The organism is Pseudomonas sp. FG43 (genome assembly GCF_057809175.1).
On sequence record NZ_JBMDJL010000022.1, the window covers coordinates 56,921 to 111,203 of the forward strand.

General features: G+C 57.7%; 61 protein-coding genes (1 of these 61 only partly in view). 39 read left to right on the forward strand and 22 right to left on the reverse strand.

Translation table 11 applies throughout. The features are described 5' to 3' along the window. Positions 1-1,168 carry the 3' portion of a contractile injection system protein, VgrG/Pvc8 family gene (locus tag ACODS3_RS22100; protein WP_201020355.1) on the forward strand. 233 nt of this gene lie to the left of the window's left edge, so the window shows 1,168 of its 1,401 coding nt (coding positions 234-1,401); the start codon falls outside the window, past its left edge; the stop codon is at positions 1,166-1,168. Here ACODS3_RS22100 and ACODS3_RS22105 read toward each other — a convergent pair. The 4 genes from ACODS3_RS22105 to ACODS3_RS22120 form a co-directional block, all read right to left on the reverse strand. Beyond that, positions 1,162-2,502: an MATE family efflux transporter gene (locus ACODS3_RS22105; RefSeq protein WP_201020356.1), complete on the reverse strand. Its 1,341-nt coding sequence runs from the start codon at positions 2,500-2,502 to the stop codon at positions 1,162-1,164. The two genes, ACODS3_RS22100 and ACODS3_RS22105, sit on opposite strands and share 7 nt — an antisense overlap. Positions 2,503-2,573: 71 nt before the next feature. Then, positions 2,574-2,867 carry a hypothetical protein gene (locus ACODS3_RS22110; protein WP_201004996.1) on the reverse strand — a complete coding sequence of 98 codons (294 nt, stop codon included), beginning with the start codon at positions 2,865-2,867 and terminating at the stop codon, positions 2,574-2,576. A gap of 83 nt (positions 2,868-2,950) precedes the next feature. Then, positions 2,951-3,358, reverse strand: a complete 408-nt coding sequence (locus tag ACODS3_RS22115) for a response regulator (protein ID WP_201004994.1) — start codon at positions 3,356-3,358, stop codon at positions 2,951-2,953. Between the two features lie 71 nt (positions 3,359-3,429). Beyond that, positions 3,430-3,633, reverse strand: a complete 204-nt coding sequence (locus tag ACODS3_RS22120) for a Flp family type IVb pilin (RefSeq protein ID WP_201004992.1) — start codon at positions 3,631-3,633, stop codon at positions 3,430-3,432. Between the two features lie 304 nt (positions 3,634-3,937). Between ACODS3_RS22120 and cpaB the strand changes: the two genes are divergently transcribed. Genes cpaB through ACODS3_RS22160 form a run of 8 tightly spaced genes read left to right on the forward strand, consistent with a single transcriptional unit; the run spans position 3,938 to position 11,422 of the window. Then, entirely contained in the window at positions 3,938-4,888 is a 951-nt protein-coding gene (cpaB, locus tag ACODS3_RS22125; RefSeq protein WP_304575975.1) for a Flp pilus assembly protein CpaB, read from the forward strand. A 19-nt stretch (positions 4,889-4,907) separates the two neighbouring features. Further along, positions 4,908-6,161: a type II and III secretion system protein family protein gene (locus ACODS3_RS22130; protein WP_201004988.1), complete on the forward strand. Its 1,254-nt coding sequence runs from the start codon at positions 4,908-4,910 to the stop codon at positions 6,159-6,161. Further along, the gene (locus ACODS3_RS22135) at positions 6,158-7,348 is read left to right on the forward strand and encodes a CpaE/TadZ family protein (protein WP_201004986.1); all 1,191 of its coding nucleotides are present in this window, start codon (positions 6,158-6,160) and stop codon (positions 7,346-7,348) included. Before ACODS3_RS22130 ends, ACODS3_RS22135 begins: the two co-directional genes overlap by 4 nt. Next, on the forward strand, positions 7,348-8,604 hold the full coding sequence (locus ACODS3_RS22140) for a TadA family conjugal transfer-associated ATPase (protein WP_201004984.1): 1,257 nt from the start codon (positions 7,348-7,350) through the stop codon (positions 8,602-8,604). Before ACODS3_RS22135 ends, ACODS3_RS22140 begins: the two co-directional genes overlap by 1 nt. Positions 8,605-8,625: 21 nt before the next feature. Next, positions 8,626-9,510 carry a type II secretion system F family protein gene (locus tag ACODS3_RS22145; protein ID WP_201020360.1) on the forward strand — a complete coding sequence of 295 codons (885 nt, stop codon included), beginning with the start codon at positions 8,626-8,628 and terminating at the stop codon, positions 9,508-9,510. 1 nt (position 9,511) lies between these two features. Beyond that, entirely contained in the window at positions 9,512-10,399 is an 888-nt protein-coding gene (locus ACODS3_RS22150; protein ID WP_489036283.1) for a type II secretion system F family protein, read from the forward strand. 28 nt (positions 10,400-10,427) lie between these two features. Further along, complete coding sequence (locus ACODS3_RS22155; RefSeq protein ID WP_304575973.1) at positions 10,428-11,153, forward strand: tetratricopeptide repeat protein; 726 nt, start codon at positions 10,428-10,430, stop codon at positions 11,151-11,153. Further along, positions 11,150-11,422 (forward strand): DUF3613 domain-containing protein, encoded by a 273-nt coding sequence (locus ACODS3_RS22160; RefSeq protein WP_304575972.1) that lies wholly within the window; start codon positions 11,150-11,152, stop codon positions 11,420-11,422. The genes ACODS3_RS22155 and ACODS3_RS22160 overlap by 4 nt, the downstream gene beginning before the upstream one ends. A gap of 49 nt (positions 11,423-11,471) precedes the next feature. On the opposite strand, the gene ACODS3_RS22165 is transcribed toward ACODS3_RS22160, so the two are convergent. Both ACODS3_RS22165 and ACODS3_RS22170 read right to left on the reverse strand, forming a co-directional pair. Continuing rightward, positions 11,472-12,212 carry a response regulator transcription factor gene (locus ACODS3_RS22165; protein ID WP_304575971.1) on the reverse strand — a complete coding sequence of 247 codons (741 nt, stop codon included), beginning with the start codon at positions 12,210-12,212 and terminating at the stop codon, positions 11,472-11,474. 125 nt (positions 12,213-12,337) lie between these two features. Beyond that, positions 12,338-12,808 (reverse strand): prepilin peptidase, encoded by a 471-nt coding sequence (locus ACODS3_RS22170; RefSeq protein ID WP_201020365.1) that lies wholly within the window; start codon positions 12,806-12,808, stop codon positions 12,338-12,340. 76 nt (positions 12,809-12,884) lie between these two features. On the opposite strand from ACODS3_RS22170, the gene ACODS3_RS22175 reads away from it, so the two are divergent. Further along, a complete protein-coding gene (locus ACODS3_RS22175) occupies positions 12,885-13,340 on the forward strand; it encodes a TadE/TadG family type IV pilus assembly protein (RefSeq protein WP_201020366.1) in 456 nt (151 codons plus the stop codon). Further along, the gene (locus ACODS3_RS22180) at positions 13,330-16,098 is read left to right on the forward strand and encodes a PAS domain-containing sensor histidine kinase (protein ID WP_201020367.1); all 2,769 of its coding nucleotides are present in this window, start codon (positions 13,330-13,332) and stop codon (positions 16,096-16,098) included. Before ACODS3_RS22175 ends, ACODS3_RS22180 begins: the two co-directional genes overlap by 11 nt. Here the strand turns inward: ACODS3_RS22180 and ACODS3_RS22185 are convergent. The 7 genes from ACODS3_RS22185 to ACODS3_RS22215 all read right to left on the reverse strand — a co-directional run bounded on the left by ACODS3_RS22185 (position 16,095) and on the right by ACODS3_RS22215 (position 22,841). Beyond that, on the reverse strand, positions 16,095-18,140 hold the full coding sequence (locus ACODS3_RS22185; RefSeq protein ID WP_489036287.1) for a pilus assembly protein TadG-related protein: 2,046 nt from the start codon (positions 18,138-18,140) through the stop codon (positions 16,095-16,097). The genes ACODS3_RS22180 and ACODS3_RS22185 overlap by 4 nt on opposite strands. Positions 18,141-18,256: 116 nt before the next feature. Further along, complete coding sequence (locus ACODS3_RS22190) at positions 18,257-18,820, reverse strand: DUF4136 domain-containing protein (RefSeq protein ID WP_489036289.1); 564 nt, start codon at positions 18,818-18,820, stop codon at positions 18,257-18,259. Positions 18,821-18,838: 18 nt separating this feature from the next. Further along, positions 18,839-19,465 carry a DUF4136 domain-containing protein gene (locus tag ACODS3_RS22195; protein WP_201020370.1) on the reverse strand — a complete coding sequence of 209 codons (627 nt, stop codon included), beginning with the start codon at positions 19,463-19,465 and terminating at the stop codon, positions 18,839-18,841. A gap of 18 nt (positions 19,466-19,483) precedes the next feature. Next, a complete protein-coding gene (locus ACODS3_RS22200; protein WP_122320500.1) occupies positions 19,484-20,233 on the reverse strand; it encodes a methyltransferase in 750 nt (249 codons plus the stop codon). Continuing rightward, positions 20,230-20,535: a MazG-like family protein gene (locus tag ACODS3_RS22205; RefSeq protein WP_201004898.1), complete on the reverse strand. Its 306-nt coding sequence runs from the start codon at positions 20,533-20,535 to the stop codon at positions 20,230-20,232. The genes ACODS3_RS22200 and ACODS3_RS22205 overlap by 4 nt, the downstream gene beginning before the upstream one ends. A 71-nt stretch (positions 20,536-20,606) precedes the next feature. Then, entirely contained in the window at positions 20,607-21,458 is an 852-nt protein-coding gene (locus tag ACODS3_RS22210) for a MaoC family dehydratase (protein ID WP_183143742.1), read from the reverse strand. Positions 21,459-21,485: 27 nt separating this feature from the next. Next, the gene (locus ACODS3_RS22215; RefSeq protein WP_122320503.1) at positions 21,486-22,841 is read right to left on the reverse strand and encodes a 3-oxoacyl-ACP reductase; all 1,356 of its coding nucleotides are present in this window, start codon (positions 22,839-22,841) and stop codon (positions 21,486-21,488) included. A 120-nt stretch (positions 22,842-22,961) separates the two neighbouring features. Between ACODS3_RS22215 and ACODS3_RS22220 the strand changes: the two genes are divergently transcribed. Continuing rightward, entirely contained in the window at positions 22,962-24,239 is a 1,278-nt protein-coding gene (locus ACODS3_RS22220) for an acetyl-CoA C-acetyltransferase (protein WP_122320504.1), read from the forward strand. Positions 24,240-24,366: 127 nt separating this feature from the next. On the opposite strand, the gene estP is transcribed toward ACODS3_RS22220, so the two are convergent. Beyond that, a complete protein-coding gene (gene estP, locus ACODS3_RS22225) occupies positions 24,367-26,295 on the reverse strand; it encodes an esterase EstP (protein ID WP_489036293.1) in 1,929 nt (642 codons plus the stop codon). Positions 26,296-26,631: 336 nt separating this feature from the next. On the opposite strand from estP, the gene ACODS3_RS22230 reads away from it, so the two are divergent. Further along, positions 26,632-27,450, forward strand: a complete 819-nt coding sequence (locus ACODS3_RS22230) for a lipid II-degrading bacteriocin (protein WP_122320506.1) — start codon at positions 26,632-26,634, stop codon at positions 27,448-27,450. A 128-nt stretch (positions 27,451-27,578) separates the two neighbouring features. Beyond that, positions 27,579-27,989 carry a hypothetical protein gene (locus ACODS3_RS22235; RefSeq protein WP_489036295.1) on the forward strand — a complete coding sequence of 137 codons (411 nt, stop codon included), beginning with the start codon at positions 27,579-27,581 and terminating at the stop codon, positions 27,987-27,989. A 106-nt stretch (positions 27,990-28,095) separates the two neighbouring features. On the opposite strand, the gene ACODS3_RS22240 is transcribed toward ACODS3_RS22235, so the two are convergent. The 3 genes from ACODS3_RS22240 to ACODS3_RS22250 all read right to left on the reverse strand — a co-directional run bounded on the left by ACODS3_RS22240 (position 28,096) and on the right by ACODS3_RS22250 (position 29,541). After that, positions 28,096-28,338: a pyocin activator PrtN family protein gene (locus ACODS3_RS22240; protein WP_122320508.1), complete on the reverse strand. Its 243-nt coding sequence runs from the start codon at positions 28,336-28,338 to the stop codon at positions 28,096-28,098. A 163-nt stretch (positions 28,339-28,501) separates the two neighbouring features. Further along, positions 28,502-28,774 carry a DUF1654 domain-containing protein gene (locus ACODS3_RS22245; protein WP_201020377.1) on the reverse strand — a complete coding sequence of 91 codons (273 nt, stop codon included), beginning with the start codon at positions 28,772-28,774 and terminating at the stop codon, positions 28,502-28,504. Between the two features lie 155 nt (positions 28,775-28,929). After that, a complete protein-coding gene (locus tag ACODS3_RS22250) occupies positions 28,930-29,541 on the reverse strand; it encodes a LexA family protein (protein WP_183143743.1) in 612 nt (203 codons plus the stop codon). A 169-nt stretch (positions 29,542-29,710) separates the two neighbouring features. Between ACODS3_RS22250 and ACODS3_RS22255 the strand changes: the two genes are divergently transcribed. The 23 genes from ACODS3_RS22255 to ACODS3_RS22365 all read left to right on the forward strand — a co-directional run bounded on the left by ACODS3_RS22255 (position 29,711) and on the right by ACODS3_RS22365 (position 48,915). Beyond that, positions 29,711-30,169, forward strand: a complete 459-nt coding sequence (locus ACODS3_RS22255; protein ID WP_201020378.1) for a hypothetical protein — start codon at positions 29,711-29,713, stop codon at positions 30,167-30,169. Positions 30,170-30,661: 492 nt separating this feature from the next. Then, complete coding sequence (locus tag ACODS3_RS22260; RefSeq protein WP_201004889.1) at positions 30,662-31,051, forward strand: DUF3450 domain-containing protein; 390 nt, start codon at positions 30,662-30,664, stop codon at positions 31,049-31,051. Further along, positions 31,032-31,370, forward strand: coding sequence for a hypothetical protein (locus ACODS3_RS22265; RefSeq protein WP_025262100.1), 339 nt, complete (start codon positions 31,032-31,034; stop codon positions 31,368-31,370). Before ACODS3_RS22260 ends, ACODS3_RS22265 begins: the two co-directional genes overlap by 20 nt. Before the next feature lie 34 nt (positions 31,371-31,404). Continuing rightward, the gene (locus ACODS3_RS22270; protein ID WP_304575963.1) at positions 31,405-31,995 is read left to right on the forward strand and encodes a phage tail terminator protein; all 591 of its coding nucleotides are present in this window, start codon (positions 31,405-31,407) and stop codon (positions 31,993-31,995) included. Beyond that, complete coding sequence (locus ACODS3_RS22275) at positions 31,992-32,177, forward strand: DUF2635 domain-containing protein (protein WP_095068307.1); 186 nt, start codon at positions 31,992-31,994, stop codon at positions 32,175-32,177. The genes ACODS3_RS22270 and ACODS3_RS22275 overlap by 4 nt, the downstream gene beginning before the upstream one ends. A gap of 18 nt (positions 32,178-32,195) precedes the next feature. Next, a complete protein-coding gene (locus ACODS3_RS22280) occupies positions 32,196-33,692 on the forward strand; it encodes a phage tail sheath subtilisin-like domain-containing protein (protein WP_489036299.1) in 1,497 nt (498 codons plus the stop codon). 60 nt (positions 33,693-33,752) lie between these two features. Next, positions 33,753-34,100, forward strand: a complete 348-nt coding sequence (locus ACODS3_RS22285) for a phage tail tube protein (RefSeq protein WP_201020381.1) — start codon at positions 33,753-33,755, stop codon at positions 34,098-34,100. Continuing rightward, entirely contained in the window at positions 34,097-34,393 is a 297-nt protein-coding gene (locus ACODS3_RS22290) for a phage tail assembly protein (RefSeq protein WP_201020382.1), read from the forward strand. Before ACODS3_RS22285 ends, ACODS3_RS22290 begins: the two co-directional genes overlap by 4 nt. A gap of 130 nt (positions 34,394-34,523) precedes the next feature. Beyond that, positions 34,524-36,689: a phage tail tape measure protein gene (locus tag ACODS3_RS22295; protein WP_201020383.1), complete on the forward strand. Its 2,166-nt coding sequence runs from the start codon at positions 34,524-34,526 to the stop codon at positions 36,687-36,689. Further along, positions 36,673-38,070, forward strand: coding sequence for a DNA circularization protein (locus ACODS3_RS22300; RefSeq protein ID WP_201020384.1), 1,398 nt, complete (start codon positions 36,673-36,675; stop codon positions 38,068-38,070). Before ACODS3_RS22295 ends, ACODS3_RS22300 begins: the two co-directional genes overlap by 17 nt. A 4-nt stretch (positions 38,071-38,074) precedes the next feature. Beyond that, the gene (locus ACODS3_RS22305; RefSeq protein ID WP_201020385.1) at positions 38,075-39,124 is read left to right on the forward strand and encodes a phage baseplate assembly protein; all 1,050 of its coding nucleotides are present in this window, start codon (positions 38,075-38,077) and stop codon (positions 39,122-39,124) included. A gap of 45 nt (positions 39,125-39,169) precedes the next feature. Next, the gene (locus ACODS3_RS22310) at positions 39,170-39,679 is read left to right on the forward strand and encodes a phage baseplate assembly protein V (RefSeq protein ID WP_489036303.1); all 510 of its coding nucleotides are present in this window, start codon (positions 39,170-39,172) and stop codon (positions 39,677-39,679) included. Beyond that, positions 39,679-40,077 carry a phage GP46 family protein gene (locus ACODS3_RS22315; RefSeq protein WP_304575961.1) on the forward strand — a complete coding sequence of 133 codons (399 nt, stop codon included), beginning with the start codon at positions 39,679-39,681 and terminating at the stop codon, positions 40,075-40,077. Before ACODS3_RS22310 ends, ACODS3_RS22315 begins: the two co-directional genes overlap by 1 nt. Continuing rightward, the gene (locus tag ACODS3_RS22320; protein WP_489036305.1) at positions 40,067-41,107 is read left to right on the forward strand and encodes a baseplate J/gp47 family protein; all 1,041 of its coding nucleotides are present in this window, start codon (positions 40,067-40,069) and stop codon (positions 41,105-41,107) included. Before ACODS3_RS22315 ends, ACODS3_RS22320 begins: the two co-directional genes overlap by 11 nt. After that, complete coding sequence (locus tag ACODS3_RS22325; RefSeq protein WP_489036307.1) at positions 41,095-41,694, forward strand: YmfQ family protein; 600 nt, start codon at positions 41,095-41,097, stop codon at positions 41,692-41,694. Before ACODS3_RS22320 ends, ACODS3_RS22325 begins: the two co-directional genes overlap by 13 nt. 11 nt (positions 41,695-41,705) lie before the next feature. Next, entirely contained in the window at positions 41,706-43,448 is a 1,743-nt protein-coding gene (locus ACODS3_RS22330) for a phage tail protein (RefSeq protein ID WP_489036309.1), read from the forward strand. 15 nt (positions 43,449-43,463) lie between these two features. After that, positions 43,464-44,054: a hypothetical protein gene (locus ACODS3_RS22335; RefSeq protein WP_489036311.1), complete on the forward strand. Its 591-nt coding sequence runs from the start codon at positions 43,464-43,466 to the stop codon at positions 44,052-44,054. A 67-nt stretch (positions 44,055-44,121) separates the two neighbouring features. Continuing rightward, positions 44,122-44,667, forward strand: coding sequence for a glycoside hydrolase family 19 protein (locus ACODS3_RS22340; protein ID WP_489036313.1), 546 nt, complete (start codon positions 44,122-44,124; stop codon positions 44,665-44,667). Beyond that, the gene (locus ACODS3_RS22345; protein ID WP_304575958.1) at positions 44,664-45,173 is read left to right on the forward strand and encodes a lysis system spanin subunit; all 510 of its coding nucleotides are present in this window, start codon (positions 44,664-44,666) and stop codon (positions 45,171-45,173) included. The genes ACODS3_RS22340 and ACODS3_RS22345 overlap by 4 nt, the downstream gene beginning before the upstream one ends. A 536-nt stretch (positions 45,174-45,709) precedes the next feature. Continuing rightward, complete coding sequence (locus ACODS3_RS22350) at positions 45,710-46,318, forward strand: aminodeoxychorismate/anthranilate synthase component II (RefSeq protein ID WP_201004865.1); 609 nt, start codon at positions 45,710-45,712, stop codon at positions 46,316-46,318. An 8-nt stretch (positions 46,319-46,326) separates the two neighbouring features. Next, a complete protein-coding gene (trpD, locus tag ACODS3_RS22355; RefSeq protein WP_201005188.1) occupies positions 46,327-47,376 on the forward strand; it encodes an anthranilate phosphoribosyltransferase in 1,050 nt (349 codons plus the stop codon). Beyond that, positions 47,373-48,209 (forward strand): indole-3-glycerol phosphate synthase TrpC, encoded by an 837-nt coding sequence (trpC, locus tag ACODS3_RS22360; protein ID WP_201004863.1) that lies wholly within the window; start codon positions 47,373-47,375, stop codon positions 48,207-48,209. The genes trpD and trpC overlap by 4 nt, the downstream gene beginning before the upstream one ends. A 10-nt stretch (positions 48,210-48,219) precedes the next feature. After that, on the forward strand, positions 48,220-48,915 hold the full coding sequence (locus ACODS3_RS22365) for a lipoate--protein ligase family protein (RefSeq protein WP_201020387.1): 696 nt from the start codon (positions 48,220-48,222) through the stop codon (positions 48,913-48,915). A 12-nt stretch (positions 48,916-48,927) separates the two neighbouring features. On the opposite strand, the gene crp is transcribed toward ACODS3_RS22365, so the two are convergent. Next, positions 48,928-49,572, reverse strand: a complete 645-nt coding sequence (gene crp / locus ACODS3_RS22370; RefSeq protein WP_201004860.1) for a cAMP-activated global transcriptional regulator CRP — start codon at positions 49,570-49,572, stop codon at positions 48,928-48,930. Positions 49,573-49,782: 210 nt separating this feature from the next. On the opposite strand from crp, the gene ACODS3_RS22375 reads away from it, so the two are divergent. Both ACODS3_RS22375 and speD read left to right on the forward strand, forming a co-directional pair. Next, a complete protein-coding gene (locus tag ACODS3_RS22375) occupies positions 49,783-50,205 on the forward strand; it encodes an OsmC family protein (protein ID WP_025262078.1) in 423 nt (140 codons plus the stop codon). Positions 50,206-50,445: 240 nt separating this feature from the next. Then, positions 50,446-51,240, forward strand: coding sequence for an adenosylmethionine decarboxylase (gene speD / locus ACODS3_RS22380; RefSeq protein WP_201004852.1), 795 nt, complete (start codon positions 50,446-50,448; stop codon positions 51,238-51,240). Positions 51,241-51,298: 58 nt separating this feature from the next. Here speD and coq7 read toward each other — a convergent pair whose 3' ends face one another. The 4 genes from coq7 to ACODS3_RS22400 form a co-directional block, all read right to left on the reverse strand. Then, positions 51,299-51,946: a 2-polyprenyl-3-methyl-6-methoxy-1,4-benzoquinone monooxygenase gene (coq7, locus tag ACODS3_RS22385; protein WP_201004850.1), complete on the reverse strand. Its 648-nt coding sequence runs from the start codon at positions 51,944-51,946 to the stop codon at positions 51,299-51,301. A gap of 125 nt (positions 51,947-52,071) precedes the next feature. Next, a complete protein-coding gene (locus ACODS3_RS22390) occupies positions 52,072-52,410 on the reverse strand; it encodes a histidine triad nucleotide-binding protein (protein ID WP_201004848.1) in 339 nt (112 codons plus the stop codon). 92 nt (positions 52,411-52,502) lie between these two features. After that, a complete protein-coding gene (locus tag ACODS3_RS22395; protein ID WP_201020388.1) occupies positions 52,503-53,279 on the reverse strand; it encodes an SDR family NAD(P)-dependent oxidoreductase in 777 nt (258 codons plus the stop codon). An 81-nt stretch (positions 53,280-53,360) separates the two neighbouring features. Next, positions 53,361-54,266, reverse strand: a complete 906-nt coding sequence (locus ACODS3_RS22400) for a DUF805 domain-containing protein (RefSeq protein ID WP_489036318.1) — start codon at positions 54,264-54,266, stop codon at positions 53,361-53,363. Positions 54,267-54,283 lie beyond the last annotated feature (17 nt).

The following is a 54,283-nucleotide window of genomic DNA, read 5'->3' on the forward strand; positions in this document are numbered from 1 at the left end:
TCGCAGTCATTTCCGTCCCGGGCCTGCCTGCTACCGGCTGAAAGTCGGTCCGCGGCTGGCCTGTCTCGGGCAACGTTACAATCAGCGTATCTTTCAACACATGACCGCTCCGCAGATCATCGCCAGGGTCCTGGAGGAACATGGACTGCGCAAAGGCAGCTATCGCTTCGAGCTGAAAACCCAGTGCCGGGAGCGCGAATATTGTGCGCAGTATCAGGAGTCCGACCTGCAACTGGTGCAGCGCCTGTGTGCCGAAGAAGGTATCCACTATCACTTTGTTCATTCCCGTCGGCGCCATGAGGTGGTGTTCGGCGATAGCCTGCGGGGCTTTCGTCCAACGCCTGCGGCGCCCTGGCGACAATTGCCGAAACCGTCTGGCGTTACCCGCTTTGCTGTCAGCATCAAGGGCCAGGATTTGCCGGGCTCCCGCGCCAGGCAACGAGCCGAGGGCGAAAGCAGCCTGCCATTTGTGATGTCGGGGTATTTATTGCCGCTGACGGGCCACCCCGAGGTTGAGTGGAATCACATGTGGCTGCTAAGCCGGGTTGAGCATCGTTACCAGGAGTCTGTACCGGAGGATGGAAGCGCAGAGCGGTATACCAATCGGTTCCATGCCGTTCCCTGGGAAGTCGGCTTCAGCGTGCCTGAGCCGCAACCCCGCTCGAAAGTGCCGCAACTGCAACGGGCCTGGGTCATCGGCCCGGCAGGGATGGAGGTCGGGCTTGATTCGGTTGGTCGTCTCAAGGTGCAACTTGAGTGGGGGCTACAGGGGCGGGGAGCGCGCTACAACGATTGCTGGCTGCCCGTGATGCCTGGCCTTGAACTGGTATTTACCGGCGGGATGGAGGTACTGGTGAGTTTGCTCGATGACGATATGGACCGGCCGATGATCATCGCCTGCCTGCACTCTCGCGCCTGTGAGCCGGTTTTCACGCAGTCCGCAGATGTATTGCCTGCCGACAGTGTTCAGGCGCAGCTGGATTGGCAGATGATCATGGGGAATAAGCGACGCTTTCGTCTGGAGAACGGGCCGACGGTGTCTTTTGAAGAAGGCAGCGAGCTGTCGTTGAGCATTGGTTCCAGTCGGGTCCGGCTTGATTCAAGTGGCCTGACCCTGACCAGTCCGCGTATTACCTTTGCCGGCAAGATGGCCGAGAGCGATCAGTAGGTAAACCAGCCGTCCTTGCGGTTAAGGCGCCAGGCAATGCTTCCAAGGCTTAAGCCGCGCAGCAGGGTAAATGCCAGGAAGGTCAGCCAGAGCCCGTGATTGCCCTGATCGACTGCAATAAAGGCGACGGGAGCGATGAGTATCACGCTGATCAGCATTGCATTGCGCATCTCCCGGGCGCGGGTTGCGCCGATGAACAGACCGTCCAGCAAGTAGCTCCAGACCGCTAGCAAAGGCATTGCAGCCAGATAAGGCAGGTAGATGAGGGCGGTTTCACGCACTTCGGGGATGTTGGTCTGCATCTGCACGAACAGATGCCCGCCCGTCAGGAACAGCAGGGCAAAAGCTGAACTGGCAATCAGCGACCAGCCACCGGCCACCACCAGCGAGCGGCGTAATGCCGTCCGGTCGCGTGCTCCAATGGCATGGCCACACAGGGCCTCTACGGCATGGGCCAGCCCGTCCAGCGCATGGGAGGTCAGCAACAGGCCGTTGAGCAGCAGGGCGTTGGCGGCGACGGTTGCATCGCCCAGTCGGGCGCCTTGAGCGGTGATCAGGAACATGATCGATTGCAGTGCCAGGGTGCGAATGAAAATGTCGCGGTTGACCGCCAGCAGTGGTCGCCAGTTGCTCCAGAGCTTCAGGGCGGCCCAGACAATCTTGCCAGACCAGGCCTGCAAGGCTTTGCGAGCCATGACCAGGCCTAGTAATGCGCCGGTCCACTCGGCGAGCACCGATGCCCGTGCCGAACCGACGACACCCCAGTCCAGGCCCAGAACGAACCACAGGTTGAGAATGATGTTCACCGTATTGGTGATCAGCAGAATCGCCAACGGCGCCCTGGCGTTCTGGGTGCCGAGAAACCAGCCCACCAGCGCGTAGCTGGCCAGTGCTGCAGGCAGGCCGAAAAGTCGGGCGTGGAAGAAGTCGAGTGTCATCTGTTGCAGGTCGGCCGAAGGTTGCATGATCGACAGAGCCAGATGACTGAATGGCAAGGCAATCAGCCCGAGCAGGAAGGCCAGCCCCATGGCCAGGAGCAGGCCTTGCAGCAGAATCTGACGCAAGGCCGCGCCGTCACCACGCCCCGCAGCCTGAGCTGCAAAACCGGTGGTGCCCATGCGCAGAAAACCCATGGCCCATGCCAGAAAGGTGTAGAGCGTGGCGCCCACAGCGACTGCGCCCAATTGATGGGCGTGGGGCAAGTGGCCAATCACGGCGGTGTCGACCAGCGCTACCAGCGGTACTGAAATATTCGACAGGATCATCGGCAGCGCCAGGCCCCAGACTCGATGATGAGTGGGGCGATGACGCCAATCGCTGGACAACTTGGACATGAGGACTCCCGGCAAGGCGGGCATTGTAGCCCTAATACCGGTCAGTCAGAACGTGCTATGCAGGAGCGCAATCAGTGGATGATCCAGCTCAGTAGCCACAACCCCAGCGCCAGCCAGATGATGCCCATGATGATGGAGGCGCGCATGAAGGCGCGGATGGCGGAGTAAAGAAGCATCAGGCCGATGACCAGCGCAACGATGCTGATCAGTGAAGCGTCCATGCCCAGAGTGCGGGACAAGCCGTCAACGAAATTGCCGCCGGCATGGGTAAAACCGTTGAACAGCCAGGCCAGGGTATCCACGATGAAGCGAATCACTGACCCGATTGCCTGCCCCAGCCATTCAAAAAAGCTTTCTACCTTCATATGTGCATCCTGATCACGGTTATAGGTCTGCTCGCTTTGGCTATCGGGCAGTATGGCTAGTTCCGTGGATCATGAAGTTCGTGTCATTGCACCTGAAAGATTTTCGGCTCGGGAAACAGGTTGTTCAGGGTTTCCAGCAAGCGGACGTGATAGATCGGCTTGCGGAACAGGTCCAGCACCTGCAGGCGCAGCAGGTCGCTGACATCTTCCATGTCGGCATGGCCTGAGGTGACAATCACAGGCAGATGCTGGCGCGAAGTATGTTCACGCAGTCGTTTTATCAACTGAATGCCGCTTTCCTCCGGCATACGCAAATCGGTAATGACCAGAGCGATATCCGGGTGGCGAGTCAGCTGTTGCAAGGCAATCTTGACCGAGGACGCAGTGAAGCAGCAGAACCCCTCGCCTTCGAGTAGTTCTGCCAACTCTTCATTGGCGTCCTCTTCGTCATCAACCAGAAGCAGCTGTTGGCGTGTGGGGTGGACGGCCATAGTGATACCTATAAAAAACGTTGGTAACGGCCTCGGATCTTACAACACTTTGTCCTCGTTCAATCAAGCCGTCAGACTGCCGTACCGCCCAATGCAACCAGCACCTGGTTGAAAATGATTCTGACCTGAGCACTGATGGCCGGAACGAAGGCAACGATGGCGACCGCCACCATGGCAGCGAGCAGTACATATTCGATAGCCGATGCGGCTTCCCGGTTTTTGAGGAATGCCTGAATTTGCGTATAAGCGCGTATGTATAAATTGGTAAGGAACATCACAATTCTCCTTGCACCATTCATGGCGCGGGTAATACCAGCCGTTTTCATACATCCCCTTGCAGTTACAGCATTGCCCTCAACTCGCGAACCCACAACCGTAATAAAGCATTAATCACAAAGTTATAGCGGGCCCTGTGGTTCGCAATTCAGGTATTCAGATAAGGATATTTCGCAGGGCTTAATGGCGTTTTGGGTGGTGTGGGCTACCTTCAAAAGAGCAGCATGTGATTGTTCTTCATTGCTATTGCGAAGTTGATGCGTTGGATTGAGGTGATCATGCGATGACAAAGGAAGCGTTGCCATGAGCAGTCGTATCACCATGGTGCTCGCTGTCGTTTTTTTACTCGGAGCGATATTGGCCGGGTATCTGGGAATAATGGTCAGTAAAGAGCCAGCGGCGCCACCCGTGGAGGCTCCTGTCGTTGAGGCTCCGCCACCTGTCGAAGTTGCGCCGCCTGCCCCGCCCGTGGAAGAAGCGCTGCGCCATAATGTCGTGGTGCTGGCGCACGATGTTCCTGCCTACACCCCAATTCAGGCTGAAGACCTGGTGATCGAGCGCCTGAAGGTTGCGCCTGCCGGGAGTTTCAGCAATATTGACCAGGTTGTGAATCGCAGTACCTGGCGCACGCTGGCGGCAGGAACCTGGTTGAGTGAAAGCAGTTTCGAGGCCGGAGGCACGCTGGCGCGGATGATTCGTCCTGACGAACGCGCACTGGCTTTGGCCGTTGATGAGGTGATTGGCGCGTCCGGGCAGCTCAGCCCCGGAGATTATGTCGATGTTCTGCTTTATCTGCCTGAAGACACCACTAATCCTGTCCGCTCCAGCCAGGTCGTGGTGCCTGCCTTGAGAGTCCTGAGCGTCGGTGAGCTTCTTGGTCCGACCCGTGATGGCAAGCCCGCACAAGATATCAGTATCGAAGAACGCATCAGGCTGGAGCAGCAGCGCCTGAGCGCCCGATCGGTGGTGGTGGCTGTGCCCGAATCGTTATTGGTGCGCTTGTTACTGGCTACCCAGACCGGCGTGATGCGCCTGGCGGTACGAAGTGCCGATGAGGGCAACCTTCAAGATTACTGGAGCGGCGATGCCAGCCGTCCCGATGTTGCCGTGCGCCTGGATTCTGCCAGGCGCAATCTGGTGCAGTTCAGCCAATTGGCTCTGAGTGCTCCGGCCACCAGTCATATCGGTGCGTCTCGCGGATCTCGTGGCGTTGAGGTGATTCGCGGCAACCAGGTTACGCAACAAACCCCCTGATTGAGCAAGGAAGCATTTGATGAACCGTTGTTTCGTACCGGTTTTAAAACGTCACGCGCTGTTTTTGCTGCTCGCCGGGCTGGGCGTGAACACAAGCTGGGCGGCTTCCGGCAATGGCTGCAAGAATCTTGCTGCCCTGCCAGCGGTGCTGGAGGTCAGCCAGGGCATGCAGCAGGATGTACGTTCGCCGGTGGCCATTACCCGGATTGCCGTGGGTGATCCCAAGGTTGCCGATGTACTGGTCAATGGCAATCAGGGCTTTCTGTTGACCGGCATTGCACGTGGCGCTACCAGTTTGATGGTCTGGACGGCCTGCTCGACTTCTCCTCGCCAAAGCATGGTATTCGTACGCGGAGGAGATGCTTCCGCGCTGGTCGATGCCTTGCCGGTGCCTTCTCTGGATCCTCAGTTGCCCAGTCAGGTCCAGACCGATATTCGTTTCATTGAAGTCAGCCGTAGCAAACTCAAGGAGGCCAGTACTTCGATCTTCGGTACTGGCTCGAACAACTTTCTGTTTGGTTCTCCCGGCACCGTAACCGACGTCACGGTCTCGCCTGGTACGGTCGGCTCCACGCGGCCCGCCATCGGTTTGAATAACAACAACTTCAATATCGTGTGGGGCGGTGGCAGCAGCAAGGTCCTGGGCATGATCAATGCCATGGAAGGCAGCGGCTTTGCCTACACCCTGGCGCGTCCGAGCCTTGTGGCATTGAACGGACAAAGCGCGAGCTTTCTGGCGGGTGGTGAGTTCCCGGTGCCGGTGCCCAGCGGGGATGGAAATGGCATCTCCATTGAATACAAGGAGTACGGCGTGCGTCTGACCCTGACGCCCACTGTGGTCGGACGTAACCGGATACTGCTCAAGGTTGCGCCCGAGGTCAGCGAACTGGATTTTTCGGCCGGCATCACTATCTCCGGCACCACTGTGCCTGCACTCAATATACGGCGTACCGATACCAGCATTTCTCTGGCCGATGGGGAAAGCTTTGTTGTCAGTGGCCTGATCAGCTCCAGCAATATTGCCTCTGTGGACAAGTTTCCCGGCCTGGGCGATATCCCGATTCTGGGGGCTCTGTTTCGCAATTCGCAGATTCAGCGCGATGAGCGTGAACTGCTGATGATCGTCACTCCGCATCTGGTCCAGCCACTGGCGGTCAATGCGCAACTGCCCACGCTGCCCGGTGAAGGCCTGCGTAATTACGACCCGAATTTCTTCCGTATGTATTTCCTTGAGAACGGCGATTTCGAGCGCCGTAGCGGGTTATCTCAATGAGCCAGAGCCTGAGTCAGACATTCCTGGCGATTACCCGCAACCCCACCGATCTTGAATGGTTGCAGGGTGCATTGGGTTCGCTGGGGCAGGTGGTGAGTGCCGGCAGCGGCAGCCTGGACGATTTGCTGGCGCTGGTGGACGTGACCTTCGCCAGCGTGGTGTTCGTGGGGCTGGATCGTGAACATTTGATGAACCAGAGCGCGCTGATCGAGGGTGCTCTGGAAGCCAAGCCGATGCTGGCGATTGTCGCTTTGGGCGACGGTATGGATAACCAGTTGGTGCTCAATGCCATGCGCGCCGGTGCCAGGGATTTCGTGGCCTATGGCTCGCGTTCCAGTGAAGTCGCCGGTCTGGTCAGGCGCTTGAGCAAACGCCTGCCTGCGGTGACGCCCAACCCCAACATGAGCGGTCTGACGGTGCTGTATGGCGCTCAATGCGATGGCGACGGAGCCTTGATAGCCTCTCACCTGGCGATGGTGGTGCAGAAGGCCGGGCAACGTACCTTGTTGCTGGATCTGGGCTTGCCCCGTGGTGACAGCCTGTCGATGCTCGGTCTTGAGTCGACGTTCAGTTTCGGTGATGCACTGCGCCATTTGCGCAGGCTGGACGCGACCCTTATCGACAGTGCTTTTACAACATCCGAAAACGGCTTGCGCATCCTGGCCTACACCGAGGCCGACGATCATCTGGAACAGTCCAGTGCGGCCGAGTTGTACATGCTGCTCAGTGCCCTGCGCCAGCATTTCCAGCACGTCATCGTGAATCTGGTGGGCCAGCCGGACAGCGAAGCCCTGCGTACCTTTGTAAGTCACTGCGACCAGCTGCTGTGGTACGCCGACCAGAGCGTGATCGAGTGCCGGCGCAATCTGGCGGTGCTCAATCTGTGGCGGGAAAAGGGCATGAAGATGCAGCACGCCGGGTTGCTGATCGATCGTTATTTGCGCTCGGTGGCACCCAATTCGGAAACGGTGGGGAAAACCTTCGGCCTGCCGGTGATTTCGGTCTTGCCGCTCAGCCCGGAATTGCGACTCAACGCCAAGAATCAGGGCGTGTCGTTGTTCGATCTGGCGCCCAGGGAATCGTTGTGTACGGGCTTGCGTCGCCTGGGCGATCACCTGGTCCGTCATTCCGACGCTTATGAAAAACCCAATGAAGGCTTCTTCACTCGGCTATGGGGGAATAAATAATGCCGGAAAAACTGTTTGGCGTTGCTTCGCGCGCTCAGGGCAGCACGGATGACGGGCAGGGGCTCAAGCTGGTACTGCACCGTTACATCATCGATGGCATCGAGGAGAGCGGCAGGAACCTGCTCGAAGGTTCGCGACCGGTGCTGGCGCAGTTCGTGATCGACAAGGTTGCCGAATATGTCGCCCGGCTACGGCTGGCCATTTCTCGTTATGAGATGGAGCGTCTTGCCGAGGAACTGGTCGATGAACTGACCGGTTTCGGCCCGCTGGAGGTGTTGCTGCGCGATAGCGCCGTGACGGAAATTCTGGTCAACGGGCCGGGCAAGGTCTTTGTGGAACGTGACGGCGTATTGCACCACACCGACTTGCGCTTCATCGACTCGCACCACGTCGAGCGGGTCATGCAGCGCATCCTGGCGCCCCTTGGCCGCCGGCTGGATGAGTCCTCGCCCATGGTGGATGCGCGGCTGCCCGACGGCAGCCGGGTCAACGCGATCATTCCGCCGATTGCCCTGGACGGGCCGTGTCTGTCGATCCGGAAGTTTCGCAAGGACATGCTCAAGAGCACCGACCTGGTGGCGATGCAGACCATCGATCAATCGATCTTCGACTTTTTCCAGGAGGCGGTGGGCAAGCGTTGCAACGTATTGGTCAGCGGCGGTACCGGTACCGGCAAGACCACCATGCTCAACGTGCTCAGTCAGTTGATCGACACGCACCAGCGGCTGGTGACCATTGAAGACGTTGCCGAACTGCAATTGATTCACCCCCACGTGGTACGCCTGGAAACCCGACCGCCCAATGCCGAAGGCCATGGTGAGGTCCGTGCCAGCGACCTGATCCGCAACTCCCTGCGGATGCGCCCGGACCGCATCATCCTCGGGGAGATTCGTGGCGTGGAAGTGCTGGATGTGCTGACTGCCATGAACACCGGCCACGATGGCTCCATGAGCACGGTACACGCCAACAACGCTCAGGATGCGCTGTTGCGTCTGGAAACCCTGGTCGGCCTGACCGGACGGCAGATCCCCGAGAGAACCCTGCGGCAAATGATATGCGCGGCGCTGGACGTCATCATCCAGTTGGCTCGCCTGCCCGATGGCCGTCGTTGCGTCAGCGAAGTGGTGGAGGTGGTGGGTATCCGCGACGACATTTATGTCACCAACACTCTTTTCCGTCTCGACCGGCGTACTGGCATCGGCTTTCATCGCGAGGCCGTGCATGCCGCAGGTGACAAATTGCGGCCGTCTTACTGACGCGAGCAGGGAGGCTGCCCCATGAAAGCATCACTGGTTCTGGCGATCATTTTTGTGCTGCTGTTGGGTGCTGCGCTCTACATGTTTTATCTGGCGCTGAATCGGGGGGCGAGCGAGCGAGTGATGCAGCGCTTGCAGGTTGGGCAGCCGATAGCGATCGAAGAAAAGCCCGGCATTGAATGGCTGGAACGCGCCTTCTTGCGCGCCGGGCTGGGCAAGCCAACAGAGCGTATTGGCCTGGCGATTACCTTATGGACGCTATCGATACTGCTGGGTTACCTCATGGGCGACTGGTTCGGTTTCGGGGTCGGGCTGGTAGCCGCTCCACTGACGCTGCGCATGTTTATTTCCTGGCGTTATCGCAAGCGGGTGCGGCGCATGATCGAGCAATTGCCGCAGATGCTCGATCACACCGTACGCAGCCTGAAATCAGGCCGGACCCTGGCCGATGCGGTGCTGCATGGTATCGAGGCGGCGGACCAGCCGTTGCGCGACGGCATGCTGCGGATCGAGCGAAACGTGCAAATGGGCGTCAGCCTGCCCGACGCTGCACGGGATTTTGCCGAGCTGTACGAGCGCGATGAATTTCACCTGTTTGCGCTTGGGCTGAAGGTCAACCATCGCTATGGCGGCAATGCCAGCGAACTGATGGAGAACCTGATCAAGCTGATCCGCGAGCGCGAGCAGGCGGGCCGTCAGTTGCGTGCCATGACCGGCGAAACGCGCATGACCGCCATCGTGTTGGCGCTGTTGCCCATTGCGATGGTTGGTTATTTCATGCTGACCAATCCCAATTACCTGATGCACATGTGGAACGACAGCGGCGGGCAGCGAATGCTGATTGTCGCGTTCTCCTTTCAGGTGATGGGTTGCCTGACGTTGTGGCGCATGTTGCGGAGTGTATGAAATGGGCCTGACCATCAGTGCGGTGATGTTTGTGGCGGCAGCCTTGTTGCTGCTGTCCAACCTGGCTCGCCAGCGCCGCAACGAGCGTCAGGTCGCCTTGCGTCTCAAGGGGCAGATGGTGCGCGAAAGCCGTATCGGCAGTTGGCTGCGCTTGTTGGGCGATACACGCCTTGGGCAGCGCTCGATCAGCCTTGATAACGAAACCCAGGTCCTGCTCAACCGTATCGGTTGGCGTCGGGCCAGCAAGCGTTCGTTGTATGCGGCTTGCCAGATTGGCGTACCCATCGGGCTTTTGGTTCTGGTCATTCTGCTCCAGGTGCTGTTTTTCAATTCTGTCGAGCAGCCCTTTATTGCACCGGTCTTTGCGTTTGGTGTGGGTTATCTGATCCCTAAACGGGCGCTGGCTGCCTTCGCCCAGCATCGTCAGAAGCAAGTGGTGGTAGAGATCTCGACCTTCATTCCACTGCTGCGCATCCTCTTCGAGTCCGGTATGGCTGTGGAGCAGGCGCTGCGGGTACTGAGCAACGAGGGCAAGGACTTGCTGCCGGTGCTGTCCGAGGAAATCCGCGTGATTCTGGTGCGGGTCGATTCCGGGCTGGAGCTGGGAGATGAGTTGAGAAAGTCCGCAGCCCTGCTGGCCGTGGACGAGTTCAGCGACACCTGCGTGATCCTCAATCAATTGATTCATCAGGGCGGTGGGGCTTTGCGGTCCTTGCTGGCCCTTAAGCAGTTGCTCGACGACCGCCGCCTGACGCGCTTGCAGGAATACATCTCCAAACTGTCGGCCAAGATGTCGGTGGTGATGATGGTTTTTTTGTTCCCGGCGTTATTGATTGTGCTGGCCGGGCCAGGATTTACCGCCATCGGTCATGCCTTGGGCGGCCGGTGAAACGTGCATGGATGAAGGACGTGTTGCAATGAAAGCAGTGATGATCTTCGTGGGGCTTTTGATGCTGGGTGGATGCGCCACCAACGGCACTGCGCCCTGGATGCAGTCGTCGGCCGGAACGGGCACTTGCCCCAAACCGACATCCGACCAGGAGTTCACCCTGAATCTGGCACAGAACATGGCCGATGAAGGGCGTTTGCATGCCAGCCTGGCCAACCTGGAAAGCCTGCCCGACAATCTTGATGAAGTGCGGCTGCGAAAGGCACGGGTATTGCGCTTGCTGGGCAGTCGCGAAGCCGAGCCTTTGTACCGCAGCCTGCTGGGCACTTGCCGGGCTGCGCAAGGCGAGCATGGTCTTGGGCAGCTGGCGGCGTCTCGTGGCGACAATGTCCAGGCGCAGCAGCATTTGCTCCGGGCCAGCAAACTGGCGCCAACCGATGAAAAAATCCGCAACGATCTTGGTGTGGTTTATCTCAACCAGCTGAATCTGGAGCAGGCCCGCTTCCAGTTCCTTACCGCCATCGAACTCCGGCAGTCCGACACCCTGGCGGCCGCCAATCTGGTCACGCTGCTGATCTATCAGGATAACTGGACCCAGGCCGCAGAACTGGCTTCCAGGGCAGGACTGACGGCACAGCAGGTCAGTGACGCGCAGGTCCGGGCAGAAAAACTGAAAACGCCTGCTGCCAGCCGTTCTATCTCGAATGGCCAGGTAACAGCCATGCGTGACCAATCAGAGGAGGCACATCCATGAGGAGCATAATCTTCGGCGGTATTCTGCTGTTCGGCTTGTGCGCAGACGCATGGGCCATCGATGAAGGACCTTCATCGGCTCCGCAGAAGCAGACCGAGGCCTGGCTGCAACTGCAGATTGGTGGCAGTGCGGCTTCGCCCACTCCGCAAACCCTCACTCCCGTCGAACGCGAGTTGAGCCTGCAACGCTGGCTTGAAACCTACAAGCATGAGATCCCGGATTTTTATGAGCAGAAGAAGGGAGGAAGTATCTCGTCGGGCGGGAAATAATCGCCCCGTGCCCTTCTTCAAAGTCGGGTAGGAGCGAATGAATTCGCTCCTACATGGCTGATATTCGTTGCCGATTCGGTGACAGTGCCAGCGCCAACTGGGTGCGGTTATGCATGTGGGTCAGGCGCAGAACCTGCGAGACATAAAGTTTGACGGTGTTTTCCGTGATGCCCAGCTCGCAGGCGATCTGGTAATTGGTCTGGCCTTTGCTGACCAGCCTGGCGACAGCGAGTTGTCTGGGGGATAGCTGGGCGAAAAGCTTGTTCTCGGCGTCGAGGCTGTCTTGTTCCAGCGTGCTCTGTTTTTTATCCAGGTTCTTGTACAAGTCGTCGATGGAGGCCGCCAGATACTGGAGCTTTTCGTTGAGCAGCCCCAACTGCTGAAGATTCTTTTGCCGCTCTTGCAGGGCCAGTTCCTGAGTCTGGATACCCTGAAGCAGCTCGTCCAGATTGACGGGTTTCTGATAGTAGTCGGCGATCCCGGCACGCAGAGCCTTGATCACGTCTTTCTTCTCGGCCAGGCCAGTCAGCATGATGGCTTCAAACAGGTGTTTCTTGCCGCCAACCAGCTTCATGGCTTCGACCATCTCGATTCCGTTCATGCCCGGCATGTCCAGATCGCACAGCACGATGCCGATGCTGTCGTCGTTGCGAAACTGTTCGATGGCCTCGCTGCCTGAGTGACAAGGGATACAGTGATAGCCGTTGTTCCCGAGAAAATCGCTCAGTTCTTCAACGATAAGAGGCTGGTCATCGACAACCAGAACTTTGACGGTCGAATACTTGTTCACTCGCTACTCCATGCCGACGAGTCATAACAACTGACAGATGCCCGGTCCATATCAGCAAAACAAGGTTTACGATTTACCGTAGTCGTACTTTCCGGCTATGTACATAGCGCTAAGGTGTGATTCGACTAGTGGATGCACAGAGCCGTCAATAAAAAGCCTGTGAACAGGAAAGGCGAGAAGGGTTGTTTATTTGTCGCTTCGGCATTCATGTAGGTATAACGCTGCGTAACTCTCTGTCCTATAAGGGGCCAGACTTTTTGACGAATGATCAACCATATCAACATGACCAGTCCCGCACCGATAAAAGTGCCCAGCAAGTGCAGGCTGCTGCTCGCCAGAGCCAGCGCCGCCAGCAGCTTCACATCGCCTGCGCCCAGTCTGCCAAGGGCATAACCGGGTAGCGTCAGCGCCACCGCCAATAAAAGCGCCCAGCCAGCATCGGCAGATTCAAACCCCAGCCATGTATGGCCGCTGTACAACAGATAAGCCAGTGCGAGGGTAAAACCGCCTAATGTCAGCCAGTTGGATATCAGTCGTTGCCGGGCGTCCTGTTCCGCACATATGGCGAACCAGGCGAGTAGGAAAAGTAATTCCATTGTATAAAAAACATCCTGTTTTCCTGAAAGAACCTATGCTGTCTTAACGGTAGTAAATGTCAGGGTGGACGTCGACATGCCAACAGCCTTTCATAAATCCTCCCGTCGAAAACAGAAGGGCGCCGCTGCAATCGAGTTTGCGGTGGTGTTCGTTGTGTTCTTTGCTGTTTTCTATGGCGTAGTGAGTTATAGCCTCCCATTGCTGATGGTGCAGTCTTTCAATGCTGCCGTCAGCGAGGCGGTGCGCCGAAGTGTGGCGTTGAGCCCGACGGTCGCCAACTACGACACCTTGCTGGTCAGCCAGGCCAGTGCAGTCCTGACCACCCAACTGGCCTGGATGCCTGCCGCGCTGGGTTTCACTGCCTCCGACATGAGCGTGAGCTATACGGCTGGCGTCCTGACGGTGAGGATTCACTACCCCAAGAGCAAGCTGACCAGAATTCTGCCGGTGTTGACCCTGCCAGGAATCGGCGAAGTTCCGAACCTGCCGACCAACCTTTCTGCCCAAGCGAGTTTGCAACTTGTCCCTTGATAAAACACGTTTGAGTCGTTGGCTGGGCCGCTCCGACACGCCGGCCGCCCCGCAACCCGTGCCTGCGACAGTCGAGCCGGAAACGATTGGCGCGGATCTCTATTTGCTGCTCGATGGCGAGGGGCGGGTGCAGAGCGTCAGCCCGCATTTGCTCTCGCGTCTGGGAATCACCGCCCAGTACGTATCGATGCAGCGACTGATGAGCCTGCTATTGCCCAACAGTGCCCTGGTGATCGAAGGCGTGCCGTCGGACTGGATGGGGCACATGCTCGATCTGGACTTCAAGAGTGCAGATGCCCACACCCTGCATGCCCGTGGCTGGGTCCAGGCCCACGGCAAGGACTGGCTGTTGCAACTGATGGACATCAGCGACCTGATGGAGGAGGCCAGCGCCGCCCGCAGTCGTCAGCAATGCCTGCGTATTGCCGGGCAGATAGCCGAAAGGATACGGGTTTGCAACGTTGACCGGCTGGCCGCAGTGGTAGCCGAACAGCTTGAGGAGCTGGCACAGCTCTGGCACATCCCCTGCGTGGCATTGGTGCTGCCGGAGATCAACGGCATAGGCTGGCGAGTCTATGCCCAATACCACGCTCATACCGCGCCGGAGTTATGGCAGGTCGGGCAACGGCTTGGCGTTGAACTGGACAGGCTGGATGCCAATATCAGCCATCAACTGGCGTTTGGCGCCGGTACTGATCTGGTGCAATTGCAAAGTGCCTTCGGCAATGCCGATGGATTTGTCATGCCTCACAGCCGTGACAGCGTTGCCAAGGCCTGGTTGATGTTCGGCTTCTACAACGCGCAGCAGCAAGCGCCGGACCTGGGCGAACGCGAGTGGCTGAACCTGTGCTCGGCTCTGGCTGGGCCTGTGCTGTTCCGTATGTCGGAGCAGCATAACCGTCACCATGTCGAGCGTCTGGCGGTGCTTCAGGATCTGCTGGGTACCGGCTGGTGGGAGTTGCTGCCCAGCAGCGATGAGATTCTGCTGGCCCCGCAGCTGGCGCGCAGTTTGCGCCTCAATGACAGGGTTGATCGTCTGCCTCGTCAGGACTGGCTGGCGATGATTCATCCGGCCGACCGGCAGGAGTTATCCACTCGTCTTGTCCAGTTGCGTGACAAGGGCACGCCGATGCTGTTGTGTGTGCGCCTGCTTCAGACCGATCCTGCACAGGAAAATATCTGGTTTCGCATTCAGGGCCAGGCCCTGATCAGTGGCCAGGTACAGCGCGTGCTGGGTTTCATGCTTGATGTCAGTGATATCAAGAATCAGGAAACCAATGCGGCGGCGGCTCATGCGCGGCTGGATAACCTGATCGCCAGTTCGCCAGCGGTGATCTACGTCCAGCGCTATGACCAGGGCAATCTGGAACCGAGCTTTTTCAGCGACAGCCTCAAGCCTCTGTTGGGCTGGACATTGGCCGAGTGTGTCGACGGGCAACTGGCCGGGTACATCCATCACGACGATCAGGACATCTGGTTCGATCGCAACCGGCAGTTACTGCGCGAAGGCTTTGTCAGCCGCCGTTACCGGCTGCGCGACAAGAAGGGCGATTATCACTGGCTGCTGGATGAGGCGCGGTTGCTGCGTGATGATCTCGGAATGCCCGTGGAAGCTGTGGGGCTGTGGCTTGACGTCACCGATGCCACCCTGGCGGCCGAACAGGTGCGCAAGAGCGAGGAGCGTTACCGGATTCTGGTGGAAGACTCGCCGGCGATGATCTGCCGTTACACCCCGGATCTGGTACTCAGCTTCGGCAACCGTCCATTGGCCAATTACATGGAGTGTACGCCGGAGCAACTGACGGGCATCAACCTGGGGGACTGGCTCTCGGATGAGCAACGTGAAGCCTTCAAAAAGCGTATTGCTCTGCTGACCCCTGAAGCGCCCATGAGTACAGAGGAAATCTGCATCGAGCTGCCCGGACGGGAATATGCCTGGTGGGTATGGGCCGACCGGGGCGTGTTCGATGAAGAGGGTAAGCTGATCGAGATCCAGGCGGTCGGGCGCGATAACACCGATGTGCGCCGCTCTCGGATGCAACTGAACCAGAGTGCGAAAATGGCGACGCTGGGCGAGATGGCGACCGGTCTGGCACACGAGATCAACCAGCCGCTCAATGTCATGCGCATGGCGGTGGTCAACGTTCTCAAGCGTCTGGGCAAGGGCGATATCGATATCGACTACCTCACCGAAAAGCTCAATCGCATCGACACCCAGGTTCAGCGCGCAGCCCGTGTGGTGGATCATATGCGGGTATTTGGACGCCGCTCCGAGATCGAAGAGCAACTGTTCAATCCGATTCAGGCCGTGGAAGGCACCATCTCGATGCTCTCTGAGGGCATGAAGGGCAAGGGCGTGCAGATCCGTATCGGTGAAATGTGCGCGTCAGTGCAAGTACGCGGGCATGTGGATCAACTGGAGCAAGTGCTGATCAATCTGATGGTCAACGCCCGGGACGCCTTGCTTTCGCGTCGGGAAAAGGACCGCGACTTCGAGCCCTGGATCGGTCTTGAGGTGGAAGAGGACGAGAACATCATTCGCCTGTCGGTTCAAGACAACGGTGGCGGTATCGACCCGCGTCTGCTGGAGCGTATTTTCGAGCCGTTCTTCACCACCAAGCCGGTGGGTGTCGGCACCGGCCTGGGCTTGTCTGTCAGCTATGGCATCGTCGATCAGATGGGTGGGCAACTGAGTGTCAGCAATGTCGATGAGGGTGCCAGGTTCCAGATCGAGTTACCTATTTTCAAGCACTCCTAAATGACCAGTGTGGCCTGACCGAAGTTGCAACTGAGGTTGCCGCCCACCTCGGCGGGCGACAGGCTGAGGCCCAGCGCGTCGATCAGCGGATCTACCACAGATGTCAGCAAGGGCCTGAGGGTACTGGCGACAATTCCGTCCAGGCTGGTGGTAATGGCCGCCAGCATGGACGCCGCTCCGGTTATCACGTTACCCAGGCCATTGGGGCTGGTAGTCGAGGGCTTGTAGACACTGACCTTTGCCCCTGAGATGACGCCGTCGAGCAATGTGCTGGGCAGAACCGCGGCTGCAGGGTCTAGAGGAAAGTAGGGCGAACTGCTGACTTCCGGAAGATTGGGTGAACTGAAGGTGCTGTTGGTCGAGGACGAACTTCCTCCCAGTGGCGACTGGCTGACAGGATCAAAACTGATCCCGACGCCTCCACCGCCAAAGGGTACTCGTGTGGTGCAACTGCCCAGCAAGCCAAGAATTTTCTGACAGGTCTGGGTGCCGATATCGATCACTGGGATGGGGATGGCGGTAATTGCGGAAGGGTCGGTGCTGGCTGGAAAGGCTCCTGCGCTGTCGATCAGGCCGATCTTGGTGCTGATCAACGCCGTATCGGTATGAACGGTCAACGTCTTGTTGGTGTTGCTGGTGCAGGTATAGCCGGTGACATAGGTGTCAGCGCTGGCCATTGAAATGCTGATATCGATTCTGGGGCCGGCGCTTGAGGATGAACTTGAAGTCAGCAGTTTTATGTCCGAAACCATGCAACTGGTCAGGCCGATGGCGCATGTGGTCGAGCCCAGCAGCCCGGCGAGGTTCAGGCTCAGGGCGCTGTTGATGACCGGGGTGAGGCTGCTGACCAGCGACGTGGCGGTATTGACCAGCGGAGTGATCGCCCCGAGCACTGGCAGATTGATCGAAACCAGTGCCCGCATCTGGGCAGTGCGGACATAGAGTCTGTTCGCTCCGGTCCTGGGGTTGAGCGGATCGATCTTGCTCGGGTCGCCAATGGCCGACAGTTGTGGTGGCTCGACTACCTGAACCCTGGTCGTGACTTGCGCCAGCCCGGCCAGGTTGATCTGTGCAGCAGCCGAAATGCCGTTCTTGTCATTGGCCAGTTGCGCGACACCTTGCACCAGATCGAACAGGCGCAGGTTGGTATTGAGCGCTGCGATATCCGTACTGCCCTGCACCGACAGCAAATCACCCAGCAGCACCGTGGTCGCGCCAGCCGCAATCTTCAAGGCTCGCAGGCCGCTTATGGTCGCAGTAGCGCTCAAGGTTCCGGCAGGGTCCAGCACATTGATCGCCGTCTGGATCAACTGGCTGACAGCGACATTCGTGTTCAGCACATCGGTGTAGCCCACGGCGTTGATGCTCAGGTCGGTCTTGAGCCGGTTGAGGTAGTTGAGCACGCTCAGTTCGGTGCCTGCGATTCCTTGCCAGTTGGCGACGCTGAGGTTCAGTGTTCCGCCCAGCAGGCTACCGATAACAGGGTTGAGGAGCGCTGCCTTGGCGCTGTCGATGGTCATTGCGGCGCTGCGGATGGTCAATGCCGCCAGGGGCGGTGTGCTTGCTGCAACCGCTGTTGCACTGAGTTGAATGTTTGCCGGAGTCGGTGTGCTGTCGAACAGCGCCGCGATGCCCGCCGCGATGCTTCGGGGGACGGCATGAGTGGCGACGACCTTGATGGCTTCGGGCTTGGTTGCATCGGCGGTAAAGGTGCGCCGGCTGTTGACGTCCAGCGCCAGGGTGCCGCAGTTGACCGTCAGCGTGCGGCTGTCGCTGCCCACCACGAAACTGTTGCGGGTGGCGCTCTGATTGGCGTAGGTGGAAGCACTTGTTCCTGAGGTGCAGGTGCCTTTGCGGCTGGCCGCCTCCAGTGCCGCCATGTCCGCTACACGCTGCAGTGAACGCTTTTCCAGATACAGCCTGCCGCTGTCGATGACAAGCAGCGTGCATAACAGGGCAATACCCAGGGTCAATGCAGCCAGCAAGCTAATGGCGCCTTGTTGCCGTGCCGGTAACGCGACATAACGATTCAGGGGAGACATCAGCACTCCTTCGGCCAAGCCGTCGCTCACTCGCCTGTGTGCAAAGGAGTGTAGACAAGGCCCGGGGAGGCTGCCGGATGGTTCTCTGAGTGTGCGGATTCATCCGCGAAGACGTATCAGCGCGGCGGATACTGCTCCAGGATTCTGGCCACGGTATTGCGCACGGCGGTATCGCGGGCGCTTGGGTTGGCGGCGTTTTCGCTCAGGATACGTTCGGTGCTGCCGCGCCAGACCAGTTTGCCGTCCTTGCCGTCGAACAGGTCGATCTGCAGGGTCGTGACCTTGTAATCCACGCTTCGGGTTTCTGTGGGGAACGGGCCGCCCCAATAGCCATAACCGCCCCACGGTCCCCAACCGGCATTGTTATTGGTGCTGACCAGTTGCTGGCGGTTTTCGACGATCAACCAGGCTTGCACCCGCAGATCGGCATGGGCACCGCCTGGTGCCATGCGCAGGCCGCGCTGGTCCAGTTGGTCGCTGATCGACTGGCGGATGCGCTGTTCGGTGAGGTCGCTCTTGATGCGTGGATCTTCGGGTTGATATTGCACGCCTGGCTCTTTCCAGCTCCAGCTGCGATAGCCGCCGAAATCCCGTTGGGCATCGAAGTCACGATTGATCTGATTGGTCTGGCAGGCTGTGAGTAGTACGGCCAGTGACAGCAAGGCTAGGCGGCGAAACATGGCAGTTCTCCGAAAGGGTTACGAAGGGGGATACGCCGTCAAGGCTTGTTGCACCGCCTGACGCAATGCTTTGCTGCGCGAGGCTTCATCGACGCCGCTTGTGGTGTCCGCGCTGGCACTCCAGACCGGCTGGCCGGTGCGGGCATCGAACAGGTTGATCTGCACCACCATCACTTTTTCCTGATAGGTACGCACGATGGGGACGCTGGCATAACCGCCGTAGCCATTACGATAACCGTTGTAGCGGCCATAGCCCACGCCGCCGCCATAGTACGGGTCTGAATAGTCTTCACGCACCTGACGCATTCGGGTTTCCTGGCGAATCGAGGCGCTGACATAGACGTCTGCCGGTTGGCCGTTGCGGTTAGGCCGCAGCCCGCGTTGATCCAGGCCATTGCTGACCGCATCGGCGACCTGTGCCGAATCCATCCACGCCGTGCCCGGCGGCAGATGCCCGTTGAGCCAGGCCCAGTTTCGATAGCGGCCATAATCTCGTGGCGCTGCCGGATAGGCGCTCATGTCCAGTGTGTTGGCCGCTTGCGGCGGAGCGGGTGGCATGGGTGCGGAGCTGGCGACATACGGGTTGTCGCTTTGGCAGGCACTCACGCTCAGGCAGATGGCGATCAAGGCGAGGCGGCGTTTCATGATGATCTCCGCGTGGTTTCAGACCGGACGGCATATCCAGTGCAGGTAACGACCCAAACCTGCAAAGCCCGGATGGCGTCGGTGAGCCAGTTCCATTTCCAGCAGGTCCTCAAGCTCGGCCCGGGCCTGAAATTCAACCGGCATGTAATCGTGAAACACTCGCACGCCACTGCGGGTTTCGACCTGCCACAGGCCTTCAAGTTGCGTTTCCAATTCCCTTGGGTCGAGGGGCTGTTGCGGGGTCAGGCTCTGTTTTTCGCCAGCCATGTCGTTCTTGCGCATCTTGCGAAAATGCCCCTTGAGCAAATTTCGATAAATCAGCGCATCACGATTATAGAATGCCAGCGATAACCAGCCATCGGCCTTGGTCAGTCGATGCAGTACTGGCAGGATGGCATGAGGTTCTGCCAGCCATTCCAGCACGGCATGGCACAATACCAGGTCATAAGGCTCGCTCAGTTGCTCCGGTATATCCTGCCAGGGCGACTGAATGAACGTCGCGCTTTGCCCGGCATCGGCAAAACGCTGGCGCGCGCCTTCGAGCATCGGCCCGGCTGGTTCGGCCAGGGTGACTTCATGGCCACGTTCCGCCAGCCATAACGACATATGCCCAAGCCCGGCGCCGATATCCAGAACGCGCAGAGGCCGCTCGGGCAGCGTCTCGGCAAGGTCGGCCTGCAGCACCGCAAGACGAATGGCACCTTTGGCGCCGCCGTAGATCTTTTCCGCGAAGCGGGTGGCCAACTGGTCGAAATGACGATCACTCACTTGGCGAATCTCCGCTCGCTGTCGGCCAGCTTGCTGCGCACGACATCTTCCATGTCCAGGCCAAGCTCGCTGCACAGAAGCAGCAGATAAAGAACGATATCGCCTACTTCCTGCCCGGCATGGGCCAGTTTCTCGGGTGGCAATTCCCGAGACTGGTCTTCGCGCAGCCATTGGAAGATTTCTACCAGCTCGGCCATTTCCACGCTGGCGGCCATGGCCAGGTTCTTGGGGCTGTGAAACTGTTTCCAGTCGTTCTGATCGCGAATGCGGTGCAGACGCCGGGTCAACTCGTCGAGGTTCATGATGCTCTCCTGAAGGCGCATAGCTTCAGGGGGAACGGGGCTTCAGGCAAGTCATTCGCGAATGAATTCACCTACAGCGGTTGCCAGCTTCCGATCATGTGTACGATGCCTTGTTCGCCCTCGACCCGCAGTTGACCATGGGAACCGGCTGCGCTGGCTGACAGCACTACATCGCTGGGCAGGCGGATAGGTTTCTGGAACTGCACGCTGACCTCAACGTTCGACGCGGGCAAATGGTCGTCCAGGGTCGCCAGTGTCTGGGCTTTGAGCCACATGCCATGAGCGATGGCTTTGGGGAAACCGAACAGCCTGGCGCTGGGCGCACTCAGATGAATCGGGTTGTAATCGCCGGACACCTTGGCGTATTGCCTGCCGATAAGTGATGAGGCGTGCCAGCGTGCCAGTTCGCTCATTGCCATGGGGGCAGGCTCGAAATCGCCGCTGATCTCGCCTTCCAGTTTCACGCCCTTGCAGAGCATGGTGCTTTCTTCATCCCAGAGCAGCCCAAGGCCGTCTTCAACCTGAGTGATCAGAGTAAATGTCGCGCCTTTGGCATGGGGTTGCAGGTTTGTCGCCTGGACACTGATATACAACTGGCTGACGCCGCCGAGCGGGCGATGAACTCTGATGCGGTTGGTGATGTGGATCAGGCCCAGCAGCGGGAAGGGAAACTCCCGTGAGGTCATCAACTGCATCTGTAACGCAAAGGCGAGGACATGCGGGTAAGTGGGTGGCAGGAGGCTGTCATCCTTGAAGCCACAGACACTGCGATAGGCTGCCAGCTTGTCGGCGTCCACCGACATCCAGCTGCGCAGACCCACATCAGGTAGTTGCGTCCCGGTGACCTTGCGTCTCAATGCCGCCTGCATGAACAGGTTGGGCAGAGTTTGCAGGGAGTCCAGGTAGCGCCAGTGAGCAGTCATTATCCATCTCCTTGAACGAATGCGGGCTCAAGCCCCAATCACACTTTGACCACAGACACGCAAGACCTGGCCGGTCACCGCGCCGCTACCCGGCTGGCTCAGCCAGGCAACGGCTTCGGCGACGTCCTGCGGCAAGCCGCCCTGGCCAAGAGAACTCATGCGTCGACCTGCTTCACGCAAGGTGAAAGGCATTTCGGCGGTCATACGGGTTTCGATAAAACCGGGTGCTACGGCATTGATGCTGATACCGCGCTGCCTGAGCGACGGAGCCATGGCCCGGGCAAAACCGATCAGGCCAGCCTTGCTGGCGCTGTAATTGGTTTGTCCGCGATTGCCGGCCAGCCCGCTGGTAGACGACATCAATACCACTCGTGCGTTGTCGTTCAGGGTGCCGTTATCCAGCAATGCCTGAGTCAGTGCCTGCGGGGCTTCGAGGTTGACCGCCAATACCGAGTCCCAGAAATCCGCCGACATGTTGGCCAGGGTCTTGTCGCGGGTGATACCGGCGTTATGCACCAGAATGTCGAGGCCACCTTGCAGATGCTCCTGCAACTGGACGGCGGCATCCGGGCTGCAGATATCCAGCGCCAGCGCTTGCCCGCCGAGCCTTGCAGCCAGGGCCTCCAGATCTGCCCGAGCCTGCGGCACATCCAGCAGCACGACATCGGCGCCATCGCGGGTGAGGGTTTCGGCAATCGCAGCGCCTATTCCGCGCGCGGCACCCGTGACTACCGCCTTGCGCCCGGCCAAGGGGCGGCTCCAGTCCTGAACCTGTGCGGTGTTCGGGCTCAGATGGATGACCTGCCCCGAGATGAATGCGCTCTTGGGGGACAGGAAAAAGCGCAGCGCGCCTTCCAGTTGGTCTTCAGCCCCTTCGTCCACCTGTAACAGTTGAACGGTGCTGCCGTTGCGCATTTCCTTGGCCAGTGAACGGCTGAAGCCTTCAACGGCCTGCTGGGTACTGGCTGCCAGAGGGTCTTCAAGTGTCGCGGGGGCACGCCCGAGGATCACCACATGGGCGCATTGATCCAGATTGCGCAGCAGCGGCTGAAAGAAATCCCGTAACTGTTTGAGCTGTTCAGCGTGTACGAGCACGCTGGCGTCAAATACCACGGCCTTGAGTTTCGGGCCTTGTTCGGCGGCCCAGGCTGTTGCGCCGGGGATATCGCTGCCAAAGCTGTAGAGCGAGTCGGTCAGGCGTTGTGCGAACAGTCTGATGTGATCCGCCAGTGGCCCGGCGCTGATCAGCAGCGTTCCCTCTACAGGCCGCAAGCGTCCGGCTTGCCAACGCTCCAGATGCGTCGGGCTCGGAAGACCTACGGCTTTCACCAAGCGACGACCCATGTCGGAATTGGCGAAATTTATGTAGCGATCTGACGACATGGAACACTCTCCTTGAATCGGGGTTCAAAGACATGGACCACACTGAAGCGACATTTGTTCTTGTTTCAGCACGCTGTTCATCACCCGCCCAGACAATGCTTGAAGAAAAGGAAGTTTTTCATGACGCAGCTACGTCGTGTCGCCATCATCGGCGGTAACCGGATTCCATTTGCCCGCTCAAGCGGCGCCTATGCCACTGCCAGTAATCAAGACATGCTGACAGCTGCGCTGGAGGGCCTGATAGAGCGGTTCAACCTGCATGGCCTGCGTATGGGCGAGGTGGTTGCCGGAGCGGTGCTCAAGCACTCCCGGGACTTCAACCTGACCCGTGAATGCGTGCTGGGTTCGCGTCTGTCGGCGCAAACACCTGCTTACGATTTACAGCAGGCCTGTGGCACCGGCCTTGAATCTGCCTTGCTGGTGGCCAACAAGATTGCGTTGGGACAGATCGAATGCGGCATTGCCGGAGGCGTGGATACCACGTCCGATGCGCCGATAGGCGTCAATGAAGAGCTGCGTAATATCCTGTTGCAGATCAATCGCAGCAAGACCGGCGCCGACAAGCTCAAGGCCCTCCTGAAATTGAGGCCCCAGCACCTCAAGCCGGAGCTGCCTCGTAACGGCGAACCGCGCACAGGTTTGTCCATGGGCCAGCATTGCGAACTGATGGCACAGCATTGGGGGATCGAGCGCGACGCTCAGGATCAACTGGCGCTGGAGAGTCATCTGAAAATGGCAGCCGCTTATGCAGATGGTTGGCAGAACGATCTGGTGACGCCTTATCTGGGGCTGACCCGTGATAACAACCTTCGTCCTGACCTGACGCTGGAAAAGCTGGCGAGCCTCAAACCCGCATTCGAGCGCAGCGCCAAGGGTACATTGACGGCTGGCAACTCGACACCGCTCACCGATGGCGCTTCGCTGGTGCTGCTGGCCAGTGAAGAGTGGGCCAAAGAGCGGGGTCTGCCAGTGTTGGCGTATTTACGCGATGGCGAAACGGCAGCCGTGAATTTCGTCAATGGCGAAGAAGGCCTGCTGATGGCTCCTGCCTATGCGGTGCCGCGTCTGCTGGCACGCAACGGTTTGACGCTGCAGGATTTCGATTACTACGAAATTCACGAGGCTTTCGCGGCTCAGGTGCTCTGTACGCTCAAGGCCTGGGAAGATCCCGAATACTGCAAGACCCGCCTGGGACTTGAGGCGCCATTGGGTTCCATCGACCGCAGCAAGATCAATATCAAGGGCAGTTCATTGGCGGCCGGCCACCCCTTTGCTGCAACGGGTGGCCGGATCGTTGCCAACCTGGCCAAACTGCTGGCGGTTGCAGGCCAGGGGCGCGGTCTGATCTCGATCTGCGCAGCGGGCGGGCAGGGCGTTACCGCGATTCTGGAACGCTGAAACAGGTCAGGCGTACATCTCATGAAGTGGGAAGGGCCTTGGCCGCGACGACACAACTGAAAGGCAACACATTTTCAGCGCCTTCAACTGCTGTCGCGGCCAAAGCCCCTCCCACGGATTTAAGGCCTCAAAAGTCCAGGCTCAATGCCACGCTGACACCCTGATGAGTCGTGTCATCGTTCTTGCGCCAGTTGTAATCTGCTCGCAGGGTCAGGTCGCGAGTCAGTTTCTGGCTCAGGCCCAGACTGGCGCGGTTGAGGTTACGTTGTGGCGTGTAGCCTTCAAGGGTGAAGTCAAGGCTTGGCAGGCTGTTCAGTGCCATGGTCACGTTCTGCCGGTCCGTTTCAAACTCCCGTTCATGAGCGAACTCGCCCCATATCCGGGTCGAAGACGTCAGCTCGAATGCGGTCTGCAAGCCAACGCCTGCGCGCCGGGATTTGCGGGTCTGATCACTGAAGGTCAAGGCAGTCGAGCGGTTGCCTTGCTCCGAGTAGCCGTTCACATCGATATGAGCGTAATCGGCGCTGATAAAGGGCGACAGGTGCCAGCGGCTCGCGGCCCCCGCAATATCAAAACCAAGGCGCGCACTTGCAGCCCAGAGCTTGCCATCGGTGTCGCCCTTTTCCTGCCCTTCGCTGACGCCCAGAGCGAACTTGCGCTCGGCCTTGTCGTAATCCAGATGCCCGCCAGAAGCTGCCAGGTCTCCCCACCAGTGATTGGCCTGATATTGCACAAAGGCCGTCGCAATGTAGCTGTTGAGCCTGTATTGCGAATCCTGTGCGCCTGCCTCCAGGTTTTGCCGATAAGCCCCGGCAACCAGCCCGGCACGCCAGTGTTCGGCGAAACGGTAGCTGCCTCCGAGGGTCAGGTTATAGCCGTGGCCATCCGCCTGGGCTGAGGTGTTCTGGGCATCGAAGTCGATCTTCTGACCGCCTGCGGCAAGGATGCTGCGCCACTGGCCAACACCTTGCCAATTGCCCCAGTCGTTGAGCCACTGGGCGCGGAGTTCATCCTGTTGGGCGCGTAATGTGCCATTGGCCATTTCCGGCAGCAGAGTGATTTCCCAAGGGGCAGCCAGCAACGAATAGGCGTAGTCGGCAAACAGGCGCTGAGCTGCAACGGTCGGGTGGACCCGATCATTGAAGAACAGCCGGTTCGGGTCCGGCGTAGCGCTGTCCAGACCATAGGTGCTGTTTTCATCGCAGCCTGCGCCGTTGAAACAGGTTCCTACCAGATCCTGGTCGGCTGCGAAGCCGAAGCGACCGGGATCGGCCAGGGTCTCACTGATAAAGAGGGGCACATTGAGCGGGATGATCTGTGCATCGATCTGTTCCAGACGACTGACCAGTTGCTCGTTGAAGTCGGAGCTGAGTGCAGACGTCAGTGGCTGCAGGATGGTCCCGCTCAGCAAGGGTGTCTGGCCAATGTCCGGCAGCAGCCAGACCATGATGTAGCGGGCCCCTGCCTGTTGCAGGGCCTGTACGCTGTCAGCCAGATTGTCGGCAGAATCCGCAGCGTCACCGCTGCTCAGTACGCGGCCTTGCAAGAAGTCATTACCGCCACCTGTCAGGTAATACAGCGCGTTCGGGTCCGCTTGAAAATTGTTGCCGGGCAGATAGCCGGTCCGGGTTCGTAGCACGGTGCCGGTATTGGGATCGACCACGCGGGATTCAGAGGTGATGGCATCGTAGATCTGGTCCGTGCGATCACCTCCCACTGCCCAGTTATTACCGTCCGGTATTCCCTGTGCCGCATTCACTGCCGAGGTGGATGCGCCCAGATCGCGGGCAGGAACATTGAGCAGCATGCCCAGCAGAGTCGAAGAGTTCAGCCCGACAAGCTCGCCGCTGCCGTCCTGATAGGTAGGCCCCACGCGATTGGTAAAGCGCAACGTTGCTCCGGGCGGCCCGTCCTGATCCGGAAACTGCCCCGCATCGGCCAGGCTGTCGCCAAACACGACCATCGTGGAGTAAGGGGCTGGAGCCGCGAATGTCGAGGTGCAGGCCAGAGTGAGCAAGCATGCTGCCAGAGGCCGACGCAGTGATGTTTCGGTCATGAAAAAAGCCCTTTTTATTGTTCTGCCTGTAGGGACCCTAGCAAGCATCCCCGTCACTTCCAGAACTAAAAGAACTTACCGCCCAGCGGTGGTAGAACCGATCGAAAGGATTGATAGGTCTGTGTCCGAGGGGTTACAGAGGTTGGGAGCTACCGCTCAAGATGATGCTGACAATAGAAATGTAGGCGGCTCATATACAGGTTTTTCGCAATATTTACCCATAACCATGTAACACCTTTGAGGCTTGGGAGTGCTGTTCAGTGCATAGCAATGCTTCCTGCTGTTTTGGTGGTGTAAGTATGTATATTGAAAAATTTATGATTTCAAAGGTGTGATATGACTGTAGAGCTACCCAATATCTATGTGTATCCAGATGACTATGGCACTGTTTCGGGCGTTACACGAATTAACCCGCTAATGGGCGGAATGCAGGCGCTGATGCAAGCGCGTGCTCAAAGAGATGTTGCATATTTAGCTGGTAATTGGTGGTCGATCGTTAACAGTCAGTTGAAAATGATAGCGTCTAATCGACCGCCTTATTGCTTGGCAGGTATGATGGCGGATGATTTTCATTCGGTTGCTTATGCCGATTTTATTAAGACTGTTAATCCTGGTGTTTCTAATGAGGATGCCTTGGCCGCTGGACGAAGTGATGGGCTGAGAAAGAAAGCGCAGGCCTTGGCGACACCTGAGTTTTCCGGTGGGATTTTTACACCCATTAAAGCCTTGATGCATTTTCTTCAAGCTGAAGGAACTCCAGCCACTGTGCCGTTGAATCGCACGGGTATTAAGCCTGCTGCTGATAAGATTCCCGATTTGATGGCAATCATCAGGACTGCCCGTATCGGAAAAACCTCAGTTGATCTGACCGTGCCTTACTATACCGGGCAGGACTCGTTTACTGCTCGTATGTATCTAGGATCTATTACAATACGTATCACGGGTGAGGTAATACATACAGCATCTGGAGTGATTAGCTTTGTGGGTGAGGTTCGGGCATATAATGATGTGTATGATGCTAATCGAAGCCAGCATCGTAATGACTTTGATGAACGAGCTACTAAAAATTTAAGGGAAATGGAGCGCGTATCCGGTGCAGTGCCTTATGAAATAAAAATGCCAGGTTCTATTCCTATAAGCTATTCAAATCAATAAAGTCTGGACTGTGATGGAGTTTTCTTTTGGAAGCGCTTGTCTGCGCAGGTGCAAAAAAACGGTACTCCATTGGTGTTGTTGTGTTTAAGATTGGTGCGGTTTTTTATTGATGTGCGGGGAGGGAACATATGAGAATTAGCTATCGTTTGCTGGTGGCCATTTTATTGTTTGTCATGGCTTGGGTTTGTTTGTTTTTTGCTGGGGATGGAATTCCAGAGAACTCTTCGGACCTGTCAGATACCCGAGGCTTGCCTGCGGTTACCATTTATACGGTTATGCTCCAAGCCATCAGTGGTGTTGCCTTACTTCTCGCAACGATTGGGTTTGTAGTCTCGGCAAGGTTTGAATCAAGCTCGTGGGGGAAAAGAGTTGCTGTTTTTTCGATTTTTAATATATGCCTTTTACTTACTTCCATTGTAGGTGTTTTTGTCATTGGATCTTTCTTGTTTGAAAAAACGCTTGGGCTTGTCGGTATTCTTCTTTATCTGGCCGTCATCGCTCTAGTGATATCGGCATTGCCTAAACGTTCTCAGCGCTAACCTCAAATCTGTGGCCGCACCGTTTTTCGCGCTCCCTGTATTTTTTAAATAACGCAGCGGGGCTGGCTTATCACTAACCCCGCTGACGGCCTGTTTTCTCTTCACCTCATGCCGCCTGATTGTGTGCGATTGCATCCAGATAGGCGGCCAGTTCGTGCAGGTACACGAAGGGGTGGCCCTGTCGTGTGCCGCCGGTGCGGTTGACTTTCAAGGCGATACGGCCCGCGTTGATCTTGCGCAGCAGATTGCGATCGTTCGAGATGTGCGAGAAATAACGCTCCCTGACCGCGCTCAGTGTCGGGCATGGGGTGGCGAATTCCTTGCGAAGCAGATCCAGTGTATTGGTCATTGGCGATTACTCCCTGTGGGTAAAAGTCTGAGTCATGTTTCGTCTCCTTCCCACGGGCCATCGGGTCTTGAACGTTGCTGCTTGGGTGGCTCGGTCATCGGTGATGAGAGACGTGAACCAACAATACGATATGTATTTTGAACCTGCAATACGTTTTGTATTTTTAAATACGTTTTGTATTTTCTCCGTCCTCGAATTCCACGTACCAGGCGAGGTGGATCGTGTCGTTTGTGTGGTCGCGAGTGACGGTGACGCCTTCGGCTTCCATGAGGTGTTCAGCGATCTGTTCCCAATGAAGAAGAGATTCGCCAGGCTCTCGATGAAGGCGTATCTGGTGCTCGATCTGAGCCTGAGGGCTGCTGATGAGTGCTTGAATACGTTGGACCAACGCCAGATAAGCATCGTGTTGCGACATATCAGGTGTCCAGGCAGGCATGATTCAATTCCTTTTTACTGTATGTGCATACAGTAATTCAGGTCTTTTTCCTACGCAACAGTGAAATGTGTCCGGCTTGCAATAAGAGGGAAGGGCTCGAATGGCGGAAATAAAAAAGCCCCGAAAATTCGGGGCTTTGGTCTGGAAGGGTTGAGCTAGAGCCGCATCGTCATCTGTCTGATGACTCCGATCAACTTGCAGTCTTCCGTGATGGGGATTGTCGGGTAGGCGGGGTTCAGGGGCTTGAGGAAATAGCGGCCTGCATCCTCGACCAGCTTCTTGAACGTTGCCTCGTTGCTCTCGGGAAGTTTGGCAATCACCAGCTTTCCGGGGGTTGGCTCAAGCCCGGTGTCGACCAGGATCAGCATGCCTTCCGGAATGCTCTGACCTGCCGTAGCGGTCATGGAATCGCCGCGCACCATCAGCCAGAAGGCCTGGCCCTTGGCCTTGTAGTCGGTGAGTTCAAAGGTATCCGAATAGCCGGCCGGGTAGGGCTCGACAGCTTCGTTCCAGCCACCGGCCTCTACCCAGCTGATTACCGGGTAGCGGTAAAAGCGCGAGGGTTGAGCGGTAGGCGCAACGTTCTGTTGCCCTGGCTCATGAGAGGGGAGCGATGTTTCAAGAATGGGCAGATCCAGCTCGCTCAAAAACCGGTTGATCACATCGATCTTCGGTTCGCGCTTGCCGTTCAGCCAATGCCCTACGGCACCCGGAGTCACACCCATTCGCTCAGCCATGTCTTCCTGGCTGATTTCCAGGTTCTCCATGGCCTTTCTGGCGATTTCATACCATTTATTCATGCGCGAAATACTACAGCCTGTATGGGGTTCGACAATCGACACAGTGTAGTGGTTTTTCTGGATTTACAATACAAAATGTATTTTACTCGCAAAATAAACAATTCGTTTAATGAGTTGCTTTCAGCGAGGAAAGAGAATGATTGATGAAGTCGAGGCCGTGATGGCCAATTGGGGAGAGCAACGGATGCGTCTGGGCCTGGGCGGGGGGTTGAGCAGCCCGATGGCCGGCATCATGGAGTGGGGCGCTTATATTCCCCGGCGTACGCCGGGCTCCAGAGCCTTGATCGGTAACGGCAGCGGTATGGATTACATCGGCAGTGAAGTCGAGGCCGCTGTGGCGGAACTGTCCCGTGGTCCGGCCAAGGGCAGAGGCCCCGAGTTGGCGAAACTGGCGCAATACCGTTACGTCGATCTGCTACCTGCCCGTGAGCAGATGCGTCTGCTCGGTATCAATGAAGGTGCCGACAGAACCTACCGAAACTGGGTGGAAAAACTGCATCAGCAGGTTTTGTCGATTCTGGCGGCCCGCAGTGCGAATCGTGGCGCAAGAGATAAGGCTCAGGCATCCGAGGTGGCAGGCCGCAAGGCGGGTTGAGTTTCTGCTTTGATCATGTCCGCCAGAGCCGTTTCGTGTACTGGCGAACGAACATACTCTTCACGGCCCTTCCTGGGCCGTTTTTATAGAGGGACGCTGCCTCCTCGCTTCTTTTACGTCCTCATCGCCATCCCGCCCTATTTATCTGTCTGGAAGCTTTCGCGAATGAATTCGCTCCTACGGGGTTCCCGGTAGGAGCGAATTCATTCGCGAAAGGATCAATAAAGCAGACGCGAAAAGCTCAACGAAATACCGTTTATCCGGGCCAATTGTCGAAGCGTGGTTGAACTCCGGTTGAAGTCTGGTCGAACTCGACCCACCCCCCAAAAGGCCCTTTCCAGCCTTTCCGAAGGGGGGTACAAAGGCACCACGATATGCGATTTGCGTCTGGGGACAACAACTCGGAACACACTTCAAATCAAACATACCGCCAGCTTCTTCTCTTGTTCCTTCTGGCCGCCTTGTGCGGTCTTTTTTATTCCCGGAGTACCGATGGACCCAACTGACCTTGGCCCAGGCACAGCTACCTGGCTGGGCGGGACCGGCACCATCCTGCTTGGTGGCTTTTTATGGCTGCGCAAGTTTCTTTCAAAAGACGCCGCAGACCGGGCAATGGATAACGCCGATATCGGTACCGTCCGGCGCCTGAATGAATTGCTCGACTCAGAGCGCGAGGCTCGCAAGGAGGCTGAGGCCCGAGCGGACCAGTTCGCAAAAGAGCGTAATGAGCTGGCCGCTGCGGTTGGCCGTATGGAGGGCAAGGTTGAAGTCCTCACCAGCCAGATTGCTCAACTCACTGACAAGGTGACGACGCAAAGCGCCGAGATTGCCCGGCTTCGCTCTCAGCTAGGAGGTCCCACGGATGGACAGATGCGCAATTAACTTTATCGCCCGCCACTGGTGGCGTCGGGTGGAGATCTGGGTGATCGCTGCTCTGCTGGCGGCCGGGAGCCTGACACTGGGCTTTCAGGCCGGGCAATGGTCGGCCAGTTTCGAGCACACCAAGCAACTGGCCGAGATACGCCAGGCATACGACGCTGCCATGGGTAAGCGCGATATCAGCCTGGTCAGGCTGGCAGAGAGCGCAACTCAGGCGGTAGACAAGGCCGAAAGCGCCGCCTCGGCGGCGACCGAGGCAGCGAATACCGCAAGCCGTGCGGCTGACAAGGCCGATGCGGCGCTGAGCAAGGCTCGGCAGTAACCCCCACCGATATCCGACACCTCTGGATTTACCCATGAAGATAACTCCGATTGTTGCTCATTTGCAGGCGACATGCCCGACCTTTGCCGGGCGAATCAGCGCCGGTATTTACTGGAATGCCGTCATGAACAGTACGGCGCTCAGTTCCCCCTCGGCCTACGTGATTGCAACGGGCGATGCGGCAACGGCCAATGACCTCAAGAACGCGGTGCGCCAGAACATCACCGACCGGATTGATGTGGTGGTAGTGCTCACGGGCAGCGACGAGCGTGGCCAGGAGGCGAGCGAGCAACTGCATGCCGTTCGCGCCGAACTCTGGCGTGCGCTGGTGGGCTGGAACGCCGGCAGCGACTACGAGCCGCTGGAGTACACAGGCGGCGGTTTGTTGCAGGTCAATGCCTCGCAAGTGGCATGGCGCTTTGGTTTCGCGGCGCAGTTTCAACTGGGTCGCAATACATCCGATCAGCCTGCCGAAACCTGGCACGAGGTTTTTCTGGATGGTCTGCCGGGTTTCACCGGCGCGACTTTCGACATGGACTGTATCGATCCGGCAGATCCGAATCTGAAATCTCCCGGCCCCGATGGACGTATCGAAATGAAGTTCTCAGGAGACGTAACACCATGACTCAACGCATCACTGTGATCCCGGTCGCTGGCCGGGTTGTACCTGATCCGGAGGCGGGCGACCTGTTGCCCGCCGAAGGTCGTGAAGTCCGATTCAACGCATGGTGGCAGCGCCGTTACAACGATGGCGATGTCACCACTGCAACCGAGCAATCCCCAACCATCAAGGCCGTCACGGCGTAATCAAGAGGAAGCCAAACAATGGCTATCAGTTTCAATAACATTCCATCCGATGTTCGTGTTCCGCTGTTCTATGCGGAAATGGACAACTCTGCAGCCAACAGCGCTTCGGCAAGCATGCGCCGTCTGATCGTTGCCCAGGTCAACGACGATGCAACCGGTCCTGAAATCGGTTCGCTGGTACTGGTGCCCAGCGTATCGCTGGCCAAGAACATCGGCGGCCAGGGCTCCATGCTGGCCTCGATGTACGAAACCTGGCGCAAGGCCGATCCTACCGGTGAAGTCTGGTGCCTGCCGCTGCTCAATACAGTGGGCGCCAAGGCCGGTGCCACCATCATTCTTACAGGCACTGCCACCGAGTCCGGTGTTCTGAACCTGTACGTCGGTGGTGTGCGAGTGCAGGCCACTATCGTTAATGGCGCAACCGCCGCCCAGGCAGCGAGTGCGCTGTCGGTGAAGATCAATGCCACGCCGGATCTGCCGGTCAAGGCCGAGGTCGAAGCGGGTGTTGTAACCCTGTCCGTCAAGTGGACCGGTGAGAGCGGTAACGACATCCAGCTGGAATTCAATCGCCTGGGTAAAACCAATGGCGAGGTCACTCCGGCCGGTCTGGCCGTTGTTGCCACTGTCCTGGCCGGCGGTGTCGGCAGCCCTGATCAGGTGGCGGCACTGGCCGCGCTGGGCGATGAGCCTTTCGAGTTCCTGTGCGTGCCATGGTCCGATACCACCACGCTGGATGCCTGGAAATCGGCAATGGACGACAGCACCGGTCGCTGGAGCTGGGCCAAGCAACTCTACGGTCACGTCTACAGCGCCAAGCGCGGCACGGTCGGTACTCTGGTCGCCGCAGGTCAACTGCGTAACGATCAGCATGTCACGATCCAGGGCGTCGAAATCGGTGTGCCACAGCCGGTGTGGGTGCAGGCTGCTGCTCTGGCTGCGCGTACCGCGGTGTTCATCTCTGCCGATGCCAGCCGTCCGACTCAGACCGGCACCCTGCCTGGCCTGGACCCGGCGCCTGCCAGTGCCCGCTTCACGCTCACCGAACGTGAGTCGCTGCTGCGTTACGGTATCGCCACCGCTTACTACGAAGGCGGTTACGTACGTATTCAGCGTTCGATCACCACGTACCAGAAGAACGCCTACGGTCAGGCGGACAACTCGTACCTGGACAGCGAAACCCTGCACCAGTCGGCGTTCATCATTCGTCGTCTGCAAAGCGTGATCACCAGCAAGTATGGCCGTCACAAGCTGGCCAACGATGGCACCCGTTTCGGTGCCGGTCAGCCGATCGTCACGCCAAGCACCATTCGTGGTGAGCTGATCGCTCAGTACGCCAGGCTCGAAGAAGAAGGCCATGTGGAAAACGCAGAGCTGTTCGCTGAGCACCTGGTCGTCGAGCGCGACACCCAGGACCCGAGCCGCATCAACGTGATGTTCCCGCCGGATTACATCAACGGTCTGCGCGTGTTCGCACTGCTCAATCAGTTCCGCCTGCAATACGACGCTGCGGCGTAAATTCAACCTCGACATTCAAACCCGCCTTGTGCGGGTTTTTTCATTCTGGAGATAAAGAACATGGCTCAAAAAGTAGCTGGTACCTGCTACATCAAGGTGGACGGCACTCAACTGACTATCACTGGCGGCGGTGAAGCCCCTTTGATGAACATCAAGCGCGAGACCGTTGTGCCGGGCTATTTCAAGGAAGTGGACAAGGCTCCGTCGCTGAGCTTCACGGCGGTTCATACCCCTGACTTTCCCTTGAAAGCGCTCACCACCGGCGTGGACATGACCATCACCTGTGAATTCCAGAACGGCAAGATCTACGTTCTGTCGGGTGCCTATCTGGTTGATGAACCGACCAGCAAGGGCGAAGAGGGCACCATCGAGCTGAAGTTCGACGGTAACCAGGGGAGCTGGCAATGAGTGAAGTCATCGTACTGGCGAGCCCGGTCGAGGCGCACGGGGAATCCCTTTCGCAACTGACTTTCCGTCGCCCTACGGCGCAGGAAGCGCGAGCGATCAAGGCGCTGCCTTACAAGATCGACAAGCACGAGGAGGTGTCGCTCGACCTGGAAGTCGCTGCGAAATACATCGCGGTCTGCGCAGGCATTCCTCCGTCCTCGGTCGATCAGCTTGATCTTTCCGATATCAACAAGCTGAGCTGGAAGGTCGCGAGTTTTTTCATGGCAGCGGCATCAGAGACCTCCAAGGCCTGATAGCCGTCGTCTACGACCTCGCATACTTCTGGAAAGTTGATCCCGAACTGATGATGTCCAGGTCCCTGGACATCATCACCGAGTCGATTTTGCAGTCGCAGCGTATCAATCAGATCCTGCAGGGGGAGTGATGGCAAATCCATCCAGGCTTGAAGCGCTTTTTAAAGGCGTCGATGAGCTGTCTCCTACTCTGGCTAACATGCGCAAGAATGTTGACGCTTTCAAAACCGGACTCGAAGGGTCCGGTCTGGGGAAAATCAACATTGCAGGCGTGATCGAGGGGAATGCCTTTACGGGCCCCTTGATTGCCGGGGTAAAGGCAGCAATCGGTTTTGAAACATCCATGGCCAATGTGAAAAAGGTCGTGGCTTTTGAGACACCGCAGCAATTCCAGCAAATGGGCACCGATATTCTGGACATGAGCGAACGGCTCCCGGAAACCGCCAATGGAATTGCGGCAATCGTGGCGACAGGTGCCAAGGCCAGCGTGCCGCGTGCTGAGTTGCAAGGCTTTGCGGAAGACGCCGTGAAGATGGGCGTTGCTTTCGGCCAGACGGGGGCGGAGTCGGGCGAAATGATGGCCAAGTGGCGATCCTCGCTTAGCCTCTCGCAGCCTGAAGTCCAAAAGCTTGCCGAGCAGATCAATACCCTGGGCGGTAATGATCTGGAGAAAGAGATTGCAACCATGGTTACTGCGATGGCGCCGTTGGGTGCTGTGGCAGGGAAGGCCAGCGGTGAAGTCGCGGCCATGGCGGCCACGTTGGCTGGTGTGGATGTGCCGGCTGATGTGGCGACCAAGGGCGTCAAGAGCCTCATGAAAACCCTGACCGAAGGCGGGCCAGCGAAAGCCGGGGCTTTCAAGGATTTACAGCTTGATCTCGATCAACTGACTCAGGGCATGCAGACGGATCCTTCCGGGACTATCGAGAAGGTTTTGAGCACCCTGTCCCAGGTTGATCCAGCCAGGCAGAGCGATGTGGTTTCGCAGTTGTTCGGTGCCGAATCACTGGGCGCCATAACGCCGTTGCTGAAGAACCTCGATGACCTGAAAGCCAACTTCGGCAAGGTTGCAGAAGGCGCTAAATCCGCGGGCTCAATCGAGCAGGAGTTCGCCGACAACTCGCGCACTACTGCGGTTGCCATTCAGCTTATGCAAAACCGCATGGATCGGATTGGTACCAATATCGGCGGCATTTTCCTGCCCGCGATAAACGATGCAATCGCCGTCATCGGCCCGATGATTTCCATGGTCGCTGCATTGGCGGCCGAACACCCTGAGGTCATCAAGGGCGTTGTAGGTGCTGCGGTTGCCTTTGGCGTCTTGCAAGTGGCCGTGCTGGCCGCGACCAATGCGGCTCGTTTGTTCAGCATGGTCATCGGTTTGTCGCCGGTCGGAATCGCTGTACGCGCTATTGCCCTGGCTGCTGGATTCTTGATTGCCAACTGGTCCTCTGTCGCACCGTTTTTTGCGGCAGTCTGGGCTTCGATCCAGGGGGCGGCCAGTGCCGTCTGGGACGTACTGAAAACCATATTTTCCTGGTCGCCACTGGGCATGATCGTGGCGATATGGCAGCCCTTGACTGAGGTTTTCTCGGCGCTCTGGGATGTCATCAAAGCACTGTCCACACCGTTCTTTGACTTCCTGAGGTTGATGTTCTCCTGGACACCGCTGGGCATGGTTGTAGAGAACTGGCAACCGATCAGCGAATTCTTCGGTCTGGTATGGGAGGGGATCAAGGCTCCAGCGCTTGTATTCGCCGATGTTCTGAAAACGATGTTCGACTGGTCTCCCTTGGGGATCATCATCAAGCACTGGGAGCCGATCAGAAGCTGGTTCACTGGCCTGTGGGACGATGTGAAGTCGGGCATCAATTCGGCATTGAGCTTTTTCGGCTTTGGAGAAGAAGGGATTCTTAAAGGCACTACCCAAAAGCTCAATGAGTTTGCTGAAGGGCAAAGGCTGCGCAATGCAGGTCCTGGTGGCGGTACTGGCGCATTTGTGATGGCAGATGCCGTCAATACCAGCCAGTCGAATCAACAGCGTCTCAACACTGCGCTGGGCGTGCCATCGACCAGCGCACTGCTTGCTGCTCCAAACCTGCCTGAGCCCGGCAGCCTGCTTCTACAAGGGGCAGCCGCTAATCGACGTCTGGAAGGTGAACTCAACATCCGTTTTGACAATGCGCCTGCTGGCATGCGTCCGGGTGAAGTGCGGACCAACCAGCCCGGCTTGACGATCTCGCCAAGCGTTGGCTATCGAACAATCGGAGGAGCAGGATATGACGACATGGCGTGACAGACTGATGCCCGCTTCTTTCCGCGGCATTGGTTTCTTTATTGAAACGGACAGTGTCCCGGTTGGCCGCAAGGGGCAGCTTCACGAGTTTCCGCAACGCGACGAGCCTTATTTCGAGTCGCTGGGCAAGGAATCGCAAATTTATACGATGGAAGCTCTTCTGGTTGGCGAGGACTGTTTCGAGCGTCGTGACAGATTGCTGGAGGCTCTTGAAGCCAATGGGGCTGGCGAGCTTGTCCATCCGTGGCTTGGGCGCATGCAGGTGCAGGTTGGCGGTTGCATCTTGAAACACAGCCGGACTGAAGGTGGCGTAGTCAGGCTGTCGTTGAAGTTTTACCCGGATCAGCCGCTGCGCTTTCCGACTTCAACGGTCAATACCCGGCGACAACTCGTGCAAGCCTCCGACGGGCTGCTGGATTCGGCGCTCAAACGCTATCGGGCGGTCATGTCTGTAGTGGATGCAGCGCGCATCAATATTCAGGCGCTGCGCAGTGCTTTGTCGGGGATTTTTGCCGTGATTCAGCGGCAGTTTACCCCCTTCATGACGATCTACTCGGATGTGACCAGTCTGGTTCATTCGCTGGTCAATGCGCCACTTACATTGAGCACAATGTTCTCCAGTTTCTTTGCCAGCTTTGATGGGGATAGCAGTAGCAATACAGGCTCGGGTGCAAGCTTCAATGTGGGCACGGGTTCAGGTTCAGGCACGGGCGGGAATGGAGCAGGCACCGGGTCCGGGAGTGGAGTCGGCACAGGTTCGGGCAGTGGCACAGGTGCTGGAACAGGCACAAGTGCGAGTAGCAGCAGTTCGTCCGTCAATTACAGGGCGACAATTTCCGATGCCACGCAGCAGGCCGAGGCGATTGCCAGTATCAATCTGGTCAACCAGGGCGGTGGGCTCGATACCGGCTCCGCGGCCCAGGCAACGGCCAATCTGGTTCAGGACTCCTTGCTGGTCAAGGTTGCCAGGGTTGTGGCAAGCATGCCGGTTGCCACTGCTGCGGTGCCGATCATTGCCACGCCGTCACTGGAGCATCAAGTGGTGATGCCGGTCGATCGTGCTCAGGTTCCTGTCGCCGATGATGTGATCGAGCTGCGTGACACCCTCAGTTCGGCAATCTGGGAGGCTTCGCTGAAAGCTGATCCGGAGCATTACCTGGCGCTCAACACATTGCGTCAGGCATTGATCCGTCATCTGAACGCCGTGGCGGCTTCCGGGGTGCGTCTGGTTGACATCAAGGTCGCCGAGCCGTTGCCTGCGCTGGTACTGGCTTATCGTCGCTTCGGCGATGCAACACGCTCGGTCGAGGTCGTGCAGCGTAACCGTGTCCAGCATCCAGGCTTCTTGCCGCCAGGCACTTTGAAAGTCGCCCAGGAGTAGCCCCATGGATAAGGCAAATGCTGTCACCTTGACGGTGGATAACATGGATTATGGCGGCTGGAAAACCATCTCGATCTCTGCCGGTATCGAGCGTCAGGCCCGCAGTTTCACGGTGGGTATTACCTGGCAGTGGCCAGGGCAGAACTTCTCTCGACCGATCAGGCAAGGTGATAAATGCGAGGTTCGTATCGGGGGCGATTTGATCCTGACGGGTTGGGTCTTTGCGACGCCGATCAACTATGACGACAAGACGATCACCCTGAGTATCTCCGGGCGCTCTCTTACGGCAGATCTTGTTGATTGCTCCGCGGTCAACAAACCCGGTCAGTGGAAGGAACAAGGGGCGTTCAGCATCATCCAGGCGCTTGTGGCCCCCTACAAGGTGGGTGTGGTGAGTGAGATTGCTGAAACCGGCAAGATTCCCGATCACACCATCGTTCCTGCAGAAACGGTGTTCAAGTCCATCGACCGGATCCTGACGCGGTTTCGGATTTTCTCCACCGACGATGAGCAGGGGCGTCTGGTACTGGCCAAGCCTGGCAGCAAGGGACGGGCAGTGGATCGGCTGGAACTGGGGCAGAACATCCTTTCTGCGGCAGCGCCTCTCGATTTCTCCGGTACTTTTTCCGAGTACCGGGTGATCGGGCAACGCGCTGGCAATGATAAGACGTACGGCAAGCAATCCAGTGAAGTCTCGGCGCAGGCATTTGATCGCAGAGTCAATCGCAACCGAGTCCTGATCATCCATGAGTCGTCACCAGTGACTACCGAGCTTGCCCAGAGCCGTGCGAACTGGGAGCGCAGCAATCGCATGGGCAAGGCGCAGGTCACGACCTACAAGGTGCAAGGATGGCGGCAGACCAATGGCGATCTCTGGCGTCACAACACGCTGGTGCGAGTCGTGGACCGGGTGATCGGTGTCGATCAGGACATGTTGATCTCGCAGATCACTTACACGCTCGACGAAAAAGGAACAGTGACGACCCTGGTCGTCGGCCCACCTGAAATGTACGAAGCCGAACCCGACGATCCGCACAAGGCTGGCAAAAAGTAGAGAGCGGCAACGATGCGTTGCCCTACCCCGAAAAGGAAAAACCTAATGAGCATTCTCAATCGCATGCTGGCGCGGGGCACGGTTGTGCTCGCCAGGGCCACCAGCAAGATGCAGGCGCTGCAAATGCATCTGACCGCAGGTGAAATCAAGGACGATATGGAGCACTTCGAGCCTTATGGTTTCACCAGCAACCCTTTGCCTGGCGCCGAAGGCATTGCAGCGTTTATCGGCGGTGACCGGTCCCACGGGCTGCTGCTGGTTGTCGCGGATCGTCGCTATCGCCTCAAGGCTCTGGAGTCGGGTGAGGTGGCGATCTACACCGACGAGGGGGACAAGATTCACCTCAAGCGCGGCAAGGTCATCGACATCGAAACCAACACGTTGAACGTCAAGGCCACCGTGGCGGTGAACTTTGAAACGCCCCAGATCACCCAGACCGGAAAGATCGTTTCCCAAGGCGATCAGGTCGCGGGTGGCATCAGCCAGATCAGCCATACGCACAGCGGCGTTCAAGGCGGCAACGGCCAGAGCGGGCCACCCGTGGGAGGTACCTGATGATTATCGCAGGCTCTCTTGAAGCTTCGTTGTTGCGCTCGGTCATCATCAGCCTGTTCACCTGGCGTCGAGCCGGGCCGGATGACCAGGCCGGTGATGACGAGCGTTATGGCTGGTGGGGCGATACCTATCCGGCAGTGACGGATGATCGTATCGGCTCGCGCCTGTGGCTGTTGCGGCGGGTGAAACTCACTGCGCAGACGCAACGGGATGCCGAATTCTACGCTCGCGAAGCGCTTCTCTGGCTGATCGAAGACGGGCATGTGCAGGACATCGAAATCCTCACCGAGCGCGTTCAGAACAATCGCTTGAATCTCGGCGTCGTGCTGGTCGTCTCGAACGGCCAGAGCGTGCGCTTCAATCCATCCGAACAGTGGCAGGTGATCTATGCCGTTTGAAACTCCTACATTGCCTGCGCTGATCAGCCGTACGCAGGTCGACCTGGCTGATGAAGCGCTCCGGCAATCCGATGCCCGGGTGTTGTCCCGCGCTCACAGCGGTGCTGCCTATGGGCTTTATGGCTATCAGCGCTGGATTGCCGACCAGATCCTGCCCGACACGGCCGATGACGAAACCCTTGAGCGTCAGGCCATCCTCAGGCTCCGGCAACCCCGCAATGCCGCGCAACCGGCCAGCGGTTCGGTGCGCTTCACGGCAGCTGCGGGTGCAGTGCTGGATGCCGACACTGTGTTGCAGTTCAGTGATGGTCGCACCTACCGGGTCACCCAAGGTGTAACCACCGTGGCGGGCAATAACGTGACCACGGTCGAAGCCGTGGATGCAGGCATTCTGGGGAACGCCGATGCCGGGCTGGTCATGACCGCCGTGCAGCCCATTGAAGGGATCGACAGTAGCTTCACTGTGCTGGCGGACGGCCTGACCGGCGGTGTTGCCCAGGAAAGTATCGAGTCATTGCGTGCTCGGGTGGTTCGTTCATACCGGGTTATTCCCCACGGCGGCAATCAGGACGACTACGTTACCTGGGCGCTGGAGGTAGCGGGCGTGACCCGTGCGTGGTGTGCGCGCCGTTATATGGGACCTGGCACCGTGGCGGTTTTCATCATGCGCGACAATGACGCCACCCCGGTTCCCGACGACGAACAGCTTGCGCAGGTAGCGGCTTACATCGAGCCGCTACGCCCGGTCACGGCTGAGCTGTATGTGCTGGCACCGGTGCAGAAACCGGTCGTCTACACGATCAGGCTCACGCCGGATACCTCTGCCGTACGTGCTGCTGTTCAGGCGCAACTGATGGATCTTCATAACCGTGAGGCCGGGCTTGGCGAGACGCTGCTGTTGACCCATATCGCCGAGTCCATCAGCGGGGCGACAGGTGAAACGGATCATGTATTGACGTCCCCTGTCGCCAATGTGGAAGCCGCTTCCAATGAGCTGCTGACATTCGGGGGGATTCTATGGGCGCCTTGAGAACTGCCAGCCAGTATGCCGAGCAACTTCAGGCTCTGCTGCCATCAGGGCCGGCCTGGGACCCTGAGCGGGTTCCCGAGTTGCAACAGGTGATCACGGGGTTATCCCGGGAGTTTGCCCGTATCGATGGCCGGGCCTTTGATCTGCTCAACGAGATGGACCCCACGGGTATCAGTGAACTGGTTCCAGACTGGGAGCGGGTCATGAACCTGCCCGATCCATGTCTGGGCCTGAGCCCCTTGTTCGAGGACCGGCGCCTGTCGGTGCGACAACGGCTGGTAGCCGTAGGAGGGCAGAACCCCGCGTTCTACGTCGACATTGCCATCAGCCAGGGCTATCCCAACGCCACCGTCACTGAATATCGAGCGCCCCGTATGGGGCGTTCTCGTTTCGGCAAGGCGCATTTTGGTACCTGGAATGCGCAGTTCATGTGGGTGTTGAACACCGGTGGCCGTAGACGGCTGGGACGCCGGTTCGGGGCGAGTTATTGGGGCGAGCGCTTCGGCGTGAATCCGGGTACGGCTATCGAATGTCTGATCCGCCGTGCAGCACCGGCCCATACCGCTGAATTCATTAATTTCAACTGAGGAGTAATAACGTGGACTATCCAAAGAGTGTCCCCAGCGTCGGGCTGGTGAATGGAAAGTTTGTTGATGAAAATACTGTTTCCGGTGCGCAGGGATCCTTGATTCCTGCAAGTTGGGGGAATGCGGTAACGGATGAATTGTTAGCGGTCATTAGAGCGGGGCAAGTTGATCCCAAAGAGGATGATCTAGACCAGTTACTGGAAGCCATTCGCTCCATCATCCGGAACGATGCTTACGCCAAAAGTCGTGTTTATAACAAAGAAGAAATGGACACGTTGTTGACGCTCGGTAATGCGGTCCCCATTGGTATGATGACGGCGTTTCCCAAGGCAGCCATTCCACCAGGTTTTCTTGAGGTGGATGGCAGCTTGCAGAGTATCGGTGCATATCCAGATCTCGCGGCTTACTTGGGGACTTCATACAACCGGGTAGGTGATCCCTCTGGTTATTTCCGTCTTCCCGAGTCTCGTGGTGAGTTTTTGCGAGGATGGGATAACAGCCGAGGTATTGATGCCGGACGAGTGCTGGGCAGTTCTCAGATGAGTCAAAACCTCCGGCATGAGCATGCTCAGCTCGTCACCAATCCGAAGGTTGCTGATTCGGCACAGTTCGTGGCGGGGAGCAAAGTCGCTCAACCTACGTTCACTCAAATCCTTTACGACGACGTTGCTTCAACAGATAACTACTCTTCGGTGCCGGGTGACTGGGCTGCCAGTGGTGGCGGTGAAGCTCGGCCACGAAATCTAGCGGTCATGTGGTGTATCAAGGCCTGGAACGCCTCGGTCAACCAGGGAAGTGTCGATATTGCCGCGTTGGAAAAAAGTCTTAAGAACTTTTCCACTCTTGAGAACAGTCTCAAGGATTTTGCACCTCTGCTGTCTCCGACCTTTACCGGTGTGCCTAAAGCACCCACTCCTGTGCAGTCCGACAATACCAAAGCTCTTGCCACGACCGAATTCGTTCAGAGGGCTTTGGGGAGCATCCCCACTGCTGCGCAGTTCGACAATACCAAAGCCCCCGCGACAACCGAGTTCGTTCAGAGAGCTTTAGGTAATTATCGAAATTTCACCAGTGTGACGAGCGCCACGGCGTTGACCGTAAGCAACTTTGGGTCAGTGGTCACCTGTATCGGCAGTTTTACTCTGACGCTGCCGTTGGCAATAGTTGGCGCGGGCGGCTCTGCCATTCATTTCCGTAATATCGGCAGTGAAACGGTGACGGTAACGTGTACAGGAATTGATGTCATCAACTCTGGCTCGGGACAAGTCGCGAGCCTGTCTCTTCCTGCAGGTTCCAATCTGGAACTTGTCAGCAATGGAGAGGCTGCATGGTGGGCGTCGGGATCTGCCTTGTTGGATCACTCGAGAAAAATAGCCACTCAAGCAGAAGTGGATGCTGGAGTGGATGACACGACATTCGTTACGCCTAGAAAGCTTCGCAAGGGTTTTGCCATCAGTCTCAATGAGAATGGTTATGTCGCATTACCGAGCTGGCTTGGAGGCCTGATTCTGCAGTGGGGGCTTACGTCTGTCACCGCTTTCGATACGTCGAAGATCACAAGCTTTCCATTGCAATTTCCTGGCGCATGCTTGTGCGCAATCCCACAAGCCTTTAACCCCTCTTCAAATGAAGGCATTGACTCAGGGCCTCAAGTGTCCAGTGTTTCGGCTACGAGTTTCTCCTGCTTCATCCAGAACTATGTAGGCGGAACCTCTGCACCTAGAGGGTTCTACTGGTTCGCTATTGGCTATTAATCATAAGGAGGCATCATGCAACGTTTTTACAGTTCAAGCACTGGCTGCACATATCTGCCAGCGGTCCACGGTGACCAGATCCCGGCGGATGCGGTGGAGATCTCCGAGGACATTTACACTTCCGTGATCGCCAACCCGCCGGCGGGCAAGGTGCGTTCGCACGATGAGTCGGGCTTGCCGATTTTGATCGACCCTGTCCAGGTCGTTGCGACTGCCGACGAGCTGTGCGAACAGATCGACGCCGTGCGACTGGTAGGCACACTTGAGGCTTTGCGGGTTCTTGAATACAGCCTTGCAGTTTCCGAGGCGCAGGCCTTCAAGGCTGCCGGGTACCCGGTCAACGCCGTTCCTCGTGCAGTGGCGGCCTATGCCATCAATGGTCGAACGCCTCAGGAGGCTGCGGAGGCGATTCTTCAGGCATCGGCGGATACCGCCGACATGCTTTACCAGATCCGCGAAGCGCGTCTTGCTGCCAAGGAAAGCGTGCGTGCCCTGGTGGCTGCTGGCGAGCACGAACAGGCGAAGGCGGTTGTCGCCACCGTGATCGATCTGATCAGGGCGCTGACTGCTGGAGGTGGGGGCGAACCTCTCAAGGCTGTCCAGTGACAGGACTGAATTGATTTTCAGGCAAGACGAATAGCCCCGGATCGGGGCTTTTTTGTATGGAGGTTACATGCCCATAACTCAACAACAGCTCCAGCAAATCCTCCCCAACGCCGGCTCTAAAGCCGGCGTTTTCATTTCCGCTCTCAATGCCTCCATGACCCGATACAGCATCATCACCCGGTTGCAGGTATCGGCTTTCATCGCACAGATCGGTCACGAATCCGGTCAGTTGCGCTATGTCCGGGAACTGGGAAGCGATGATTACCTGAAACGGTACGACACGGGACAACTGGCGTTGCGCCTGGGTAATACGCCTGAAGACGATGATGATGGTCAGTTCTATCGTGGACGGGGGCTTATTCAGGTGACGGGCCGGGCGAACTATGTCGCGTGTGGTGAAGCGCTGGGGCTGGATCTGCTCAATCGCCCCGAGTTGCTCGAGCAACCGGAGCATGCCGCCATGTCCGCTGCCTGGTTCTGGGATCGGGCCAGGCTGAATGCTTTGGCTGACAAGGGGGATTTCCTGTTGATCACCAGGCGCATCAATGGCGGCACCCATGGTCTTGCGGATCGCGAAGCCTTGTATCAACGCGCTTTGAAGGTGTTGTCATGACGACTCTGGATCTGCGCTCTGTGGTCCTGGCGATGTTGTGTGGCCTGGGGCTTGGCTTTTGGACTGCGTGGCAATGGCAGGCGCACAGTTACGGTCGGCAATTGGCCGAACAGGCCGGGATTCATCTGCGTGAACGCGAGCTTGCTTCCAGGGCGGTCATCGCCTGGCAGGAAGCTCAGCAGAAACTGCGGCGGGACATGGAGGCCCGCCTGCAAACCAACGATGCAACTCACTACAAGGAATTGAGCGATGCACAGAAACTTCAGGCTCAGTTGCGTAGTCGCCTGGCTACCTCTGATTTGCGGTTGTCAGTCCTCCTCGCCGCTCCAGCCAGTGGCGCTGGAAAGTCAGCCGTTGCCTCCTCCGGCAGCCTGGTTCATGGAGCCACGCGAGCCGAACTTGACCCAACGGCTGCTCAACGAGTTGTCGCCATCACCGATGACGGAGACCAGGGATTGATTGCGCTCAAGGCCTGTCAGGCCTATGTCCGCGAGATAGCCCGTTGATTCTCCTCTCGCCTTCCCAATGTGAGAGCACAGCAGCCGTGGGAGGCGGCTTGCCGGCGACAGGGCAGGTGAAGTCAAAGCATTTTTCTTGACTTCACACAGTTCTCGCCGGCAAGCCACTTCCCGCTTCACAGCGTTCCCTCCTCCGCGCAAGCGGCACACTTCCTTCCGTCCCCGCAGACACTGATCTGCCCCGCTAAAAGTCATCTGATCGGATACATGACCTGCTTTCCCCGGCACAATCATATTGCGCCGTGTGATTCGGTAAGTTAATGTCCCGAAACGTATAGATGAGACTCCTCCCGTGACGATTGTCAGCAAACTCTTGATGCGCGTTATCAAGGCCCACGCCCGTTGGCGTTGGCGCGCCTGACTATTTCTTTTCCGGCCAGCCCGGACCTGTACCTATATGCCTCCAACCCTTTGATGTATGCCGTCAGGTCATGTGTTTCGCTATGACCAGCGGTGGATACGCAAGCGGGTCCGAATTCGGAAGGCGTGAATAAAGTCAGTAAATTCAAAAGGTTGATAGCAACATGCTGCTGATGATCGATAACTACGACTCCTTTACCTATAACGTCGTGCAGTACCTCGGTGAACTGGGTGCCGACGTTAAAGTGATTCGTAACGATGAGCTGACCATTGCTCAGATCGAAGCCTTGAACCCGGAGCGCATTGTCGTCTCGCCAGGCCCTTGTACCCCCAACGAAGCCGGCGTCTCGCTTGAGGTGATTACTCACTTCGCGGGCAAACTGCCGATTCTGGGTGTTTGCCTTGGGCATCAGTCCATTGGACAGGCGTTTGGTGGGGATGTGGTGCGCGCCCGTCAGGTCATGCACGGCAAGACCAGCCCTGTCGTCCATGAAGACAAGGGCGTGTTCAATGGCCTGAACCACCCTCTGGTCGTGACTCGTTACCATTCACTGGTAGTCAAGCTCGATACATTGCCTGATTGTCTGGAAGTCACCGCCTGGACCGCGCTTGAAGACGGTTCGGTTGACGAGATCATGGGGCTGCGCCACAAGACACTGAATATTGAAGGGGTGCAATTCCACCCCGAGTCGATCCTGACAGAGCAGGGGCATGAGCTGTTCGCCAACTTCCTCAAGCAGACCGGCGGCAGTCGTCAGGAGGACTTTTCATGAGTACGCCAATGAATATCAAGACCGCGCTTAACCGCGTCGTCAATCATCTGGACCTGAACACTGACGAGATGCGCGATGTCATGCGTGAAATCATGACAGGCCAATGCACGGAAGCGCAGATAGGCGCCTTCCTGATGGGCATGCGGATGAAAAGCGAAAGCATCGATGAAATCGTCGGTGCCGTCTCGGTCATGCGCGAGCTGGCAAACAAGGTCGAGCTTCAGTCCCTGGACAAGGTCGTTGATATCGTCGGAACGGGTGGCGATGGTGCAAACATCTTCAACGTCTCCACCGCCTCGGCATTCGTGATCTCGGCTGCGGGCTGTACGGTCGCCAAGCACGGTAACCGTGCCGTTTCAGGTAAGAGCGGCAGTGCCGATCTGCTGGAAGCCGCGGGTGTGTATCTGAATCTCGATCCGGTTCAGGTCGCACGTTGCATCGACAGCGTGGGTATCGGCTTCATGTTTGCCCAGTCGCATCACAGCGCCATGAAGTATGCGGCCGGCCCCCGGCGCGATCTTGGGCTGCGCACCCTGTTCAATATGCTCGGCCCGCTTACGAATCCGGCTGGCGTTCGCCATCAGGTGGTGGGTGTGTTCAACCAGGCGTTGTGCCGCCCATTGGCTGAAGTCCTGTCCCGCCTGGGCAGCAAACATGTGCTGGTGGTGCATTCCCAGGACGGTCTGGACGAGTTCAGCCTCGCGGCACCGACCTTTGTCGCTGAACTGAAGAACGGCGAAATCACCGAGTACTCTGTACAACCCGAAGATCTGGGCATCAAAAGCCAGAGCCTGTATGGCCTGGCTGTCGAAAGTCCGGCAGCCTCGCTTGAGCTGATTCGTGACGCCCTGGGCCGTCGCAAAACCGAAAGTGGGCAGAAGGCCTCGGAAATGATCGTGCTCAATGCCGGTGCGGCGCTCTATGCTGCTGATCATGCCTCCAGCCTTAAAGAAGGCGTAGAACTGGCACACGATTCCCTGCATACCGGCCTTGCCCGGGAAAAGCTGGATGAATTGGGTGCTTTCACGGCGGTATTCAAGCAGGAGAATGAAGGATGAGTGTGCCAACCGTACTGGAAAAAATTCTCGCCCGTAAAGCCGAGGAAGTGGCTGCTCGTCGTGCCATTGTGACCCTGGCAGAGCTGGAACGGCAGGCGGCGGTGGCCGATGCGCCTCGTGGTTTTGCTACTGCCTTGATCGAACAGGCCAGAAGCAAGCATCCGGCGGTTATCGCCGAGATCAAGAAGGCCTCGCCAAGCAAAGGCGTGATCCGGGAAGACTTCCAGCCTGCTGAAATCGCCAGAAGCTATCAGGCTGGCGGTGCGACCTGCCTGTCGGTTTTGACCGATATCGATTTCTTCCAGGGCGCCGATGCCTATCTGCAGGAAGCCCGTGCAGCCTGCAAGCTGCCGGTGATCCGCAAGGACTTCATGATCGACCCGTATCAGGTGATCGAAGCCCGTGCTCTGGGCGCCGATTGCATCCTGTTGATCGTGGCGGCGCTGGATGACGTGAAAATGGCCGAACTGGCGGCGGTTGCCAAAGGTGTCGGTCTGGACGTACTGGTTGAAGTTCATGATGGCGATGAGCTGGAGCGAGCGCTCAAGACGCTCGATACGCCGCTGGTCGGCGTGAACAACCGCAACCTGCATACTTTCGAGGTGAGCCTGGAAACCACGCTGGATCTGCTGCCGCGTATTCCTCGTGATCGACTGGTCATTACCGAGAGCGGCATCCTCAACCGTGCTGACGTTGAGCTGATGGAAATCAGCGATGTGTATTCGTTCCTGGTGGGTGAGGCCTTCATGCGTGCCGAGCAGCCTGGAGCCGAGTTGCAGCGCTTGTTCTTCCCGGAGCGTGGTGTACCTGTCAGTGGTTCGGCCCTTGATTGAGTCGTAGATCATGTCGGTAGTCGACATCTGCATCGAAAAAGGCCTGCAGGCCGAGCAGGACCTGCTGGCGTCGGTGTGCGCCGGGGACTCGGATCATGGGCTGCTGTTCTGGCGCCCCACTGATCAGGCGCTGGTCATGCCACGCCGGATGAGTCGCCTGCCCGGCTTTACCGAGGCCAGTGAAACCCTTGCAGACAGCGGCTGGCCTGTCCTGTTGCGCGAAACAGGCGGTGAGCCGGTGCCGCAATCCGCTGCGACCGTGAACATTGCCCTGGTCTACGCCCAACCGAGCAAGGATGCCGATCGGGACCGAATAGAAATCGCCTACCGGCGTTTGTGTCAGCCGATTCTGGATCTGTTGACTGAGCTGGGAGGTCAGGCCTCGTTGGGTGAGGTGGACGGCGCATTCTGTGACGGGCGCTTCAACGTCAACCTCGATGGACGCAAGATGGTCGGTACAGCCCAGCGCTGGCGTCAAAGCCAGGGTGGAACACGACCTGTGGTGCTGGCCCATGGCGCCTTGCTGCTGAATGACGAACGCCAGCAGATGGTGGCCGCCGTCAACCGTTTCAATGAGCTATGTGAGCTTGAGGCGCGGGTACGTGCCCAAAGTCATATTGCGCTGTATGAGGCCTTTCCCGAGGGCGACTTCAATGTTCTTGAGCGCCTGAGTCAGTCTTACCGGCAACTGCTGGCCGGGCTCTGAGCTGCACTGGGGTCAGCGGGTTCCGAACACCACCATGGTCTTGCCTTTGACGTCGACCAGTTGTTGTTCTTCCAGAGCCTTGAGCACGCGCCCGACCATTTCTCTCGAACAGCCAACGATACGCCCGATTTCCTGGCGGGTGACCTTGATCTGCATGCCATCGGGATGAGTCATGGCATCCGGTTGCCGGCACAGATCCAGCAATGTGCGGGCCACTCGGCCGGTCACGTCGAGGAAAGCCAGGTCGCCTACCTTGCGCGTCGTATTGCGCAGACGATCAGCCATCTGGGCGCCAAGGGCATAGAGTATTTCTGGCTCCTGGTGCGTCAGTTCGCGGAACTTGCAGTAAGAGATCTCGGCCACTTCACACTCGGTCTTGGCGCGAACCCACGCACTGCGTACGGTTTCATGGCCGGCCTGCTCGAATAGCCCCAGCTCGCCGAAGAAATCCCCACTGTTGAGATACGCGACGATCATCTCCCTGCCTTCCTCGTCCTCAATCAGGATCGTCACCGAGCCCTTGAGGATGATGAACAACGACTCGGATTTCTCGCCAGCGCAGATGATATTGCTCTTGGCGGCACAGCGACGACGTTGGGCATAGGGGAGAAGCTTTTCGAGACTCTTTATTTTTGGTGTCAAGGTGATTGCGACCATGCGTGTATTCCGAAAAAAGACTCTTCGCCAAATGGCACTTTTATAGGTATCGGCTGCACTGGCATTCTCGCCAGCTTTTCGACGAGGGTTTAAGGTCATTTAAGACTTTTCCTACACATTGTCCGTAAAAAGCATTTTTAGAGGCACTTCCAGTGAAATCATGGGCCTGTGCTAAGCTGGCTACCCTTTTTTTAGCAGTGGAGTCTGGCGATGAAGGCACGCATCCAATGGGCTGGCGAAGCCATGTTCCTCGGCGAGTCCGGTAGCGGTCATGTAGTGGTAATGGACGGCCCGCCTGAAAGCGGCGGTCGCAATCTGGGTGTACGCCCGATGGAGATGGTGCTTATCGGTCTGGGCGGTTGCAGCAACTTCGATGTCGTCAGCATTCTCAAGAAGTCCCGTCAGCCTGTCGAAAGCTGTGAAGCCTTCCTTGAGGCCGAGCGTGCAAGCGAGGATCCCAAGGTTTTCACCAAGATCCATCTGCACTTTGTCGTCAAGGGGCGCGGCCTGAAAGAGGCCCAGGTCAAGCGTGCCATCGAGCTGTCGGCCGAGAAGTATTGTTCAGCGTCGATCATGCTGGGCAATGCCGGTGTAGAGATCACCCACGATTATGAAATTGTCGAACTGGGCTGATACAGACATCCAACGATCATAAAAACGGCGCACACTCTGGCAGACGGCTTCCGACGTCTGCATAATGCGCGACTTTTTCAGGCGCGGCATGCATTGGTTTTCTGCTGCTGCGCCAGAACAGACAACCAAAATCGCCAACGCGAAGAGGTGTTAACCGTCCTACGCAGCTGAGTGCGTCTCATCTGACGGGCATGCTTGATCACGCGGCTGGCGCCGCACATATATAGAGAGTTTTTAACGGTGAAAAGCAAACTCAAGCTCCACGGGTTCAATAACCTGACAAAGACCTTGAGCTTCAATATCTATGACATCTGCTATGCGGAAACCCCGCAAGACCAGCAGGCCTACGTCGAGTACATCAACAGTGTGTACGACGCAGAACGCCTGACGCGGATTCTGACGGATGTTGTCGATATCATTGGTGCCAATATCCTGAACATCGCTCGTCAGGATTACGATCCGCAGGGCGCCAGTGTGACCATTCTGATCTCCGAGCAACCGGTAACACCTACCGAAAGCCAGATCGAAGAGTCGCCAGGTCCACTGCCGGAAACCATTCTGGCCCACCTGGACAAGAGCCACATTACGGTTCACACCTATCCGGAAATTCACCCGGTCGATGGGATCGCGACTTTCCGCGTGGACATCGATGTGTCGACCTGTGGCGTGATTTCACCGCTCAAAGCGCTGAACTACCTGATTCACAAGTTCGAGTCCGACATCGTGACGGTCGACTATCGCGTTCGTGGCTTCACACGTGATGTCGAAGGCAAGAAGCACTTTATCGATCACGAGATCAACTCGATCCAGAACTACCTCTCCGAAGACACCCGCAACGGTTACCAGATGACCGATGTGAACGTGTATCAGGAGAACCTGTTCCACACCAAAATGCTGCTCAAGGAGTTTGAACTGGATAACTACCTGTTCGGCGACGCGACCAGCAACCTGTCTGCCGAGCAGCGCGAGCAGGTCACCGCCAAGGTGAAGCATGAAATGCTGGAAATCTTCTACGGCCGTAACGTGGCTGTCTGATTTCAGTGCAAACAGGAAAGGCGCCGATCAAGGCGCCTTTTTCATGCGTGGCAGAATGTCAGATCCGATACGTACTCTTGGTCATGACTTTGGCCAGGATGCTCATGCCGAACTTGACCGGGGCAGGGAAGCGAAAGCCGCCAGCGTCCAGCGCGGTTTCAGCGTGCTGTTCTTCGTCTATGCGCATCTGTTCCAGAATCGCCCGGGACTTTCCGTCCTCGGCGGGTATCTGCTCCAGATGTTCGTTCAGATGTTTGCAGACCTGATCTTCAGTCGCTGCCACAAATCCCAGGCTGACTTTATCGCTGATCAAGCCGGCAGCCGCACCGATTCCGAAGGACAAGCCATAGAACAGGGGATTGAGCACGCTGGTGTGGCTACCCAATTGATGAATACGCTGTTCACACCAGACCAGATGATCGATTTCCTCTTCGGCAGCGTGCTCCATGGCTTTGCGCACCTTGGGCAGCCTGGCGGTCAAGGCCTGGCCTTGGTACAGCGCCTGTGCGCAGACCTCACCGGTATGGTTGATGCGCATCAAGCCGGCTACATGCCGAGTGTCGACATCATTCATTTTGTGTTCGGGGCGCAGAATGGCAGGGGAAGGCCGATGAGAATGTCCGCTTGAGGGCAGCAATGTGCGCATTGCGCTGTCGGCCTGCAACAGAAGACGATCAAGGGGGGAGTAGTGACGTTCGGTAGCCATGGGCACCTCCGGATAGGTCCATGCTGGCCAGTTTACCCCAATCAGAGCCTTCAGGCTTGAGCTGGATCATCCTGCCAGGGCCGCTCAAGGGCATCGACAGGATGCAAGTTATTGAAAAAACAGGCTCAGCCCGGCGGCCAGTTCATCTGACGCTGACCCAGAACATGCATGTGAATGTGATAAACGGTCTGTCCACCGAGTTCATTGCAGTTCATGACAACGCGAAAACCTTCTTCGCAACCCAGTTCTTTTGCCAGCCGTTGCGCCGTGAAAAGGATATGGCCTGCCAGGCCTTTGTCTTCTTCGGTCAGGTCATTGAGGGTGCGAATGGGTTTTTTCGGGATGACCAGAAAATGCACGGGCGCCTGAGGGGCGATGTCGTGGAAGGCCAGTACCTGATCGTCTTCGTAGATGATCCTGGCCGGTATTTCCCGGTTGATGATCTTGGTAAACAAAGTATCCACAGCCGTTTGCTCCTTTTGGGTGGATGGGGCATGGCCGGTCAAAAGCCCTGCGCCAATGAAGTCGAGTTTACTGGGCGATAACGTTTTGTCACTCAGCGTGGGCAGCAGGCCTTGTTGATCAAGCCGCTGATTTGACGAACCAGCCAGCGCGACCCCAACCGCGGGCTGAATGCCCATAACCTGTTACGCAGCCTGGGGATGATAACAGCCTTGTTTTTTGCCAGCGCGCGTACGGTATACAGTGCCACCTCTTCGGGGGTCATCATCTTCTTGTCGTTCACGTTGATCTGAGCCGTGCGAAAGAAAGGAGTACGAGTCGGGCCAGGGCAAAGCACCGACACTTTTACCCCGTTTTTCTTCACCTCTTCGCGTAATCCTTCGGAAAAGTGCAGCACGTAAGCCTTGCTCGCGTAATAGGTGCTCATCCATGGTCCGGGCTGGAACGCTGCCACCGAGGCCACGTTGAGAATCTGTCCGCCACCCTGCAACGCCATCAAGTTGCCAACGGTATGGCACAGGCGAGTCAGGGCCAGGATATTCAGGTCTATCAGGTCCTGCTCGGCAGCCCACTCCTGGGCCAGAAACGGACCGCAAGTTCCGATGCCCGCACTATTGACCAGTAGATCGATCTGATGGGCGCCATCCTCCAGCTCCAGCAGGAAGCCTGAAAGACGCAGCGGCTCACCCAGATCGCACGCACGAAACAGCACCTCGACGCCAAAGCGCTGGGTCAGTTCGATGGCAATACTTTCCAGGCGATCGCGATGGCGGGCGACCAGCAGCAGATTGTGCCCGCGACGTGCCAGTGCTTCGGCCATGGCCAGGCCTATACCGCTGGAAGCGCCTGTGATCAGGGCGTAACGGGTCATGCATTTCTCCATTGAACGTATTGCAACCGACATTTTTGGTGTCGGCTCATGAGCAACGTATTACGTGGTGTCTGCTTTAAATCAAAGCCTTTGTCCGGGGACTGACGGGGCAGGCAGGGCCTCATCGCTGTCGGAGTCATCATCATAAGGCAGGGATTGTTCATATTCGCTGGCTGTGGTCTCGAGTTCATTCTTCACGGCATCGAGACCATTGTTGAGCATGATTGTGATGAACAGCGTGATAAAGGCAATCCACAGGCAGGCCAGTACTTTTACGGCATTCGAGTTCGGTGGTGGCACAGGACCATATTTGTTTGGGCCTTTTGTGCCCGGTATGAGCACCATCACGAATGGAAAGATACCGCTAATTACGGGCACGAGGTTTAGCAGCAAGAGCCAGCCCGACCAGCCCGCATCGTGCAGACGCTGTACGCCCATCTGCACACTGAGGATGACGAATGCGGCGAAGGCTACAGTGCTCAAGAGCCCGCCGCCAATCAATGAAACGCTCATGAGTGAGACGCAGACACCTAGTGTTGCAAGGCCCGCGACTATCAATACCAGGCTCCAGGCCAGATAGCGCAGGCGCCCGATACGGCCTTCGATGCTGAACACCTTGAGCGTCGAATGCTCGGGTAGTTCAGGTGTGACAGGAGCTTTGGGGGGCGCGTAGGGCGAGCTTGCCGGGGAGGGTTCTACGGGAGCACGATAGGGTTTTGGCTCATCAACTTCATCCAGGCTCAGGCTGATTGCCGGGTCGGGCTCTATGCGGGCCTCGACGCCTGCATCGTTGAGCGCCTGGATATACCTCTGGGCATCTGCTTGAGACAGCCCGCGCTTGAGGGATACAGGCGTGCCGTTGAACAGCCTCTCGACGGCCGAGGTTTCACTCTTGAACAATTGGGCCAGGTTGAGTTTTGCAGTTTCCAGCTCAACGCCATTACGCAACTGCCCTTCAAACATGATCTTGAAGTGGGTATCGGCCATCAAGGGCTTCCTTGTCT

What these genes read in the sequence shown, in the direction of transcription:
- ACODS3_RS22155 (WP_304575973.1), top strand. Translation starts at nt 10,428, where the DNA reads ATGAAAGCAGTGATGATCTTCGTGGGGCTTTTGATGCTGGGTGGATGC.
- ACODS3_RS22290 (WP_201020382.1), top strand. Translation starts at nt 34,097, where the DNA reads ATGAGTGAAGTCATCGTACTGGCGAGCCCGGTCGAGGCGCACGGGGAA.
- ACODS3_RS22310 (WP_489036303.1), top strand. Translation starts at nt 39,170, where the DNA reads ATGAGCATTCTCAATCGCATGCTGGCGCGGGGCACGGTTGTGCTCGCC.
- ACODS3_RS22160 (WP_304575972.1), top strand. Translation starts at nt 11,150, where the DNA reads ATGAGGAGCATAATCTTCGGCGGTATTCTGCTGTTCGGCTTGTGCGCA.
- ACODS3_RS22130 (WP_201004988.1), top strand. Translation starts at nt 4,908, where the DNA reads ATGAACCGTTGTTTCGTACCGGTTTTAAAACGTCACGCGCTGTTTTTG.
- trpD (WP_201005188.1), top strand. Translation starts at nt 46,327, where the DNA reads ATGAATATCAAGACCGCGCTTAACCGCGTCGTCAATCATCTGGACCTG.
- crp (WP_201004860.1), bottom strand. Translation starts at nt 49,572, where the DNA reads ATGGTCGCAATCACCTTGACACCAAAAATAAAGAGTCTCGAAAAGCTT.
- ACODS3_RS22265 (WP_025262100.1), top strand. Translation starts at nt 31,032, where the DNA reads ATGGACAGATGCGCAATTAACTTTATCGCCCGCCACTGGTGGCGTCGG.
- ACODS3_RS22140 (WP_201004984.1), top strand. Translation starts at nt 7,348, where the DNA reads ATGCCGGAAAAACTGTTTGGCGTTGCTTCGCGCGCTCAGGGCAGCACG.
- ACODS3_RS22145 (WP_201020360.1), top strand. Translation starts at nt 8,626, where the DNA reads ATGAAAGCATCACTGGTTCTGGCGATCATTTTTGTGCTGCTGTTGGGT.
- ACODS3_RS22190 (WP_489036289.1), bottom strand. Translation starts at nt 18,820, where the DNA reads ATGTTTCGCCGCCTAGCCTTGCTGTCACTGGCCGTACTACTCACAGCC.
- ACODS3_RS22325 (WP_489036307.1), top strand. Translation starts at nt 41,095, where the DNA reads ATGGGCGCCTTGAGAACTGCCAGCCAGTATGCCGAGCAACTTCAGGCT.
- ACODS3_RS22170 (WP_201020365.1), bottom strand. Translation starts at nt 12,808, where the DNA reads ATGGAATTACTTTTCCTACTCGCCTGGTTCGCCATATGTGCGGAACAG.
- ACODS3_RS22275 (WP_095068307.1), top strand. Translation starts at nt 31,992, where the DNA reads ATGACTCAACGCATCACTGTGATCCCGGTCGCTGGCCGGGTTGTACCT.
- ACODS3_RS22255 (WP_201020378.1), top strand. Translation starts at nt 29,711, where the DNA reads ATGATTGATGAAGTCGAGGCCGTGATGGCCAATTGGGGAGAGCAACGG.
- ACODS3_RS22115 (WP_201004994.1), bottom strand. Translation starts at nt 3,358, where the DNA reads ATGGCCGTCCACCCCACACGCCAACAGCTGCTTCTGGTTGATGACGAA.
- ACODS3_RS22240 (WP_122320508.1), bottom strand. Translation starts at nt 28,338, where the DNA reads ATGACCAATACACTGGATCTGCTTCGCAAGGAATTCGCCACCCCATGC.
- ACODS3_RS22220 (WP_122320504.1), top strand. Translation starts at nt 22,962, where the DNA reads ATGACGCAGCTACGTCGTGTCGCCATCATCGGCGGTAACCGGATTCCA.
- ACODS3_RS22110 (WP_201004996.1), bottom strand. Translation starts at nt 2,867, where the DNA reads ATGAAGGTAGAAAGCTTTTTTGAATGGCTGGGGCAGGCAATCGGGTCA.
- ACODS3_RS22250 (WP_183143743.1), bottom strand. Translation starts at nt 29,541, where the DNA reads ATGGAGAACCTGGAAATCAGCCAGGAAGACATGGCTGAGCGAATGGGT.
- coq7 (WP_201004850.1), bottom strand. Translation starts at nt 51,946, where the DNA reads ATGGCTACCGAACGTCACTACTCCCCCCTTGATCGTCTTCTGTTGCAG.
- ACODS3_RS22245 (WP_201020377.1), bottom strand. Translation starts at nt 28,774, where the DNA reads ATGCCTGCCTGGACACCTGATATGTCGCAACACGATGCTTATCTGGCG.
- ACODS3_RS22230 (WP_122320506.1), top strand. Translation starts at nt 26,632, where the DNA reads ATGACTGTAGAGCTACCCAATATCTATGTGTATCCAGATGACTATGGC.
- ACODS3_RS22320 (WP_489036305.1), top strand. Translation starts at nt 40,067, where the DNA reads ATGCCGTTTGAAACTCCTACATTGCCTGCGCTGATCAGCCGTACGCAG.
- ACODS3_RS22175 (WP_201020366.1), top strand. Translation starts at nt 12,885, where the DNA reads ATGCCAACAGCCTTTCATAAATCCTCCCGTCGAAAACAGAAGGGCGCC.
- ACODS3_RS22210 (WP_183143742.1), bottom strand. Translation starts at nt 21,458, where the DNA reads ATGACTGCTCACTGGCGCTACCTGGACTCCCTGCAAACTCTGCCCAAC.
- ACODS3_RS22300 (WP_201020384.1), top strand. Translation starts at nt 36,673, where the DNA reads ATGACGACATGGCGTGACAGACTGATGCCCGCTTCTTTCCGCGGCATT.
- ACODS3_RS22285 (WP_201020381.1), top strand. Translation starts at nt 33,753, where the DNA reads ATGGCTCAAAAAGTAGCTGGTACCTGCTACATCAAGGTGGACGGCACT.
- ACODS3_RS22135 (WP_201004986.1), top strand. Translation starts at nt 6,158, where the DNA reads ATGAGCCAGAGCCTGAGTCAGACATTCCTGGCGATTACCCGCAACCCC.
- ACODS3_RS22365 (WP_201020387.1), top strand. Translation starts at nt 48,220, where the DNA reads ATGTCGGTAGTCGACATCTGCATCGAAAAAGGCCTGCAGGCCGAGCAG.
- ACODS3_RS22315 (WP_304575961.1), top strand. Translation starts at nt 39,679, where the DNA reads ATGATTATCGCAGGCTCTCTTGAAGCTTCGTTGTTGCGCTCGGTCATC.
- ACODS3_RS22400 (WP_489036318.1), bottom strand. Translation starts at nt 54,266, where the DNA reads ATGGCCGATACCCACTTCAAGATCATGTTTGAAGGGCAGTTGCGTAAT.
- ACODS3_RS22395 (WP_201020388.1), bottom strand. Translation starts at nt 53,279, where the DNA reads ATGACCCGTTACGCCCTGATCACAGGCGCTTCCAGCGGTATAGGCCTG.
- ACODS3_RS22350 (WP_201004865.1), top strand. Translation starts at nt 45,710, where the DNA reads ATGCTGCTGATGATCGATAACTACGACTCCTTTACCTATAACGTCGTG.
- ACODS3_RS22260 (WP_201004889.1), top strand. Translation starts at nt 30,662, where the DNA reads ATGGACCCAACTGACCTTGGCCCAGGCACAGCTACCTGGCTGGGCGGG.
- ACODS3_RS22270 (WP_304575963.1), top strand. Translation starts at nt 31,405, where the DNA reads ATGAAGATAACTCCGATTGTTGCTCATTTGCAGGCGACATGCCCGACC.
- estP (WP_489036293.1), bottom strand. Translation starts at nt 26,295, where the DNA reads ATGACCGAAACATCACTGCGTCGGCCTCTGGCAGCATGCTTGCTCACT.
- ACODS3_RS22185 (WP_489036287.1), bottom strand. Translation starts at nt 18,140, where the DNA reads ATGTCTCCCCTGAATCGTTATGTCGCGTTACCGGCACGGCAACAAGGC.
- ACODS3_RS22195 (WP_201020370.1), bottom strand. Translation starts at nt 19,465, where the DNA reads ATGAAACGCCGCCTCGCCTTGATCGCCATCTGCCTGAGCGTGAGTGCC.
- ACODS3_RS22215 (WP_122320503.1), bottom strand. Translation starts at nt 22,841, where the DNA reads ATGTCGTCAGATCGCTACATAAATTTCGCCAATTCCGACATGGGTCGT.
- ACODS3_RS22345 (WP_304575958.1), top strand. Translation starts at nt 44,664, where the DNA reads ATGACGACTCTGGATCTGCGCTCTGTGGTCCTGGCGATGTTGTGTGGC.
- ACODS3_RS22205 (WP_201004898.1), bottom strand. Translation starts at nt 20,535, where the DNA reads ATGAACCTCGACGAGTTGACCCGGCGTCTGCACCGCATTCGCGATCAG.
- ACODS3_RS22305 (WP_201020385.1), top strand. Translation starts at nt 38,075, where the DNA reads ATGGATAAGGCAAATGCTGTCACCTTGACGGTGGATAACATGGATTAT.
- ACODS3_RS22335 (WP_489036311.1), top strand. Translation starts at nt 43,464, where the DNA reads ATGCAACGTTTTTACAGTTCAAGCACTGGCTGCACATATCTGCCAGCG.
- trpC (WP_201004863.1), top strand. Translation starts at nt 47,373, where the DNA reads ATGAGTGTGCCAACCGTACTGGAAAAAATTCTCGCCCGTAAAGCCGAG.
- ACODS3_RS22235 (WP_489036295.1), top strand. Translation starts at nt 27,579, where the DNA reads ATGAGAATTAGCTATCGTTTGCTGGTGGCCATTTTATTGTTTGTCATG.
- ACODS3_RS22150 (WP_489036283.1), top strand. Translation starts at nt 9,512, where the DNA reads ATGGGCCTGACCATCAGTGCGGTGATGTTTGTGGCGGCAGCCTTGTTG.
- ACODS3_RS22295 (WP_201020383.1), top strand. Translation starts at nt 34,524, where the DNA reads ATGGCAAATCCATCCAGGCTTGAAGCGCTTTTTAAAGGCGTCGATGAG.
- ACODS3_RS22340 (WP_489036313.1), top strand. Translation starts at nt 44,122, where the DNA reads ATGCCCATAACTCAACAACAGCTCCAGCAAATCCTCCCCAACGCCGGC.
- ACODS3_RS22120 (WP_201004992.1), bottom strand. Translation starts at nt 3,633, where the DNA reads ATGTTCCTTACCAATTTATACATACGCGCTTATACGCAAATTCAGGCA.
- ACODS3_RS22280 (WP_489036299.1), top strand. Translation starts at nt 32,196, where the DNA reads ATGGCTATCAGTTTCAATAACATTCCATCCGATGTTCGTGTTCCGCTG.
- cpaB (WP_304575975.1), top strand. Translation starts at nt 3,938, where the DNA reads ATGAGCAGTCGTATCACCATGGTGCTCGCTGTCGTTTTTTTACTCGGA.
- ACODS3_RS22105 (WP_201020356.1), bottom strand. Translation starts at nt 2,502, where the DNA reads ATGTCCAAGTTGTCCAGCGATTGGCGTCATCGCCCCACTCATCATCGA.
- ACODS3_RS22375 (WP_025262078.1), top strand. Translation starts at nt 49,783, where the DNA reads ATGAAGGCACGCATCCAATGGGCTGGCGAAGCCATGTTCCTCGGCGAG.